49 protein-coding genes and 1 tRNA gene (1 of these 50 running past the window's edge) are annotated in these 57,671 nt (G+C 70.4%); 33 read left to right on the top strand and 17 right to left on the bottom strand.

The window, feature by feature from the left end; genetic code table 11:
• Both FNH21_RS01625 and nucS read right to left on the bottom strand, forming a co-directional pair.
• A protein-coding gene (locus tag FNH21_RS01625; RefSeq protein WP_152811828.1) for an N-acetylglucosamine-6-phosphate deacetylase crosses the window boundary here: on the bottom strand, positions 1-496 show its 5' portion. Its footprint begins 713 nt before the window's first position; the window shows 496 of its 1,209 coding nt (coding positions 1-496); it begins with the start codon at positions 494-496; the stop codon falls past the left edge of the window.
• A gap of 86 nt (positions 497-582) precedes the next feature.
• A complete protein-coding gene (gene nucS / locus FNH21_RS01620) occupies positions 583-1,278 on the bottom strand; it encodes an endonuclease NucS (protein WP_191931509.1) in 696 nt (231 codons plus the stop codon).
• 82 nt (positions 1,279-1,360) lie between these two features.
• Here nucS and FNH21_RS01615 point away from each other — a divergent pair, with 82 nt between their 5' ends.
• Together FNH21_RS01615 and FNH21_RS01610 are read left to right on the top strand one after the other, a co-directional pair.
• Complete coding sequence (locus tag FNH21_RS01615; protein ID WP_191931508.1) at positions 1,361-1,684, top strand: hypothetical protein; 324 nt, start codon at positions 1,361-1,363, stop codon at positions 1,682-1,684.
• Positions 1,685-1,747: 63 nt separating this feature from the next.
• Positions 1,748-2,563 (top strand): alpha/beta hydrolase, encoded by an 816-nt coding sequence (locus FNH21_RS01610; protein ID WP_152811824.1) that lies wholly within the window; start codon positions 1,748-1,750, stop codon positions 2,561-2,563.
• Positions 2,564-2,624: 61 nt separating this feature from the next.
• On the opposite strand, the gene FNH21_RS01605 is transcribed toward FNH21_RS01610, so the two are convergent.
• Positions 2,625-3,944, bottom strand: a complete 1,320-nt coding sequence (locus tag FNH21_RS01605; protein WP_422108732.1) for an AI-2E family transporter — start codon at positions 3,942-3,944, stop codon at positions 2,625-2,627.
• Positions 3,945-4,221: 277 nt separating this feature from the next.
• Between FNH21_RS01605 and FNH21_RS01600 the strand changes: the two genes are divergently transcribed.
• The 7 genes from FNH21_RS01600 to FNH21_RS01570 all read left to right on the top strand — a co-directional run bounded on the left by FNH21_RS01600 (position 4,222) and on the right by FNH21_RS01570 (position 12,468).
• Positions 4,222-6,021, top strand: a complete 1,800-nt coding sequence (locus tag FNH21_RS01600) for a DUF8094 domain-containing protein (RefSeq protein ID WP_152811822.1) — start codon at positions 4,222-4,224, stop codon at positions 6,019-6,021.
• A gap of 59 nt (positions 6,022-6,080) precedes the next feature.
• A complete protein-coding gene (locus FNH21_RS01595) occupies positions 6,081-7,037 on the top strand; it encodes a tetratricopeptide repeat protein (RefSeq protein WP_152811820.1) in 957 nt (318 codons plus the stop codon).
• A gap of 42 nt (positions 7,038-7,079) precedes the next feature.
• Positions 7,080-8,192, top strand: coding sequence for an NADH:flavin oxidoreductase/NADH oxidase (locus tag FNH21_RS01590; protein WP_152811818.1), 1,113 nt, complete (start codon positions 7,080-7,082; stop codon positions 8,190-8,192).
• An 85-nt stretch (positions 8,193-8,277) separates the two neighbouring features.
• On the top strand, positions 8,278-9,087 hold the full coding sequence (locus FNH21_RS01585) for an ABC transporter ATP-binding protein (RefSeq protein WP_241742691.1): 810 nt from the start codon (positions 8,278-8,280) through the stop codon (positions 9,085-9,087).
• Positions 9,069-10,634 carry a transporter gene (locus FNH21_RS01580; protein WP_152811816.1) on the top strand — a complete coding sequence of 522 codons (1,566 nt, stop codon included), beginning with the start codon at positions 9,069-9,071 and terminating at the stop codon, positions 10,632-10,634. Before FNH21_RS01585 ends, FNH21_RS01580 begins: the two co-directional genes overlap by 19 nt.
• A 290-nt stretch (positions 10,635-10,924) precedes the next feature.
• Positions 10,925-11,491, top strand: coding sequence for a DUF6318 family protein (locus FNH21_RS01575; RefSeq protein ID WP_152811814.1), 567 nt, complete (start codon positions 10,925-10,927; stop codon positions 11,489-11,491).
• A 104-nt stretch (positions 11,492-11,595) separates the two neighbouring features.
• A complete protein-coding gene (locus FNH21_RS01570; RefSeq protein WP_206687017.1) occupies positions 11,596-12,468 on the top strand; it encodes a PKD domain-containing protein in 873 nt (290 codons plus the stop codon).
• A gap of 15 nt (positions 12,469-12,483) precedes the next feature.
• On the opposite strand, the gene FNH21_RS01565 is transcribed toward FNH21_RS01570, so the two are convergent.
• Positions 12,484-14,001 carry an HNH endonuclease gene (locus FNH21_RS01565; RefSeq protein ID WP_152811810.1) on the bottom strand — a complete coding sequence of 506 codons (1,518 nt, stop codon included), beginning with the start codon at positions 13,999-14,001 and terminating at the stop codon, positions 12,484-12,486.
• A gap of 274 nt (positions 14,002-14,275) precedes the next feature.
• Here FNH21_RS01565 and FNH21_RS01560 point away from each other — a divergent pair, with 274 nt between their 5' ends.
• From FNH21_RS01560 to FNH21_RS01550, 3 genes are all read left to right on the top strand, one after another.
• Complete coding sequence (locus tag FNH21_RS01560) at positions 14,276-14,578, top strand: DUF3039 domain-containing protein (RefSeq protein WP_152811808.1); 303 nt, start codon at positions 14,276-14,278, stop codon at positions 14,576-14,578.
• Positions 14,579-14,958: 380 nt separating this feature from the next.
• Complete coding sequence (locus FNH21_RS01555; protein WP_152811793.1) at positions 14,959-16,428, top strand: MFS transporter; 1,470 nt, start codon at positions 14,959-14,961, stop codon at positions 16,426-16,428.
• Complete coding sequence (locus FNH21_RS01550) at positions 16,425-18,203, top strand: DEAD/DEAH box helicase family protein (RefSeq protein WP_191931507.1); 1,779 nt, start codon at positions 16,425-16,427, stop codon at positions 18,201-18,203. Before FNH21_RS01555 ends, FNH21_RS01550 begins: the two co-directional genes overlap by 4 nt.
• A gap of 214 nt (positions 18,204-18,417) precedes the next feature.
• On the opposite strand, the gene FNH21_RS01545 is transcribed toward FNH21_RS01550, so the two are convergent.
• Together FNH21_RS01545 and FNH21_RS01540 are read right to left on the bottom strand one after the other, a co-directional pair.
• Complete coding sequence (locus FNH21_RS01545; RefSeq protein ID WP_152811791.1) at positions 18,418-19,041, bottom strand: isochorismatase family protein; 624 nt, start codon at positions 19,039-19,041, stop codon at positions 18,418-18,420.
• Positions 19,038-20,357 carry a nicotinate phosphoribosyltransferase gene (locus FNH21_RS01540; RefSeq protein WP_277819716.1) on the bottom strand — a complete coding sequence of 440 codons (1,320 nt, stop codon included), beginning with the start codon at positions 20,355-20,357 and terminating at the stop codon, positions 19,038-19,040. Before FNH21_RS01540 ends, FNH21_RS01545 begins: the two co-directional genes overlap by 4 nt.
• Before the next feature lie 129 nt (positions 20,358-20,486).
• On the opposite strand from FNH21_RS01540, the gene clpS reads away from it, so the two are divergent.
• The 9 genes from clpS (at position 20,487) to FNH21_RS01500 (ending at position 27,470) form a co-directional block, all read left to right on the top strand.
• Positions 20,487-20,795 (top strand): ATP-dependent Clp protease adapter ClpS, encoded by a 309-nt coding sequence (clpS, locus tag FNH21_RS16865; protein WP_206687016.1) that lies wholly within the window; start codon positions 20,487-20,489, stop codon positions 20,793-20,795.
• A 9-nt stretch (positions 20,796-20,804) separates the two neighbouring features.
• On the top strand, positions 20,805-21,380 hold the full coding sequence (locus FNH21_RS01535; RefSeq protein ID WP_152811789.1) for a DUF2017 domain-containing protein: 576 nt from the start codon (positions 20,805-20,807) through the stop codon (positions 21,378-21,380).
• An 84-nt stretch (positions 21,381-21,464) separates the two neighbouring features.
• Positions 21,465-22,376: a glutamate racemase gene (gene murI / locus FNH21_RS01530; RefSeq protein ID WP_152811787.1), complete on the top strand. Its 912-nt coding sequence runs from the start codon at positions 21,465-21,467 to the stop codon at positions 22,374-22,376.
• On the top strand, positions 22,373-23,170 hold the full coding sequence (locus tag FNH21_RS01525) for an MBL fold metallo-hydrolase (RefSeq protein WP_152811785.1): 798 nt from the start codon (positions 22,373-22,375) through the stop codon (positions 23,168-23,170). The genes murI and FNH21_RS01525 overlap by 4 nt, the downstream gene beginning before the upstream one ends.
• A 130-nt stretch (positions 23,171-23,300) precedes the next feature.
• Positions 23,301-24,092, top strand: coding sequence for a ribonuclease PH (rph, locus tag FNH21_RS01520; RefSeq protein ID WP_152811783.1), 792 nt, complete (start codon positions 23,301-23,303; stop codon positions 24,090-24,092).
• Entirely contained in the window at positions 24,085-24,714 is a 630-nt protein-coding gene (gene rdgB / locus FNH21_RS01515) for an RdgB/HAM1 family non-canonical purine NTP pyrophosphatase (RefSeq protein ID WP_191931505.1), read from the top strand. Before rph ends, rdgB begins: the two co-directional genes overlap by 8 nt.
• Before the next feature lie 138 nt (positions 24,715-24,852).
• Positions 24,853-25,539, top strand: a complete 687-nt coding sequence (locus FNH21_RS01510; protein WP_338403114.1) for a DedA family protein — start codon at positions 24,853-24,855, stop codon at positions 25,537-25,539.
• Positions 25,536-26,225 carry a GNAT family N-acetyltransferase gene (locus FNH21_RS01505; protein WP_338403113.1) on the top strand — a complete coding sequence of 230 codons (690 nt, stop codon included), beginning with the start codon at positions 25,536-25,538 and terminating at the stop codon, positions 26,223-26,225. The genes FNH21_RS01510 and FNH21_RS01505 overlap by 4 nt, the downstream gene beginning before the upstream one ends.
• Before the next feature lie 252 nt (positions 26,226-26,477).
• Positions 26,478-27,470: an exonuclease domain-containing protein gene (locus FNH21_RS01500; RefSeq protein WP_191931503.1), complete on the top strand. Its 993-nt coding sequence runs from the start codon at positions 26,478-26,480 to the stop codon at positions 27,468-27,470.
• Positions 27,471-27,505: 35 nt separating this feature from the next.
• On the opposite strand, the gene FNH21_RS01495 is transcribed toward FNH21_RS01500, so the two are convergent.
• Complete coding sequence (locus tag FNH21_RS01495; RefSeq protein WP_152811781.1) at positions 27,506-28,420, bottom strand: SDR family NAD(P)-dependent oxidoreductase; 915 nt, start codon at positions 28,418-28,420, stop codon at positions 27,506-27,508.
• A 315-nt stretch (positions 28,421-28,735) separates the two neighbouring features.
• Positions 28,736-29,947 carry an ADP-ribosylglycohydrolase family protein gene (locus FNH21_RS01490; protein ID WP_152811779.1) on the bottom strand — a complete coding sequence of 404 codons (1,212 nt, stop codon included), beginning with the start codon at positions 29,945-29,947 and terminating at the stop codon, positions 28,736-28,738.
• A 151-nt stretch (positions 29,948-30,098) separates the two neighbouring features.
• Here FNH21_RS01490 and FNH21_RS01485 point away from each other — a divergent pair, with 151 nt between their 5' ends.
• The 5 genes from FNH21_RS01485 (at position 30,099) to FNH21_RS01465 (ending at position 37,314) form a co-directional block, all read left to right on the top strand.
• Positions 30,099-31,265, top strand: a complete 1,167-nt coding sequence (locus tag FNH21_RS01485) for an aquaporin (RefSeq protein ID WP_191931502.1) — start codon at positions 30,099-30,101, stop codon at positions 31,263-31,265.
• Positions 31,266-31,331: 66 nt separating this feature from the next.
• Positions 31,332-32,495: an exonuclease SbcCD subunit D gene (locus FNH21_RS01480; protein WP_152811775.1), complete on the top strand. Its 1,164-nt coding sequence runs from the start codon at positions 31,332-31,334 to the stop codon at positions 32,493-32,495.
• Between the two features lie 9 nt (positions 32,496-32,504).
• Positions 32,505-35,579 (top strand): AAA family ATPase, encoded by a 3,075-nt coding sequence (locus FNH21_RS01475; protein ID WP_152811773.1) that lies wholly within the window; start codon positions 32,505-32,507, stop codon positions 35,577-35,579.
• Between the two features lie 71 nt (positions 35,580-35,650).
• Positions 35,651-37,048, top strand: a complete 1,398-nt coding sequence (locus tag FNH21_RS01470) for an MFS transporter (protein WP_152811771.1) — start codon at positions 35,651-35,653, stop codon at positions 37,046-37,048.
• A gap of 104 nt (positions 37,049-37,152) precedes the next feature.
• Positions 37,153-37,314, top strand: coding sequence for a hypothetical protein (locus tag FNH21_RS01465; RefSeq protein ID WP_191931501.1), 162 nt, complete (start codon positions 37,153-37,155; stop codon positions 37,312-37,314).
• A 131-nt stretch (positions 37,315-37,445) separates the two neighbouring features.
• Here the strand turns inward: FNH21_RS01465 and FNH21_RS01460 are convergent, their stop codons facing one another.
• Together FNH21_RS01460 and FNH21_RS01455 are read right to left on the bottom strand one after the other, a co-directional pair.
• Positions 37,446-38,477 (bottom strand): serine/threonine-protein kinase, encoded by a 1,032-nt coding sequence (locus FNH21_RS01460; RefSeq protein ID WP_152811769.1) that lies wholly within the window; start codon positions 38,475-38,477, stop codon positions 37,446-37,448.
• Between the two features lie 142 nt (positions 38,478-38,619).
• A complete protein-coding gene (locus FNH21_RS01455) occupies positions 38,620-39,417 on the bottom strand; it encodes an alpha/beta fold hydrolase (RefSeq protein ID WP_152811767.1) in 798 nt (265 codons plus the stop codon).
• A gap of 227 nt (positions 39,418-39,644) precedes the next feature.
• On the opposite strand from FNH21_RS01455, the gene FNH21_RS01450 reads away from it, so the two are divergent.
• From FNH21_RS01450 to FNH21_RS01425, 6 genes are all read left to right on the top strand, one after another.
• Entirely contained in the window at positions 39,645-40,454 is an 810-nt protein-coding gene (locus FNH21_RS01450; RefSeq protein WP_152811765.1) for an NUDIX hydrolase, read from the top strand.
• A gap of 121 nt (positions 40,455-40,575) precedes the next feature.
• Positions 40,576-41,859, top strand: a complete 1,284-nt coding sequence (gene nadA, locus FNH21_RS01445; RefSeq protein ID WP_152811764.1) for a quinolinate synthase NadA — start codon at positions 40,576-40,578, stop codon at positions 41,857-41,859.
• Positions 41,856-43,676: an L-aspartate oxidase gene (locus FNH21_RS01440; protein ID WP_152811762.1), complete on the top strand. Its 1,821-nt coding sequence runs from the start codon at positions 41,856-41,858 to the stop codon at positions 43,674-43,676. The genes nadA and FNH21_RS01440 overlap by 4 nt, the downstream gene beginning before the upstream one ends.
• The gene (gene nadC, locus FNH21_RS01435) at positions 43,673-44,770 is read left to right on the top strand and encodes a carboxylating nicotinate-nucleotide diphosphorylase (RefSeq protein ID WP_152811760.1); all 1,098 of its coding nucleotides are present in this window, start codon (positions 43,673-43,675) and stop codon (positions 44,768-44,770) included. Before FNH21_RS01440 ends, nadC begins: the two co-directional genes overlap by 4 nt.
• Entirely contained in the window at positions 44,757-45,929 is a 1,173-nt protein-coding gene (locus FNH21_RS01430) for a cysteine desulfurase family protein (protein ID WP_152811758.1), read from the top strand. Before nadC ends, FNH21_RS01430 begins: the two co-directional genes overlap by 14 nt.
• A 36-nt stretch (positions 45,930-45,965) precedes the next feature.
• Entirely contained in the window at positions 45,966-46,745 is a 780-nt protein-coding gene (locus FNH21_RS01425; RefSeq protein ID WP_152811756.1) for a hypothetical protein, read from the top strand.
• 22 nt (positions 46,746-46,767) lie between these two features.
• Here the strand turns inward: FNH21_RS01425 and FNH21_RS01420 are convergent, their stop codons facing one another.
• Complete coding sequence (locus tag FNH21_RS01420) at positions 46,768-47,688, bottom strand: oxidoreductase (protein ID WP_152811754.1); 921 nt, start codon at positions 47,686-47,688, stop codon at positions 46,768-46,770.
• A 116-nt stretch (positions 47,689-47,804) separates the two neighbouring features.
• Between FNH21_RS01420 and FNH21_RS01415 the strand changes: the two genes are divergently transcribed.
• Positions 47,805-48,608, top strand: a complete 804-nt coding sequence (locus FNH21_RS01415; protein ID WP_152811751.1) for a transglutaminase-like domain-containing protein — start codon at positions 47,805-47,807, stop codon at positions 48,606-48,608.
• Between the two features lie 58 nt (positions 48,609-48,666).
• On the opposite strand, the gene FNH21_RS01410 is transcribed toward FNH21_RS01415, so the two are convergent.
• The 6 genes from FNH21_RS01410 to FNH21_RS01380 all read right to left on the bottom strand — a co-directional run bounded on the left by FNH21_RS01410 (position 48,667) and on the right by FNH21_RS01380 (position 57,644).
• On the bottom strand, positions 48,667-49,167 hold the full coding sequence (locus FNH21_RS01410) for a MarR family winged helix-turn-helix transcriptional regulator (RefSeq protein WP_241742689.1): 501 nt from the start codon (positions 49,165-49,167) through the stop codon (positions 48,667-48,669).
• 93 nt (positions 49,168-49,260) lie between these two features.
• Positions 49,261-52,782 (bottom strand): efflux RND transporter permease subunit, encoded by a 3,522-nt coding sequence (locus tag FNH21_RS16980; protein WP_338403112.1) that lies wholly within the window; start codon positions 52,780-52,782, stop codon positions 49,261-49,263.
• 52 nt (positions 52,783-52,834) lie between these two features.
• Complete coding sequence (locus FNH21_RS01395; RefSeq protein WP_152813793.1) at positions 52,835-54,319, bottom strand: malate:quinone oxidoreductase; 1,485 nt, start codon at positions 54,317-54,319, stop codon at positions 52,835-52,837.
• Positions 54,320-54,447: 128 nt separating this feature from the next.
• On the bottom strand, positions 54,448-56,178 hold the full coding sequence (locus FNH21_RS01390; RefSeq protein WP_338403111.1) for an ABC transporter substrate-binding protein: 1,731 nt from the start codon (positions 56,176-56,178) through the stop codon (positions 54,448-54,450).
• A gap of 240 nt (positions 56,179-56,418) precedes the next feature.
• Complete coding sequence (locus FNH21_RS01385; RefSeq protein WP_152811749.1) at positions 56,419-57,138, bottom strand: fasciclin domain-containing protein; 720 nt, start codon at positions 57,136-57,138, stop codon at positions 56,419-56,421.
• A gap of 424 nt (positions 57,139-57,562) precedes the next feature.
• Positions 57,563-57,644 (bottom strand) — tRNA-Leu (locus FNH21_RS01380).
• Between the last annotated feature and the right edge of the window lie 27 nt (positions 57,645-57,671).

Here is a 57,671-nt window from a genome sequence, read left to right as displayed (position 1 = left end):
CCAGCCTGCCCCGCCCCGCGGTGACGAGCCGGGCGACGTCCTCCTGCGTGGGCAGGAGGAGGAATGCCGGATCGTGCGCTCCGTTGCGCTCCTTCGAGAGGAAGGGGCCCTCGGCGTGGATACCGGCGACGAGGCCGGCCTCGGCCGCATCCGCGAGGCGGGCGAAGGCGGCCTCGAGCTCGTCGAGCGGTGCGGCGCACGTGCTGGCCAGGATCGTCGTCGAGCCGCTGCGGTGCAGGTGGGCGGCGGCCGCCTCGATGTCTGCCGCCGATCCCGACGTGAAGTCCCCGCCGCCCGCGCCGTGGCAGTGCAGGTCGATGAGTCCCGGAAGGATGAGGTGATCGTCCGGCAGGCGCGATCCTGCGTGGTTCCCGTCCGACGGACCCGCCTGCGTGATGCGCGAGCCGTCCCAGCGCAGCACACCGTCGTCGATGATCCCCGCGTCCGTCACCAGTCGTCCGGACAGGGCATCGGAGGTTCCGTGGGGAAGGGCCATGATCCGATTCTAGGCGGTCACCCTTCCTGATACCCGGGGCCGGGCGGGCCCGCATGGGGCGACGCTGCTCCGGAACCGCCGGGCGGCTAGAACAGGCGTGAGGCGCTGTCGTCCACGCCGCGCATGGCGTCGTAGTCCAGCGTGAGGCAGTCGATACCGCGGTCGGTGGCGAGCACGCGTGCCTGCGGTTTGATCTGCTGCGCCGCGAAGACGCCGCGGACAGGCGCCATGATGGGATCCCGGTTCAGGAGTTCGAGGTACCGCGTGAGCTGCTCGACGCCGTCGATGTCGCCGCGCCGCTTGAGCTCGATGGCGACGGTCCGCCCCGCGGAATCGCGCGCGAGGATGTCGACGGGGCCGATGGCCGTCATGTACTCGCGACGGATCAGCGTGAACCCGGCACCGAGGAGTTCGATCTGCTCGGCGAGGAGGCGCTGGAGATCGGCCTCGACGCCGTCCTTGACGAGGCCGGGATCCACGCCGAGGTCGTGGGAGGAGTCGTGGAGCTGCTCACGGATGCTGATGACGAGCCTGTCGTCGCTCTTGCCGTGCTGGACCGTCCAGACCTCCGTGATGCCCTCGGCGCGGTCGGCGTCGTCGGGAGCCGTCACGCGAAGCGTCGCGGGCGGGCTCATCCAGTTCAGCGGCTTGTAGGAGCCGCCGTCCGAGTGCACCAGGACGGAGCCGTCGGACTTCACCATGAGGAGTCGCGTGGCGAGGGGGAGATGGGCGCGGAGGCGGCCGACGTAGTCGACGGAGCAGCGGGCTATGACAAGACGCACGACGAAGACTCTACCGTCCGGAGCGCCGTGGCCCCCGCAGGGCCGGAGCGGACGGGTACGGTCCGGATGGCAGACTGGGAGGGTGCCCCGTTCCAACCGACCGAACCGCCCGCGCGGGTCCTCCCGGCCCAAGTGGGCCGCCCCGCCGGAGCTGGACCTCGAACGTGCCCGGGCAGGCCTGCCCCAGCGCGAGTCGGCGCCCGACGGCGACTGGTCCGTCCGGCGGATCACCGAGCGGAACGCCGCGAAGACCTACACCTGCCCGGGCTGCAACTCGTTCATCCTGCCCGGGATCGCGCACCTCGTGGTCTGGCGGGAGGACTCGTTCTTCGGGACCGAGTCCGCCCTGGCCGATCGCCGCCACTGGCACGTCCGGTGCTGGCAGACGCGCAGCTTCCGGTACTGAGGCGCCGCCGAGGGCCGAACCCGCGACGGGCCGCGACGGTCCGCGCCCGCCTAGACTGGACGGATGGCCAGCAGCGAGACTCCCGAGTACACCTTCACGTCCAGCGGTGAGGCGATCGAGATCCGGGCCTCGACGGTCCTGCCTGCGGATCGCCGGAACATCGAGCTGCGGACGGCCGACGGACTCACGCTGGTGGGGGAGTACGCCGCCCCTGCCGGGGGCCGGTCACCGAAGGCCACGCTCGTCACCCTGCACCCCCTGCCGACGCACGGCGGCTTCATGGACTCGCACGTCTACAGGAAGGCGTCCTTCCGCCTCCCGGCCCTCGCGGACATCGCCGTCCTGCGGTTCAACACCCGCGGAACCTGCTCGCCGAGGGGCTGCAGCGAGGGAGCGTTCGACGGCGGGGACGGCGAGCGGCTCGATCTCCAGGCCGCCGTCGAGTGGGCCGTCGCCGAAGGCCTCCACGATATCTGGCTCGTCGGCTGGTCCTTCGGCACGGAACTGTGCCTCAAGTACGGGGCGCAGGATCCCGTGGCGGAGCTCATCGAGGGCGCCATCCTGCTCTCCCCTCCGCTGCACCGCGCCGGCGACGCCGATCTCGACGCCTGGGGCGCGAGCGGGTTGCCGCTGAAGGTCCTCGTCCCCGAGTTCGACGACTACCTCGTGCCCGAGGACGCCGCGGCACGGTTCGCGCGGGTACCGCAGGCGGACGTGACGGGTATCGACGGCGCCAAGCACCTGTGGGTGGGTGAGAAGTACGCGGCCCGCGCGCTCGACGAGATCGTCGCCGTCGTGCGTCCCGAGGTGGCCGTTCCGCTGCCGACCCGGTGGACGGGGCCTGCCGCCGTCGCGCCCTCGCCCCTCACCTCCCGCTGACCACCCTCGGACCGACCCGCCGGCCGATCCGCCGGCCGATCCGCCGGCCGATCCGTCGGCGCTACTGGCTGTCCTGCCGTGCGATGAAGACCTCCTTGAGGAGCAGCATGACGGCCGCGGCGGTCGGGATGGCGATCAGGGCGCCGAGCACGCCCAGGAGGCTTCCGCCGGCGATGACCGCGATGACCGCGACGGCACCCGGGACCGCCACCGCGCGCTGCATGATGCGGGGCGAGATGAAGTAGGCCTCGAACTGGAGGTAGGCGACGTAGGGGATGGCGAACAGCAGGGCTGTGTGCCAGCCGACGGTGAGGGCGATCAGGCTCACGAGAACCGCGGCGATCGTCCCGCCGACCAGCGGGATGAAGGCCAGGAGCGCGACGACGAAGGCCAGGAGGACCGAGAAGGGGACGTCCGCGATGGACATCACGATGAAGGCGAAGGTCCCGTTGAGGAGGGCGACGCACGCCTGTCCGATCACGTACATGCCGACGCTGCGCGTGATCTCCTCGGACAGGACCTCGACCCGCGGCCTGCGCGACCGCGGAGCCAGCCGGTACGCCCACTTCTTCATCCCGGGCAGCGAGGCGAGGAAGTAGAGCGCGAGGACCAGGACCACGAGGGTGCCGAAGAGTCCGTTGAGGATGACCGACCCGACGCCCAGCACCCCACCGAAGATCCCGCCGACGGCCTCGCTGTTCGCGAAGAACCGGTCGATCTCGGAGCTGACGCGGTCGCGCAGCTGGAACTGGGTGTCCAGGGTGGTGAAGAACTCCGAGCTGAGGAAGTCGTCGGCGTAGCCGGGAGCGCGGTCCACGATCTGCGAGGTCTGGCTGACGATCGTCGGAATCAGGAGCGCGAAGAACCCGGCGACGATCCCCACGAGGATGGAGAGGGCCACCGCGATTCCCGCGGGACGGGGGACGTGCTTCGTCTCGAGCCAGCGGACGATCGGGTCCAGCCCGAGGGCGATGAACAGCGCGGCGCCGATCCAGACCAGCAGTTCACCCACGTTGGTGATGATGAAGAAGGCCAACAGGGCCAGACCGACGCCGACGCTCATCATGAAGCCGAAGTGGATGGGGTGGGTGCGCATGCTGCGTGAGTAGGCACCGCCGAACTTGAGCCGCTCGTCGGTCAGGCTGACGTCGGGGTCGACGGCGACGGGGCCGCGGTCGATCTCCGGCGGGAACTCGAAGCGCGGACGGGGCTGCGCCGAAGGCAGTGACCGGCGGGCGAGGGAGAACAGCGAGCGCAGGGTGGACGGCTGGGCGGTCGGGGTGGCGGGCCGCTCGGCGGCGGGCGATGCATCCTCGCCGGTGGCGACGGACTCGGGCCGTGGAAGCGGCTGATCGAGTGGGACGTCCTGGTGGTCTGTCAACGAAGAGCTCTGCTTTCACGTGAGCGGTGCCTCCACCGCGGTCTAGCGAAACCCTAACAGTCGGGCCTCGCCGCGGAGGTGCTTGACGCGGACGCCGAGGCCGGGCTGGGCGAGCATCTCCCGGGGTGAGGCACCGCACATGCCCCGCGGACCCGTGCAGAACTTCGTTACCATTGGGTGATCATTCCTGAGCAGGTCACGGGCTGCATGCCGGACCGCCAGAGCGGAGGGGGCCACGTGGTCCGCCGTAACGGACGACGATAGGCAATCAGTGCGCGTGAAGACAGCAGTTCCGATCATCGTGGCAGGGCTCCTGCTGATGCTCCTGGGCATCGGGCAGCGGACGGTGTGGGCACCCGCGGAGACGGTGACGGCAAGCGTCGCGCAGGATGCGCAGGCCGCCCCGGTCACGGTGATCGAGCCGGGTGCACGCGGAAGCGCCGACGGAGCCGTCGAGGTGACGGTGACCGCGGACGGGCCGTTCACGCTCGCGGTCGGCAGGACGTCCGATATCGAGGCGTGGGTGGGGGAGGCGGCCCACCTGGATGTCACCGGTGTCAGTGAGGACACCCTGTCCAGCGAGCGGATCGACGGCGAGGAGACGGTGCCCGATCCGAGCGGGAGCGACCTGTGGATCAGCGAGGAGCCCGGGGATGGGAGCCTGACCTACCGCTGGACCGAGCCCCTCGAGGGTGACTGGTCGATCCTCCTCGCGGCGGACGGTGAGGCGCCTGCACCCACCGAGGTGTCCGTCACGCGACCGAATGACCGATCCACCCCCTTCGCCCTGCCCCTGATCATCGGTGGCGCGCTCGTCGTCGTCCTCGGTATCGCCCTGCTCTTCATCGCGCCGCGCTCCCCCGGGAGCGGAGGCCCGCGAGGCAACGGCCGCGAGCCCGTCGAGGGAACGAGGGCGTATGCGCGACGCCACCGGCAGGCCGGGGTGAAGGGTGCAGCGTCGTCCGTCGCCGCACCCGCCGCCGTCGTCGTCGCGGGTCTTGTCGGCGCCGGATCGTTCCTGGGGATCGCTCCGGGCATGGCGACCACATCGCCGTCACCATCGGCCTCGTCCGGCGCGTCGAGCAGTCCCTCCGTCTCTGCCGATCCCTCCGTCTCTGCCGATCCCTCCGCCTCCGCCGAGCCGACGTCCGTCCAGGGCGGCGCACCCTCGGCCGGAAGCGACGCGAGCGGACCGCCGGTCGTGCTCGAGAGCCAGCTGGAGCGCATCCTCGGCTCGGTCGCCTCGACCGTCGCGGACGCCGACGCCGCATCCGATGCCGACCGCCTGGAGCCCCGTGTCGCAGGAGCCGCGCTGGAGCTCCGCACTGCTTCCTATGCAGTGGCAGCAAAGGACGCCAAGGCGACGGCGCCCGTCCCGGTCGCCGACGCACCGCTGCTGCTCCAGATGATCCCGACGGGCACGGAATGGCCGCGGACCGTCGTCGCGCTGACGCAGGGCGACGACAACCCGGTGCCGCAGGCGCTCCTGCTGGTGCAGGAGACACCCCGGGACAACTACCGGCTGATGTCCGCCGTACAGATGCTCCCGGGCAGCACCTTCCCCTCGGCACCCGCTTCCGGAGCCACCGGGCCCGTCCCCCTGGACACTGCAGGGGCGCTCGCCACGGCTCCGCAGGCCGCCGTCGATTCCATCGCCGATTTCCTCACGAAGCCCTCGGGGGCCAACGCCGAGACGTTCGAGGAGAACTCCTTCGCCGAGGCCATCACGGAGTTCCAGTCCGGCGTCGTCGCGGACCCGGGCAACAAGGCCGCCAAGATCACCTTCACGCACGCCGCGGAGGAAGACGGGACCCATGCGCTCCTGACCGGAGACGGCGGTGCGATGGTCTTCGGATATCTCACCCACACCTACACCAGCCTTCCGAAGGGCGAGGGTGACACGATCGACCTCAAGGGGACCGTGTACCAGGCGCTCACCGGGAAGGGCGTCAGCACCAAGGGGATCGACGTCAACTACGGCGAGGCGGTCATGATGTACGTACCCCCGGCCGGCAGCGATGACAGGATCCGTGTCATCGGTGCCGCGCAGCAGCTGGTATCCGCCACCCTGCGCTGACGCACCCCGAGCCCGTAGAGCCATCCACCACCAGCAGTCCGCCAGAGAGAGGCAGAGCATTGTCCACACCAGCACAGCGGGGCGGAATGCCGCCGTCGAGCATGAACCTGCGGGGAGCGGTGGACCTGTCCGCCCTGAAGGCGCGCGCGGATGCGGCGGCACGACCCGCCCCGGCACGTCCGGCTTCCGCCGCCCCGAGTCCCTACGTGGTCGAGGTGACCGAGCAGACCTTCCCGCAGCTCGTGCAGCTCTCGTCCCAGGTGCCCGTCGTCGTGAACCTGCGCGCCATCTGGAGTGACCAGTCCAACCAGGTCACCGCGGTGCTCGAGGCGGCAACAGTGGCGGCGGACGGCAGCATGCTGCTCGCGAACGTCGACCTGCAGGCGCAGCCTCAGATCGCCCAGGCCTTCCAGGCGCAGGGCGCACCGACCGTCGTCGCCGTGGTCAAGGGCCAGCCGGTCCCGCTGTTCGAGGGCGCACTGCCCGAGCAGCAGATCCTCGCCTACCTCGACGAGCTGATGAAGGTCGCCGAAGCCAACGGAGTGACCGGGAGCCTCAATGACGGCTCGCAGCCCGCACCGGCCGAGGCCGAAAAGCCGCCGCTGCCACCACTGCACCAGGAAGCCTTCGACGCGATCGAGGAGGGCGACTACCCGACGGCGGCAGCCGCCTACCGCCGTGCGCTCGCGGAGCAGCCGGCCGACGCCGATGCCAAGGCCGGGCTCGCGCAGGTGGAGCTGATGCAGCGCGTGCAGGATCTCGACGCCGCGGACGTGCGACGGCGCGGGGCGGACGGTCCCGACGACGTGCAGGCCCAGCTCGCGGTCGCCGACCTGGACCTGACGGGCGGGCACGTCGAGGACGCGTTCCAGCGCGTGATCACCTTCATCGGCCGCACCGCCGGGGAGGACAGGGAGACGGCACGCAAGCGGCTCCTCGACCTGTTCGACGTCGTCGGCGTGACCGACCCCCGCGTCGTGAAGGCGCGTGGTGCCCTCGCGCGCGCCCTGTTCTAGCCCCTGCCCCACCCCTGGACGAGACCTCCCGCGAAGGACACCATGACCCACGCCGCCCCGCCGACCGGCACCGCCGGCCTCTTCGACCCCATCACCCTCCGATCGCTCGAGCTTCCGCATCGCGGCTGGGTGGCGGCCATGTGCCAGTACTCGTGCGACCCTGCGGTCGCCCCCGGCGTCCCCACCGACTGGCACCTCGTCCACCTCGGCCAGTTCGCCACCGGAGGCGCCGCCCTGATCATCACGGAGGCGGCCGCCGTCAGCCATGAGGGCATGATCAGCCCGCGAGACGCCGGGATCTGGACGCAGGAGCAGGCCGATGCGTGGCGCAGGATCAACGACTTCGTCCACGAGCACAGCGCCGTGGGGACGAAGACGGCCATCCAGCTGGCCCACGCGGGGCGCAAGGCGTCCACCTACTGGCCCTTCAGCGGCAGGCGCAACTCGGTTCCCGCGGCCGAGGGCGGCTGGGAGACCGTCGGCCCGACCGACGAGGCGTTCGGCTCGTACGCCGCGCCCCGGGCGATGACCGAGGAGGACATCGCGAAGGTCATCGCCGACTTCCGCGCCGCTGCGGCGCTGGCCGTGGGTGCCGGTTTCGACACCATGGAGATCCACGCGGCCCACGGCTACCTGCTGCACCAGTTCCTCTCGCCCCTGGTCAACACCCGGACGGACGGGTGGGGTGGCTCGGAGGAGGCACGCTTCCGTCTGACACTCGAGGTGGTCCGCGAGGTGCGGCGGGTCATCCCGGAGACCATGCCGCTGCTCCTGCGCATCTCGGCCTCCGACTGGACCGACGGCGGGATCGACGGTGCGGTCTCGGCGAGGCTCGCGAAGCGTGCGGCGGAGGAGGGCGTGGACTTCGTCGACGTCTCCTCGGGCGGCGCGGTCCCGGCAGCCACGATCCCCGTCGGGCCGGGCTACCAGGTCGCGCTCGCCGAGGAGGTGCGCGCTTCCGGGGTACCTACCGGCGCCGTCGGGCTCATCAGCGACGCACGTCAGGCGGACGCCGTCGTGCGCGAGGACCGTGCCGACGTCGTCCTGATCGCGCGTGCGGCGCTGCGTGATCCGCACTGGTGGATGCGTGCGGCCCACGAGCTGGGCCACGAGCTCGTGCCCGCGCCGCAGTACGAGCGGGCCGGAGCGTTCTGACCGGGCGCCGCGATAGAGGAACCGGGTCGGCTTCTCCTCCTTTGGGATGACGAGTGGGCCGCGCACGCGTTGCTAGCGTGGATCCATGAGCTCCCTCGTGCCTCCTCCGTCCGATGAGAACAACCCCGAGGCGAAGGCCGGTACAGCGGCGCTGAGCATCCGCGGTCTCGCCAAGCGGTTCGGCGAGAAGATCGCCGTCAACGGTGTCGACCTCGAGGTCCCGTCCGGTTCCTTCTACGGGCTGGTGGGGCCCAACGGGGCCGGCAAGACCACGACGCTCTCGATGGCGACAGGTCTCCTCCGTCCGGACTACGGGCAGGCGCTCGTCCACGGCGTGGACGTCTGGGGGCAGCCGCTCGAGGCGAAGAAGCTGATGGGCATCCTGCCCGACGGCGTCCGCCTGTTCGACCGGCTCACGGGAGAACAGCTCGTGACCTACGCCGGCCTCCTGCGGGGGATGGACCGGGACACCGTGGTCGAGCGCACGGGTGACCTCCTGCGGGCGCTCGACCTCACACAGGATGCCGGGACGCTGGTGGTCGACTACTCCGCCGGCATGACGAAGAAGATCGCCCTCGCCTCCGCGCTGATCCACGCGCCGAAGCTCCTCGTCCTCGACGAACCCTTTGAATCCGTCGATCCGGTGTCTGCGGCGAACATCCGCGACATCCTCAGCGGGTACGTGCGATCCGGCGGGTCCGTGATCGTCTCCAGCCACGTGATGGATCTGGTGCAGCGCATGTGCGACCACGTCGCGGTCATCGCCGCCGGGACCGTGCTCGCGGCCGGGACGATCGACGAGGTCCGGGGGAACGGCTCGCTCGAGGACCGTTTCGTGGAACTCGTCGGCGGGCGTACGACGTCGGAAGGCCTGTCATGGTTGCGGACCTCCTGAGACTGAAGCTCCTCCTGCTGCGCAACTCCTTCCGACGCAGCACCGCGCAGCTCGTCGGGGTGATCCTCGGAGGACTGTACGGCCTCGGTATCCTCGGCTTCATCGTCGTCGGCCTGGTGGTCCTCGGCTCGGCCGACCTCGAGCTCATCCGCACCATCCTGGTGATCGGCGGTTCGGCGACGGTTCTCGGCTGGATCATCATCCCGATCGCCGCGACCGGCATCGACATGACACTGGACCCCGCCCGATTCGTCACGTTCGCCATCCCGATGCGACAGCTCCTCGCCGGACTGGTGCTCGGGGGCGTGGCCGGGATCCCCGGCATCATCACGCTCGTCGCGAGCCTCGCGCAGGTGCTGACCTGGATCCGCTATCCCGCTGCGGCGGCCATGGCGCTGGTCTGCGCGATGATCGCCGTCCTGCTCTGCGTGGTGGCGTCCCGACTCGTCACGACGGCGGTGTCCTCGATGACCGGGTCCCGGCGCTTCAAGGACGTCAACGGGATCGTCGCCTTCATCCCGCTGCTCTTCCTCGGGCCCATCATCGGTGGCGTGACAGCAGGGTTTCAGAACTCGCCCGGCTTCGCCGCGAAGCTCGCGGATGTGCTGGCCTGGACCCCGCTCGGTGCCCTATGGGCAGCTCCGGCCGACGTCGCCGCCGGCGCTCCGGGACTCGGCGTCGTCCGGCTCCTCATCGGAGCCGGCACGCTGGCGTTGTTCGTCCTCCTGTGGAGACGCAGCCTCAGCCACGCCCTGGTGACGCCGCCGTACAACGCGGTCGCCAAGCGGGCGGGCGGCAACCTCGGTTTCCTCGGGCGATTCCCGGCAACACCGGCGGGCGCCATCGCCGCGCGGGCGCTGACCTACTGGTTCAGGGATCCCCGGTACTTCGCGTCACTGGTGGTGATCCCGTTCATCGCCGTTCTGCTGTTCTTCTCGGGCGGCACGACCGGCGGTGCCTTCGCTTTCCTCGGGCCCATCACGGCGTTCCTGATGGCCTGGTCCATCTCCGCCGACATCTCCTACGACAACACGGCGTTCAGCCTGCATCTCTCCACCGGTGTCCGCGGGCGGGACGACCGCCTGGGCCGGGCGGTGGCGCTGCTGGTGTTCGCGGTGCCGATCACGCTGGTCTTCACGGTCGTCCCGCTCGTGATCGCGGGACGGATCGGCGATCTGCCGGCGATGCTCGGACTTTCGCTGGGCCTGCTCCTCACGGGAGCGGGACTGTCCAGCATCGTCTCCGCGAGGTACACCTACAACGTGCCGTTGCCGGGGGAGAGCGCTTTCAAGACGCCGCCCGGAACCAACTTCATGATGTTCGCGGTGCAGTTCATCGGCTGGTTCGTGATGCTGGTGCTGGCGCTGCCGGAGATCGTCCTCGCGATCGTGTACCTCGTCAGCGGCGATGCCCTGTTCGGGTGGCTCGCGCTGGCGGTAGGGGTGGTGCTGGGCGGTGTGCTGCTCGTGGTCGGTCTACGGGTGGGTGGCCGCTGGTACGACCGGCGTGCTCCCGAGCTGCTGCTGGCGGTGTCGGCGAACCGCTGAGTGCTCGTCGCCGGTGTTGACGACGTTGCTGTTGGTGACGTTGCTGTTGGCATGCGGCTCCTGGGGCTTCCCCCTCTCCGCTGGTGCCGGTTGTGCATAACGGAGGGGCGGAAAAAGCGCCACGCTATGCTGTTGGGCATTCGAGTGCCGGGCGAGTGCGATGGAGGAGTCCCGTGGTCTTTGTTCGTACGGACGGCCAGGGACACGGGCGTGTAGCTGCGGCGCTCGCAGGCGGTGCAGTGGCGGTCATGTTGCTGTCCGGTTGCCAGGGCGACGCCGAGCCAGCCCCCATGGCGACGGCCTCCGGTGGTCAGCCCTCCGCCTCGGCAACCACGGTCGGTGAAGGGCCCTCGGCTTCACCGACCGCCGCGGCGACTCTTCAGCCTTCTCCTGCCTCGTCCGCCGGCCCCGCCACCAATCTGCCGGTTCCGGTCAAGCCGGCCCTCGCCGGTGAGAACACGGCAGAGGGCCTCGAGGCCTTCACGAAGTACTGGTTCGAGTTGTTCTCCTATGGGTACGAGACGAACGACTGGGCGCCCTTCGAGGCGGTCACTGATCCTGGATGTAGAACATGTGCTAAGTACGTGGACATAGTTCAGAGCGTATACGAGAAAAGTCAGTATATTGAAGGCGGAGAATTTCAAGTTGGCGACTTTGACACTGATTTTATATTAAATACCCAGGGCTCAGTTCAAGCGTTTGTTTCAAACGGCCAGTCCAACATCACGTTCTACAGTGCAAGCGGTGAGGCAATTAGAACTGACACTGCTCCAGCGCCTGTAGTTGACGTAATCTTCGCTGTCTTCACTGATGATGCTTGGGTACTACTTGACTATGGGAAGCCCGAGGGCACCTAATGCGGGTACTCAAATTAGCTGCTCTGATATTTGTGCTTCCAAGCTTACAATCACTCGGTAACTCGAGCAGCTTTGCTTTTGATGATGAACCGCCAAGTGCTTTCGTGTCAGAAGGATCGTTTTCGGCCGTATCAAGTAAACAGACGCTCAAGCTGCGTTCTGGCGAAGCCAAGCTAACTCAACCAGCCGCTCAATACACCTCGGTTGAGGCTCTTCCACTCCCGGATGACGGTATCGAGTACACCTACGTTCGTGCCTGCACATCGGGTGCCGGTAACGATCTGGATCCTGCCCAATGTCCTCGTATCGACGCTCGATGCGACGCTCAGGAGGGCGGCGTCCTCGTGAACTGGATCGAGGTCAACAGCAACGTGCAGCCGGCGTCGCAGACCCCGACCGGACGCTCGTCGTGCATGTATCCCGGCGCGCCGCCTGAGCCTCCGATCGAGGGACCAGCGGCTCCCGCCGCTGAGGAGGCACCGATCGTCATCACGCTCGAGGAGTTCCAGAAGCAGCCCGTCCTCGCTGCGACGATCATCTCGCAGCCCTTGAACTTCGGGCTGAAGAACGCCCATTCCAACGTCTATGCCGAAGCCGCTGAGCAGGAGTTCACCTTCGACTTCCGGGATGCGACCATCGTGCTCAAAGCCCGGCCCATCGCCTACCAATGGTCCTACGGCGATGGAACACGCCTGACCACGTCAGTTCCCGGCGGGCCGGTTGCAGGCAATACTTTCGATACCCAGACCCCGACGAGTCACCAGTATGCGGACACCGGCGACTTCCAACTCACGCTGACCACACTGTTCGCGGGGGACTACTCGGTGGACGGCGGCCCTTTCCAGCCCGTGGCCGGCGAAGCTGCCGTGGTCTCGGACCCGCACCTGATGAGCATCTGGCGCACACAGGGCAACAGCGTGAGCGAGAACTGCATTGAGAACCCCAGTGGGATCGGCTGCGAGGCCCCGACCCGCTGATCTCGGCTGACGGTCTCAGGTGAGAAGAGGATCGACCGCGTCGACGTACGTGTTGTTGGCGGGCGAGTGCGCCGTCAATCTTCCTGCCTCGTCCTGCGTGTAGCGCCAGACACCTTCGGACTTCAGGTGATGGTGCTTGCGGCACAGATGAGCGAGATTCGTGTGGTCCGTGCGCCCCGTCTGGGACCAGGGCGTGGTGTGGTCGAGCTCGCAGCGGGAAGCAGGCGTGGTGCAGCCCGGATGTCTGCACGTCTGGTCGCGCACACGCAGCCATCGCTTGAGGTCGGCGGGAACCGCATAGCTGCTACGACCGACGCTCAGGACGGCTCCTGATTCAGGGTGCGTCAGAAGACGGGTGAAGGAGGGGGCATGTGCGGCCAGTCGCCGGGCGACAGCCGCCGGGATGGGCCCGTAGCCCTCAAGATCGGCCGGAGTGTCGTCGACACCCAGAAGTGTCAGGACCGGCACGGTCACGTTGATGTGGGCGCGGACACGGGGTTGCCCCTGAGTCTGTACGGCGTCGTCGCAAAGCTCATCCCATTCGAGCACGGCACTCGGCGTCAACTCGGAGGAAGCCCCGCAGACGGTGCCGGTAGGGCTGTCGGAATGACCGGGCCCTGGTGTCCCTGCTCCATCTCGGGCACGCACCCCTCCGGGTGTGCAGGTGCCAGTCGCAAAGCGGTGATGAGGTGTGACGAGAAGCAGGTGAGTGAGGGTGTCTGCACGCAGGTGCGGAAGGGTGCGCGACTCCTGCGGTGCCTGTTGCTGCCGGGCAAGGCGAGTGAGCTGCGCGTCGATGGCGGAAGCATCGGCCGCCGGGAGGTAGGCGTGGAGCCAGGCCATGGCGTCGTCCGCAGGCTCGAAGTCGACACGACGGTACTGGGCAGCCGCGCGGGCGCGGTCATCGAGGTGTTCCGGGTGCAAACGGGTGCGCAGGCGCCGGGCACGGTAGGCGAGGCGGGAAACCGTGGTGGCTTCCGCGACGGGGAGGAGGGAGCGTTCCATCTCCATGGCGGTGGCGTGGGGCAGGCCGGCGTATTCGTGCAGCAGGGCTGTGGTGTGGGACCACGAGATAGTACCTGAGCGGAGCGCGCGGAGAGTATCGGGATGATGATTCGTCAGGACGGCCGCATGGTGGACGAGTCGGTGTGCCGTGCGTTCGGAGATGCGAAGCAGGCACGCGATCTCGGTGGTGGTTGTCGTGTCCGCCAAATTACTCCGTCGTTCGATGACCACGGGACCGTCGACAGTTCCGCTGTCCGCGGGGCCGCTCGCACCGTCTGTCCTGGACGACGTATCCGGCTCTGCTGAGCCGAGCGCAGAAGTCGCGCCGTCGAACGTGGTCCTCGACGCGGCTCTACTGTGTGGTGTTGCTGCGAAGGACCGGCGTAGAGCGCGATGTTCGAACACAGCTCGCATCCGTTCGACCGAGCAGGCGATTTCGGCGTCGACACGGGCTTTCTCGGAATTCAGGGCGAGGAGAAGAGCGGATATCTGCTCAAGTTCCTTCAGGTCCTCCGAATTCGTGTTCATGTCTCATTTTCTCTCCTCCCACGGACATTCCTGCCCCTTCCTCCCATCGGCATTCCTGCCATTGAGACCGTGCTCATTCAGGGGTCCCACTCGTTGTTCGCTACCTTCGTTCAGGAGCGGTCGCTCAATGCGACGCCGCCGGAAGGGTGGGACAGCGGACGCCTGAAGAGGTGCGCCGCCCGGAGTCGATCGGAGCCGCCCGGCACCGCCGAACGGCGCTCGGACCCGCGTTCGTCCACCTGACCGCTGAGAGACCGAGCGATAGACTGGGGCCATGACGATGCCTCCCGACCCCTTCGCAAATGATCCCTCCGACGCGGGTGTGGGCGGTTCGACCGCCACGCTCGAACGCGAGGAACTTCAGCAGGAAGTCGAACCCGGAGATGCCGAGCGGTTCGCCCACTATGTCCGCAAGGAGAAGATCATGGAATCCGCCTTCACCGGCGAGCCCGTGATCGCTCTGTGCGGGAAGGTGTGGACGCCCGGTCGCGATCCCGAGAAGTTTCCGGTCTGCCCCGAGTGCAAGGAGATCTACAACGGGCTCCGACCCGGTGGGGACGACAAGCCCAAGAAGTAGGGCCGGCGCTCGCGACCGTGTGCGATAGCTCCCGGTCGCCGAGTCGGTGCGCTGTGGTCAGCTCGTGCAGCAGGGCAGACTCCCTGGCGAACCATCGGACATGGTCCGGTGAGTCAGCGGGTGACGGTCGACCACGCGCCGGTGACCGTCGTGGCAGAACGACACGTCGCCTCGGACCGCAGATCGACGACAGTTCACCCGCCGGGGTTCAGGGCCGATCCGTACCTCCACGGCTCTATTGAGGACGGCGCACCGCCACGATCCGTGATGCCGGGAATGACCTGTCGCAGGGTCTTCCGAACCTGGACCGGGCTGCATCCGGTGAGGATCTGCGCCCAGCAGGGAGACAGCACAAATCCACAATCAGCAGAACAGGTGCCATGAGCAAGGCCAGCGGCAAGACCCCGGGCGACGGCAAGGGCAAGCAACCAGGAGCGATGTCCCCCGAGCTGCGCCCGCTCACCATCGGCATCCTCGCGATCATCACCTGCGCCGCCTTCGAGGCGATGGCGGTGGTCACCGCCATGCCGTCGGTAGCGCGCGAGCTCTCCGGGGAGTCGAGCTACGGCCTGGCCTTCTCGATGTACCTCACGGCATCCCTGCTCGGCACCGTGGTCGCGGGCTCCTGGTGTGACCGCAGGGGACCGCGTCCGGCGTTGGCCGTGGGCATGGCCCTCATGATCCTCGGACTCCTGGCAGCGGGAGCCGCCCCCGTGTTCTGGCTCGTGACGGTGGGCCGCGCGATCTCCGGCCTCGGCGGCGGGTTCATGATCGTCGCCGTCTACGTGGTGATCGGCAGGTCCTTCCCGCAGCAGGCACAACCCGTGGTGTTCGGCTGGCTGGCCGCGGCCTGGGTACTTCCGGCGCTGATCGGACCCGTGGTCTCCGGTTTCGTGACCGAGAAGTTCGGCTGGCGCTGGGTGTTCCTCGGGGTGGCTCCCGTGGTCCTCGCCGCAGTGGTCATCGTCTGGCCGAAGACGAGGCAGCTCGGACCCATCGGGGCGCCCGAGGCCGGTTCCGCGAGGGCGCAAACCCTGCGCGGCCTGGCGCTCGCCGGCGGGGTCTTCGCCGCGCAGTGGGCCGTGGTCCGTCTTGCCGACACGGAAGCTCCCGGCGCCGGGCTGGTCGCCGGACTGGCGTCGCTCGCTCTGGCGGGCATCGTCGTCGTTCTCCTGGTCCTCCCTGCGCTCCTGCCGCCGGGCACCCTCGTCCTCGCACGCGGCCTGCCGAGTGTCATCGCCACGCGCGGGCTCGTGAACGTGGCGTTCTTCGGCACCGAGGCGTTCATCCCGCTGATGCTGGTGAGCTCGCGGGACATCAGTGCCGGCACCGCGGGTCTGACGCTGAGTGCCGGGGCGCTCGGGTGGAGTGCGGGCTCCTTCGTCCAGGCCCGCGTGACCTTCGAGCGCGGCTGGCTCCTCGTCGCGGGCTCCTCGATCCTGTCGCTGAGCCTGGGCGGCTTCGCACTCGCGACGGCCGTCGAAGCGCCGCTCTGGGTGCTCGCCGTCGTCTGGGGTCTCTCCGGATTCGCGATGGGCATGACGCTCTCCAGCACCTCCGTCCTGGTCCTGAAACTCTCGCCGACCACCGAGCAGGGCCGGAACTCCGCTGCCCTCCAGATCTCCGACCAGCTCGGGGGAGTGATCGGCACGGCGGGTGCAGGGGCACTGTTCGCCCTCCTGCACGACGACGGGAATCCGGGACACGTGCCCACGTTCGTTGCGATCTGGCTGGCTCTGTGGGTGTCCACGGCAGCAGGTATAGTTTCGGGTCTGAGAGGGGCCAGGGCATCGGATGCCGCCCCCACCTCGACCCCCAGCAAGTCAATGGAAGGTACTGTCCCGGCGTGAGTAATGACACCCTGTTCGGTGCCGGCGCAGCCCTGCCCCCCGCCTACCCGGAACGTGCGGCCTGGGGTACGGCCCCCAAGCTGCGCCAGTGGCAGAGCGAAGCGCTGGAGAAGTACTTCACCGATTCGCCGAGCGATTTCCTCGCCGTGGCGACTCCCGGCGCGGGCAAGACGACCTTCGCTCTCCGCGTGGCCACCGAACTCGTGGACCGCGGGATCGTCAACCGGATCACCGTCGTCGCCCCGACCGACCACCTCAAGCGCCAGTGGGCCGACGCCGCCGCACGCGTGGGTCTCGCGATCGACCCGAACTTCAAGAACGCCGACGGCCGCCACGGCGGAGCCTTCATCGGCGTCGCCGTGACCTACGCGCAGGTGGCGAGCAAACCGATGCTCCACCGCGCCAAGACCGAGGCCGCCCGCACGCTCGTCATCCTCGACGAGATCCACCACGGCGGCGACGCCCTCTCGTGGGGCGACGGCATCCGGGAGGCCTTCGAACCGGCAGCGCGCCGGCTCGCCCTCACCGGGACGCCCTTCCGATCCGACACGGCAGCCATCCCGTTCGTCGAGTACGTCGAGGACCGCGACGGCATCCGCCGCTCGAAGGCCGACTACACCTATGGGTACGGCCAGGCGCTGAGGGACCACGTGGTGCGCCCGGTCATGTTCATGGCGTACTCGGGCCAGATGCGCTGGCGCACCAGCGCCGGCGAGGAGATGGCGGCCTCCCTGGGGGAGGCCGCGGTCACGAAGGACATTACGGCGCAGGCGTGGCGGACGGCACTCAACCCGGCCGGCGAGTGGATCCCCGCGGTCCTCGCCGCCGCGGACAAACGGCTCACCGAGGTGCGGCGCACGGTGCACGACGCCGGCGGGCTGGTCATCGCGACGGACCACGACGACGCCCGCGCGTACGCGGGGCAGCTCAAGCGCATCACCGGCGAATCCCCGACGGTCATCCTGTCCGACGACGCGAAGGCGTCGTCGAAGATCGAGGAGTTCTCCGAGGGCGACAAGCGGTGGATGGTCGCCGTCCGCATGGTGTCCGAGGGCGTGGACGTCCCCCGGCTCGCCGTCGGCGTCTACGCCACGTCCACCGCGACGCCGCTGTTCTTCGCGCAGGCGGTGGGGCGCTACGTCCGTGCCCGACGGCGGGGCGAGACCGCGTCGATCTTCCTTCCGTCGGTGCCCAACCTGATGGCCCTCGCCAACCAGCTCGAACTGGAGCGTGACCACGCGCTCGACCGTCCGGAGAAGGACGACGAGGGCTTCGGCCTCGAGGACGGCCTCATGGAGGCGGCGAACCGCGAGGACAAGGCCTCCGACTCGCTGATGAAGCAGAAGTTCGAGGCGTTGGAGTCGCAGGCCTCCTTCGACCGCGTCCTGTTCGACGGCGGAGAGTTCGGCACGGGCGGCGAGATGGGGAGCGAGGACGAACAGGACTTCCTGGGCATCCCGGGGCTCCTCGACGCCGACCAGGTGGGGCAGTTGCTGCGCCAGCGCCAGCACGAGCAGCAGTCGCGCCGGAAGGCCAGAGGGCCTGCTGCGGCGGCTGCGGAACCGCTCGTCGTCGACCACCGGCAGCTCACCGAACTACGGGGTCAGCTGGCGAAGAACGTCTCGGCTTGGGCTGCCCGCACGGGTATGCCCCACGGCCAGGTCCACACGGAGCTGCGACGGCAGTGCGGCGGACCCGCCGTCGCCCAGGCGAATGAGGACCAGCTGCAGCGGCGCCTGCAGAAACTGCAGGACTGGTTCATCGGCAAGAAGTAGGGCCGTCAGGAGACGGCTCGCCGGCTGAGGCAGCGCCTTCACCGAAGAGAGGCCGGCCGCCCAGGCAGGCCGGCCGCGGGGGCAGGGCAGCCGCCGGTGGGAGGTGGGTCGCACAAGCAGCGCTATCAGGGGAAAGAGGCCGGCCGCCCAGGCAGGCCCGCGAAACGACGGAAGGCCGGGCTGCCGCAGCCCGGCCTTCCTGCGTTCTCAGTAGTCAGCGCGCCAGTTCGACACCGGCTGATTCCAGTTCGTCGAGGACGTCGTCGGTCCGCTCGGCATGCACGCCCTTCGTGAGCCCGGTCAGCAGGGTGACGGCGTAACCGGCCTGGAGCGCGTCGAGAGCCGTCGCCCGCACGCAGTAGTCGGTCGCGAGTCCTGCGACGGCGACCTCGTCGACCTCGTGGTCACGCAGCCAGTCGTCCAGCGTCATCGGGTCGTCGTCGCTCTCGGCGGCCCCGCCGCCCAGCTTCTGCTCGCCGGTCGGCACTTCGTCGTCGGGGGCCTTGACGCCCTCGAAGCCCGAGTAGGCCGCCTCAAACTGGCCCTTTCGGAACACGGCGTCGATGCTCTCAGTGTCGAGGTCGCGATGGAAGTCGGAGCCCTTGGTGTCCGCGACGCAGTGGACCGGCCAGGAGTCGACGAAGTCCGGGGCCTCCGAGAAGTGCGCGCCGGGATCGATGTGCCAGTCCTGCGTCGCCACGATGTAGTCGTAGGAGCCGGCCTGCTCGTCGATGTGGTCGCTGATGTCGGCCGCCACCTGGGCGCCGCCCTGCACGGCGAGCGTGCCGCCCTCGCAGAAGTCGTTCTGCACGTCCACGATGATCAGTGCGCGTGTCATGCTGATGCCTCCTCGTACTCGGTGGGGATGACGGGTTCGCCGCGCTGCAGGCGCAGCACTGCTCCGGGCAGCTCGGCGATCGAGTGCGCATGGCGATCGGCTGCGCGCGTGACCGCCTCCGGGCCGGTCCAGCCGGGGAGGACGACGCCGTCCCTGACGAACTGCTGGATGAGCGGGCGGTCGTTGCCGTCGTCGGCCGGTGTCAGGCCGATGCCGACCACCTCGACCTGCGCGGTGCCGTGCTCGTCGAGGCGGCGGAGCGCGTGCTTGATCCCGCCCACGGAGACCTTGTTCTTGGCGGCTTTCGCCACCGGGACGAACCTGCCGTCGTCGTCCTGGCGGCTGACCAGCTTGTAGACCATGCCCGCGGTCGGAGCGCCGGAGCCCGTGACGAGCGACGTCCCGACACCGTAGGAGTCCACGGGCGCGGAGGCGAGGAGGCCGATGGCGAACTCGTCGAGATCCGAGGTTACGACGATCCGGGTCGAATGGTTACCGAGGTCGTCGAGCAGCTGGCGGACCCAGCGTGCCTGGGCCACGAGGTCACCGGAGTCGAGCCGGACGGCTCCGAGCTCCGGTCCGGCCACCTCGACGGCGGTGCGCACACCCTGCTCGACGTCGTACGTGTCCACCAGCAGCGAGGTGCTCCTGCCGAGCGAGGCGACCTGCGCCTCGAACGCCGCGCGCTCCGAATCGTGCAGCAGCGTGAAGGAGTGGGCGGCGGTACCGACTGTCGGGAGGCCGTAGCGCCGTCCGGCCTCGAGGTTGGACGTGCTGGCGAATCCGCCGATGATGGCTGCCCGGGCCGCGGCTACCGCGGACTCCTCGTGCGTGCGCCGAGAGCCCATCTCGATGCACGGACGTCCGGCTGACGCACCCGTCATGCGGGAGGCGGCCGAGGCGATGGCGCTGTCGTGGTTGAGGATGGACAGGACGAGCGTCTCGAGGATGCAGGCCTCGGCGAACGTCGACTCCACCGTGAGGATGGGGGAGTTGGGGAAGAAGGCCTCTCCCTCCGCGTAGCCCGAGATGGAGCCCGTGAAGCGGAAGTCCGCCAGCCACGCGAGCGTGGTGTCGTCGACGATCCCGCGGTCCGAGAGGAAGGCCAGCTGGGCGTCGTCGAACCGGAACGTGGACAGCGCCTCCAGGAGCCGCCCGGTACCGGCGACCACGCCGTAGCGGCGTCCCGCCGGGAGACGCCGCGCGAAGGCCTCGAAGACGGACCGGCGGTGTGCGGCTCCGGAGTGCAGGGAGGCCTGCAGCATGGTGAGTTCGTACTGGTCGGTGAACAGGGCGCTGTTCGGCGCATTCACCAGGGCGTGTGCCGGCGGGGCGGCGGGCGGATCGGTGGTTAGGGCGTCAGTCACCCTCAGAACGATAGCCGTGCGTCCGCTGTGGGAGTACCCGGCCACCGGGCGTCGGTGCCGCGACCTAGAATGAACGCTATGACAGTAGGCTTTGCCACCGGTACCGATACCGAGGAGAAGGTTCGGACGGACGAGAAGACCGATCTGGACCAGCCCTGGGTCGTCGTGGTCTGGAATGATCCCGTGAACCTGATGAGCTATGTGAGCTACGTGTTCCAGTCCTACTTCGGCTACTCGGAGGCCAAGGCCCGCACGCTCATGCTCGAGGTGCACGAGGAGGGGCGCTCCGCCGTCGTGTCCGGTACCCGGGAGAAGGTGGAGCAGGACACCGTGGCCCTCCACTCCTACGGCCTCTGGGCCACCTTCGAAAAAGCCGGAAGCGAGTAGGCCCACCCCATGGCGAAACCCTTCAAATCGACGCGCCGCGGCATCACGGGTGCGCTGGAGCCCGGGGAGGCTCGCCTCCTCGGTGCCCTGCTCGACGACGTCGTGACCATGCTCGAGCCCGACACGGCACCGAGCGAGGATCCGCTGGCCGCCCTGGTGGGCATGTCCGGCGCCGACGCCCAGGCGACGGCGCCCGACGACTCCGCCGTCCGCCGCCTCCTGCCCGACGCCGTCCGGGGTGACGACGACGAGGCCCTCGCCTTCCGCCGCCTGACCGAACGCTCGTTGCGCGAGCAGAAGATCGGAGCCCTCAGGGGGAGCGCGCTGCTCATCGAGTCCAGCCCCATGACCCTGAACGACGATCAGGCGAGGCTTCTGGCGCAGGCACTGAACGACGTGCGCCTGGTCCTCGCGGACCGGCTCTCCATCGAGTCGGAGGAGGACGCCGAGCGCCTCCACGACATCGCCGACTCCAAGGACGTGGACGACGTCGAGTCCTACCTGGCACTCGTGTACAACTTCGTCACCTGGCTGCAGGAGTCCCTCGTCCGGGCCATGCTGAAGGCCGCGCGGCTCGATCGCTGAGCCAGGGGCGATGGTCCGCCTGTGACAAACCCCACGGATCGGCGCGTGGTGTTCACGGGCGGGACGCCATACTCTCGGAGGATCATGAGTCCAGATCGAGCGAACACCGACCGCAGCGAAGCGCCCATCGGCATCTTCGACTCCGGCGTCGGCGGACTGACCGTCGCGAGAGCGGTCATCGACCAGCTTCCCCACGAATCCATCATGTACGTCGGTGACACGGCGAACGGTCCGTACGGTCCGCTGCCCATCGCGCGGGTCCGCGCCCACGCCCTCGGCGTCATGGACGAGCTCGTGGACTCCGGGGTCAAGCTGCTGATCATCGCCTGCAACTCGGCGTCCGCGGCCGTGCTGCGCGACGCCAGGGAACGCTACACCGAGCGGTACGGCATCCCCGTCATCGAGGTCATCCAGCCCGCCGTCCGGCGCGCGGTCGCATCGACGAGATCGGGCCGGATCGGCGTGATCGGCACGTCGGCCACCGTCGGCTCCCGCGCCTACGACGACACCTTCGCCGCCGCTCCACACCTCGAGGTCACCTCCGTGGCCTGCCCCTCGTTCGTCGAGTTCGTCGAGGCGGGCATCACCGGTGGGCCCGCGCTGCTGCGCACGGCCGAGGAGTACCTCGCGCCGCTGAAGGATGTCGGGATCGACACCCTCGTGCTCGGCTGCACCCACTATCCCCTCCTGACGGGCGTCATCTCCTACGTCATGGGCGACGACGTCACGCTCGTCTCCAGTGCCGAGGAGACGGCGAAGGACGTCTACCGGGCGCTCGTGTCCCACGGGCTGGAACGCGACAGCACGGACACCGCCGTCCACCGGTTCATCGCGACGGGTGATGCTGCGAGCTTCGAGGTCCTGGCCCGGCGTTTCCTCGGTCCCGAGGTGCTGTCGGTGCAGCACGTGGACCACGTCGCAGCCCAGTACCCGACCGGCAGCCTGGCGCGCATCACCCCCGAGATGATCGCCGCCGCCGGCTTCCCGCGCGCATGAAGCTCACCATCGTCGGGTGCAGTGGTTCCTTCCCCGGTCCGCAGTCACCGGCCTCCTGCTACCTGCTGAGCGCCGAGTGGCAGGGCCGTACGTGGCGGATCCTGCTCGATCTCGGCAACGGATCCCTCGGCGCCCTCCAGCGGTACATGGACCTCCGCGAGATCGACGGCGTGTTCCTCTCCCACCTGCACCCCGACCACTGCATGGACCTCTGCGGACTGCACGTCGCCGTGCACTGGGATCCCTCGGGCTGGGGCATGCCGCGCATCCCCGTCTGGGGTCCGGCGGCGACGGCCGACCGCATGGCCAGCGCGTACGGGCTCGACCCCGATCCCGGCATGCACGAGGACTTCGACTTCCGTTCCTGGACCGACCGGGCGCCCGTCACGGTGGGTCCGTTCACCGTGACACCGTTCCAGGTGCTGCACCCCATCGACGAGGCCTACGCGCTGCGGGTGGAGGTCGCGGAGACCGACGCCGAGGGCAGCCCGAAGGCGCACGTCCTCACCTACTCCGGGGACACCGACGCCTGCGAGGGCCTCGTCGACGCCGCGCGCGACGCGGACATCTTCCTGTGCGAGGCTGCCTTCCACGAGGGGCGGGACGACGCCATCACGGGCGTCCACCTCACGGGCAAGCGGGCGGGGGACGTCGCCACCCGGGCCTCGGCGAAGCGCCTGCTGCTCACCCACCTGCCGGTATGGAACGACGCCAACCTCGCGGTGAGCGAGGCGCGTGAGAGTTACGACGGCCATCTCGCCGTCGCCGTCGCGGGCGTGTCCTACACGGTCTGAGAAGTCCTGTCCGGCCCGGTCACCGCCCGGGCGCTCCTGCCCGCGGATCGGGGGAGAGGGGCGGCCGGATCACCGCAGGCCCAGCGTGCTCCGGGCTACCTCCCATGACCGCCCGTCTAGACTGGAAATCATGACCTCCGCGAACGCCACGCCCGCCTCCGCCTCCGCTTCCGCCGCAGCACCCGTGGTGCGGGCGGACGGCCGGACTCCCGACCAGCTGCGCAACATCAGCATCACGCGCGGGTGGTCCAAGCAGGCCGAGGGCTCCGCACTCATCGAATTCGGCAACACGCGGGTGCTCTGCACCGCTTCGCTGACCAGTGGCGTGCCGCGCTGGCTGAAGGGCGAGGGCAAGGGCTGGGTCACGGCGGAGTACGCGATGCTGCCGCGCGCCACGAACACGCGGTCCGACCGCGAGTCCGTGAAGGGCAAGATCGGTGGCCGAACGCACGAGATCTCGCGCCTGATCGGACGCTCGCTGCGCTCCATCATCGACACGAAGGCGCTCGGGGAGAACACCATCGTGCTCGACTGCGACGTGCTCCAGGCGGACGGGGGCACCCGCACCGCAGCGATCACCGGGGCCTACGTGGCGCTCGCCGACGCCATCCGCTACGCCAAGGACAAGAAGCTCATCCCGGCGTCGGCGTCCCCGCTGACCGACACCGTCGCCGCCATCAGCGTGGGCATCATCGATGGTGTCCCCATGCTCGATCTGCCCTACGTCGAGGACGTGCGCGCGGAGACGGACATGAACGTCGTCGTCACGGGTTCCGGGACGTTCGTCGAGGTGCAGGGCACGGCCGAGGGGGCACCCTTCGACCGCACCGAACTCGACGCCCTCCTCGACCTGGCCCTGCTCGGTACGGCCCAGCTCGCACAGATCCAGATCGACACGCTGCGGGACACCCACGGTGGCTGACCGACCCGAGCCCCGCCTCGTCCTCGCGACACGCAACGCGGGCAAGCTCCGGGAGCTGAGGGACCTGCTGCGGGGCCAGGTCCCCGGACTCGACGTCGACACGCAGGTCGTCGATGCCGCCGCCGCCGGTGCGCCGGACGTCGTCGAGAGCGGCGTGACCTTCGAGGAGAACGCCCTGCTGAAAGCCGAGCAGACGGCCGCCGCAACCGGCCTGATCGCCGTCGCGGACGACTCCGGCCTGGCCGTTGATGTCCTCGGGGGCGCTCCCGGTATCTTCTCGGCGCGCTGGGCAGGACGTCACGGGGACGACGCCGCCAATCTCGACCTGCTCCTGGCGCAGCTCGCCGACATCCCGGAGGACCGCAGGGGCGCAGCCTTCGTCTGCGCTGCAGCCCTCGCGCGCCCGCGGGTTGCGGGCGGGCACACCGAGCGCGGCGAACTGCGCGGGTCGCTACTGGTGGCCCCCCGCGGCGAGGGTGGGTTCGGATACGATCCGATCCTCGTCCCGGCCGGCCTCGACCGCAGCTGCGCCGAACTGACACGTGACGAGAAGAACGCCATCAGCCACCGGGGCATCGCCTTCCGGGCCCTCCTGCCGCACCTTGTCGACGCGCTGTCCTGAGCCGGACCGACACACCCCCGAACAGCACGCAGCGACACCCGAGCAACCAGCAGTACTGACCGACGAAGAACGGCGTCACCGACGCCGGCCAGCACCGGCCGTCCCGCAGGGCGGACCTCGAGAGGGACGGACACCACCGTGAGCATCATCCAGGCAGCCCAGGCGGTCCATGTCGCAGCAGCGACCACGCCATCGTCGGACGGCTCGGCACTCGGCGCGGTCACCGACTGGGCGGTCAACCTGATGGAGACCATCGGCGCCCCCGGCGCGGGACTGGCCATCGCGCTGGAGAACCTCTTCCCACCGCTGCCCAGCGAGGTGATCCTGCCGCTGGCGGGGTTCACCGCCAGCAGGGGCAACTTCTCCCTGTTCGAGGCCATCCTGTGGACCACCCTCGGTTCCGTCGTCGGCGCCTTCGCGCTCTACGCCCTCGGCGCCTGGCTCGGCCGGGACCGCATGCGGCGCCTCGTGTCCAGGGTGCCGCTGATCGACATCGAGGATGTCGACAAGGTGGAGGACTGGTTCAACCGGCACGGCTACCGGGCGGTGTTCTTCGGGCGGATGATCCCGCTGTTCCGGAGCCTCGTCTCCATACCGGCCGGTATCGAACGGATGCCGGTCCCCGTGTTCCTGCTGCTCACGACCGCCGGCAGTCTCATCTGGAACTCGATCTTCGTCCTCGCCGGCTTCTACCTGGGCGAGAACTGGCACATCGTCGAGCAGTACGCGAACACGTTCCAGAAGATCGTGATCGTCGCCGTCGTGCTGTTCGCGATCTGGTTCGTCGTCTCCAAGGTGCGCAAGCACCGGGCGAAGCGCGTGTGACGGTGTCCGGCGGCACGGGGCGGGCAGTCGACCCGCTCGTCGCGGTCTGGCCGCTGTTCGGGCTGGTCATCCGGACTCCGCGCCTCGTCCTGACCCCGGTGCGCGACGAGCACCTGCCGGAACTGGTCGATGCCGTGCTCGCGGGGATCCACGACCCCGGTGAGATGCCGTTCGGTGTCCCCTGGACGGACGCCCCGCGCGATGTGCTCATCCCGGAGACGGCCAGGCACCAGTGGCGGCTGCGCGCCGGCGTGTCCGTGGGGAGCTGGACCATCAACTTCGCCGTGCTGCGCGAGGGGCGCGTCATCGGTGTGCAGGACCTGGCCGCGCGGTCCTTCCCGCTCCTCGGTCAGGTGGCGTCGGGATCGTGGCTGACCCGCACGGCCCAGGGTCAGGGCCTCGGCACGGAGATGCGTGCCGGCATGCTGCAGTTCGCGTTCGACCATCTGGGAGCGACGACGGCCACGTCGGAGGCCGCCGACTGGAACGCCGCCTCCCTCGGTGTGTCCCACCGCCTCGGCTACCGGGACAACGGCACCGCACTGGTGGAAGGCCGCGCGGGTCAGGTCCAGCGTCTGCAGAACCTCCTGCTCGCGCGGGCGGACTTCGTGCGTCCGGCCTGGACGGCGGAGGTGCAGGGCGCCGCCGCCGCCCTCGCCCTGCTCACGCCCGGACCACCGCGCTGACCCGACCTGACGTGCCGGGTTCGACGTCGTGCAGTCGGTCAGGGCCGGCCCGTGACGTCCCGTTCCGTTCCGTTCCGGCATCCTCGGGAGATCGGAGGACGGCTCGCAGTGCAGCGCCTCGACGCCGAGGGCGACCGCCGCTGCGGTGTTCGCGGGGCGTCGTCCACAGAGTTGAACCAAGGAGGGACGCGCCGAGCCCTCGGTGACGGCGGATGAACGGACGTGGGGGTGCGCGGCAGTAAAGTGGAGGACGTGGGAATCGCGTTCACGGCCATCGACTTCGAGACGGCGAATGGCTTCCGCGGTTCCCCGTGTGCCGTCGGACTGACGAAGGTCCGCGACGGCCGGATCGTCGAGGAAGCCTCCTGGCTCATGCGCCCGCCGCAGGGCCACGACCACTTCGACTCCCGCAACATCGCGATCCACGGGATCACCTCCGGCATGGTCGCGGACTCCCCGCGCTTCGGTGACCTGTTCCCCGAGATCGGTGGCTTCATCGGTTCGGATGTGATCGTCGCGCACAACGCGGCGTTCGACCTCGGCGTGATCCGGTCAGCCCTCGAGGTCTCCGCGCTCGCGGGTCCCGCCTGGGATTACGCGTGCACGGTGGTGCTCTCCCGGAAGAGCTACTCGCTCCCGTCCTACTCCCTTCCCTTCGTCGCCGAAGCGGCGGGCGTGCCCCTGCTCAACCACCACGACGCCGTCGAGGACGCGCGTGCCTGCGCGGGAATCATGATCGACATCGCCCGTCGGTACGACGCCCATACGGTCGAGGACGTGCTCGGATCCCACAGTCTTGCCCTGTCGCGCGCCGAACCGTATGCGCCGGGTGTCGACGAATTGTCCAAGGCGACCCGCACCGCGCTCGGGCGCAGTACTTCGGCCACGGGGTGGTCGGGGTGGCCCGAGGAGGGCGAGAACCCGCACGCCAACGCCCAGGCCGATCCCCGTCATCCGCTGTACGGACAGACGGTCGTCTTCACGGGCAGCCTCGGCATCTCCCGGCCGCAGGCGAAGGAACGGGCAGCGCGGCTCGGCGCCCAGCCCGCGAGTGCGGTCACCCGGCGCACCACCGTCCTCGTGGTCGGTGACGGTTTCGTCGCGTCGGACCTGCGGAACGGCCGGGTCACGGGCAAGGCCCGGCGGGTCCTCGAACTGCACGAGCGGGGTCAGGCGATCGAGGTGCTGTCCGAGGCGGAATTCCTCCAGATGACGGGCGGTCGCTGGCCCGTGGAGAGCCAGTAGCGCCCTGCCGAGGCGGTGCCGGAGGCCGATCTCCGTCAGAAGCGCAGCTCGATCCCCGTCAGGTCCGCGGACAGGTCGATCAGTCGGGACGCGGCGTTGCTCTCCCGTGCGTGCCGCTGCGCCGGGACGATCGCGGGAAGGCCCTTCAGCTGGAACCAGCCGTCCGGCCCGCAGTAGGCGCCGTTGGGGATGGAGCGGTCCACGGTCGCCCGCACGAGCGGCCACGCGCCGTCGTCCTTGCCCTGCGCCACCTGCCGCATCACGGCGCGCCGCCACACCGGGGCGTCGCGGTGCGCGGCGATGCCCGGCCGGTCCGGCGTCAACATCCCGAGCGCGAAGCCCGGGTGTGCCACGACGCTGGTGGCCGCGCTGCGGGTGAGGTCGAGACGGCGCGCCAGCTCGAACCCGAAGGCCGTCACCGCGAGCTTCGAGGTGGCATAGGCACTCGCGTTCCGGTACGTGGAGGGCGCCAGGGTCGACGGCGTCAGGCGCGCCCAGCGGTGGCTGATGCTCCCGAGGTGCACGATCCTCGTCCCGGCAGCCGACAGCGCGGGAAGAAGCAGTGCGACGAGGGCGTAGTGCCCGAGGTGGTTGGTGCCGAACTGCAGCTCGAAACCGTCCGCCGTCGTCCGCCGCTCCGGTGAGCCGACCACCCCCGCGTTCGCGAGCAGGCCCGCCAGGGGCGGCCCCGCGGACAGGACGCCGGCGGCCGACCGCACCGACGCGAGGTCGGCGAGGTCGAGCTGCTGGAAGGAGACATCGGCATCGGGGTGCCGGTCCCGGATGGCCTGGATCGCGGCTCGGGCCTTCGTCTCGTCGCGCGACGCCATGACCACGCTCGCGCCGGCCCCGGCGAGCTGCTCGCAGGCGAAGTACCCGAGCCCGGCATTGCCGCCCGTGACGAGGATGCGGCGGCCCGTGAGGGAGGGGAGGGCGAGGGGGTTCCACATGAGGCCAGCCTAGGCGGTCCGCCCTTTGCCGGTCCGGGCCCGCGGCTCTTCCTCCGGCGTGGGTCCCGCGGCTCCTCCTCCGGTGTGGCCCCTGTGAGTCAGGAGCCCGTGGTGGCGGAGGGCAGTGCCCGGGCCACGCGGCGCCTCCTCCGGCGTGGACCCCTGTGAGTCAGGAGCCCGTGGTGGCGGAGGGCAGTGCCCGCGGCCATACCGCGGGACCGTCCGGTGTGGACCCCTGCGAGTCAGGGGCCGTGGTCGCGGAGGGCAGTGCCCGGGCCATGCCGCGGATCGTCCGGTGTGGTGGACCCCTGTGAGTCAGGAGCCCGTGGTCGCGGAGAGCAGTGCCCGGGCCATGCCGCGAACGACGGCGGCCACGCCCGGGGCGTCGAGGTAGCCGGTGGGCAGGGCGGCCGTCCCGTGGAGTGCGCCGATCATCCCGCCCGCGAGGGACGCGGCGATCGTCGAGGAGGCGTCGGGTCGTCCCGCCGCCGCTGCATGCGCCAGCGCAGCCGCGAGCTGGTCGCGCGGGGATGCCGCCTCGTCCACCCCTTCGAGAACCGCCTGGAGCGCCGCCTCGAACGTGCCGGCCGCCGTCGTGCTCTCCGCGCGGCTACCCGTCGTCGTCGCGTCCGCCGTCGTGGCTGCCACGGCTGCGGCGGCGACCCTGCCGTCTCCCGCGTCCCCGGTGGTCGCCGCGTCTCCCGCGGCCCCGCGCCGGGCGCCGGGCCGGTCGGCCTCACCAGTCAGGGGGACCGGCGCCGTCGAACCGCTCGGCACTCCGGTCGCGCCGGCGTCGTGCGCCGCTCCGCGCGCGAGATCCTGCTCCTCACCCCGGACGAGACGGAGTGCCTCGGCCAGGGAGAGCCCGTCGATGGCGAGCGCCCGGATGATCCCGCTGAAGAGGGCCGCCGTGCCCCGGGCCGCGGCGGACCCGTGCGTGAGCGCCGCGGCATCCACCGTCAGCCGTTCCACCATGCTCTCGGGGATGCGCGGGACGAGGCCGAACGGTGCCGAACGCATCAGCGCTCCGGCCCCTTCCGCCTGGGGGTTGACCGGTCGTGACCGCGTGCCCATCTCGCCCGTGAGCAGGGCACGCACCGTGTCGCCGTCGGGCTCGTGGACGGGAAGGAGGTCCTCCTGCGCGTCGATCCATCGGCCGGGCGGCGCGGGCGCGTTGGCGGGCAGGTGTTCGCCCTGGCACGTGAGCCAGCGCAGGTACGCGAGCCAGAGGCATGCCGTCTCGTCGGCTGCGACGCCGTCGTTCGCCCACTCGAGTGCGTCCACGAGACCGTCCACCGTGTACAGGGTCAGCTGCGTGGCGTCGGAGACCGCGAGATCAGCCGGATCACCCAGCGCCCCGGTCGGGTCGTCGCCGACCGTTGCCAGCACACCGTAGGCGTCACCGGCCATGATGCCCAGCAGGCACCCGAGGACGCGGTCCTCGTACGTGGCGGCCGGGCCTCCGGCGCCCGCCACCTCCGGCGTGAGATCGGTCGGGGTGGCTGAAGCGGCGTCATCTGTGGTCACCTGATCAGTCTAGGGAGACCGGCGAGGGCCCGGCACCCGGCAGGCGGACCTGCTCCCAGCAGCCGCCCAGACTAGGATGGAAAGCTCGTCGGCGGCCCGGTCCTCCTCCCGGGTGGTCTCCCAGCACGTCCGACCGAAGGATGACGACCCCATGACGCAGCACAGCATCGCGCCCGACCCGGAGTCGCGCGCCTCCGCTCAGAGCACCGAGCAGGGCATCGGGGACAGCTCGGCGCAGGGCAGGGGGAACGGCTCGGAGGGTGGCTCGTGGCGTGACGGCGAGCTCCGGGCGCCCGGCCTCCTCGCCCGGTCCGTGGCCGAGGGCATCGGCTCGTTCTTCGTGATCCTCGCAGGCCTCGGGGCCACCATGCTGGCGACCGAGACCTCCATCCAGCCGTCGCTCGTGTTCGGCTTCGCCGTCGTCGCGGCCATGATCGCCTTCGGCCATGTCTCCGGCGGGCACTTCAACCCGGCGATCACCTTCGGCTCGGCGATCGCCGGTCGCCTGAGGTGGGGATCGGTCGCCCCCTACGTCCTCGCGCAGGTGATCGGCGCCGTGGCTGCCTCGGGCCTGGTGTGGCTCGCCCTCGGCGCGAACGCACAGCTCACCGGCATCCGGACCTTCTTCAGCTCGGCGTCCAACGGTTTCGGGGAGCACTCGCCGGCGCAGTTCCCGCTGACGAGTGCCTTCCTGCTGGAGGTCGTGGCCACCGCACTGCTCGTCGCCGTCTTCCTCGGGGCGGGCTCCCGCCGCGCACGTCGCGACCTCGCGCCGTTCGCCGTCGGACTCACCGTCGCCGGGCTGCTCTCGTTCCTCCTGCCCGTGACCAACGGCGCCCTGAATCCCGTCCGTGCCACGGCGTCGGCGATCTTCGCGGACCCGTGGGCGCTCGAGCAGCTCTGGCTGTTCTGGGCGGCGCCGGTCATCGGCGGAGTGATCGCCGGGCTGGTCATCCGGAGTACCGACGCCTGGGGCTCCCCATCGATCACCGCAGGCAGGTCCCCCGGATCAGCTGGTACCGCTGATGCCCGCGATGCCGTTGATACCCCTGATGCCGCTGCTATCCCTGCCACCGCCGGGACCGCCGGGACTGCCGGGACCGCCGGGCCCGCCGGGACCTCCGGGACTGCCGGGACGACCGAGGCCGCCGAGACTACCGAGACTGCAGGGACGACCGAGACTGCCAGGCCGGCCGACGCCGCCGCGATCCCGGCACAGGACAACCACTCCGGCCGAAACGACGCCGCGACCTTCTTCGACGCCGCGGACGAGGGCCCGGACAGTGCCTCGCCACGCTCCTCCGGGCCTACGCGCTGAGCGGTTCACGGCGGCCCGCCGCGCACGATCCGGTGAATGTCGGCGAGCAGCGGTAGCGTGAAAATCATGAAGATCCTCCACACCTCGGACTGGCATCTCGGGCGTTCGTTCCACGGCACCGGGACCCTCGACGCGCAGCGGATCTTCATCGACAACCTCGAGAAGACGGTGCGCGAGGAAGGCGTGGAGATGGTCCTCGTCGCCGGGGACGTGTACGACCGCGCGCTGCCCGCCGTCGACGTCGTCGCGCTCTTCGACGACGCCCTGGATCGGCTGACGGTCGCGGGCGCGGAGGTCGTGGTCAGCAGCGGCAACCACGATTCGGCGACCCGCCTCGGCTTCGGCGGCCGCATCCTGGCACGCGGCGGCGTGCACCTCCGCACGCGGATCGACGACGTCGCCGTCCCGGTGCTGCGGCGGCTCGGGGAGGACACCGACCTCGCCGTCTACGGCGTTCCGTATCTCGAACCGCGCGTCGTCGCCGACGCCCTCGGAGCAGGGTCCAGCACCCACACGGCTGTCACCACGGCGGCCCTGGACCGCATCCGCGCGGACATCGCCCAGCGGTCGGAGGGCCGGCGCATCGTCTCCGTCGTCATGGCGCACACCTTCGCCGCAGGGGGTGCGGGATCCGACAGCGAGAGGGACCTCGCCATCGGCGGCCTCGGCTCGGTGCCCCTGGCGCTGTTCGACGGGTTCGGTTATGCCGCACTCGGGCACCTGCATGGCCGGCAGAAGCTCTCGGAGACGGTCCGCTATTCGGGCTCACCGCTCGCCTACTCCTTCTCGGAGGCGCATCAGGCGAAGGGCGCGTGGCTGATCGACGTGACACGGGACGGCGTCGGCGAGGTCCGCGCGGTCCAGTGGCCGGCACCCCGCGACCTGGCGGTGCTGCGCGGCACCCTCGACGACCTGCTGGGCCGAGACGGCCTCGAGTGGGCCGAAGCGGCCTACTGCCACGTGACGCTCACCGATGCCGAGCGGCCCGCCCGCGCCATGGAGCGCCTGCGCACACGTTTCCCGGACACGCTCGTCCTGGCCTTCGAGCCCGAGGGCGGCGAGAGGACGGACCACCGCACCTACAGCCAGCGGATCGCCGAGGCTCGGGACGACGCCGAGGTCTGCTGCGGTTTCCTCGACCATGTCCGGGGCCGGTCGGTGTCGGCAGAGGAGCGCACCCTGGTCCGCACCACCGTCGACGCCGCCCTCAGCGGCGCGTACGAGAAGTAGGGGCGTGCCATGAGGCTCCATCTCCTCGAGATCCAGGCGTTCGGGCCGTTCGCCGACCGTCAGTACGTCGATTTCGACGCCCTGTCGGATCAGGGCCTGTTCCTGCTCAACGGACCGACCGGCGCCGGCAAGTCCAGCGTCCTGGACGCGGTGTGCTTCGCGCTGTACGGGTCCGTGCCCGGCGCCAGGCAGGCAGCCAAGCGGCTCCGGAGCGACCACGCCGCGGAGTCGGTGGCGCCCGAGGTGTGCCTCGAGTTCTCGGTCGGCGACCGACGCTTCCGGGTGGTGCGGTCACCGTCCTGGGAGCGGCCCGCGCGCCGTGGGAGCGGCACCACGACCGAGCAGGCGAGGACGCTGCTCAGCGAGCGCGTCGGCGGCGACTGGGTCCAGAAGTCCGCGCGCAACGACGAGGCGGGGCTCGAGCTGCATCAGCTCCTCGGCATGGACAAGGAGCAGTTCACGAAGGTGGTGATGCTGCCCCAGGGGGAATTCGCGGCGTTCCTCCGCGCTGACGCGAAGCCCCGACGAGAGCTCCTGCAGCGCCTGTTCTCCACCACGCGGTTCGAGGACCTCGAACGGTTGTTCCTCGAGGAGAGCCAACGCTCCGCCCGGGCGCTCGAGGAGGAACAGGCGAACCAGCGGCACGTCTACCTGAGAGCCGTGGACGAGGCCCAGCGGCACGGGATCGGGATCGAGGAGACCGTGACGGTGCCCGCCGGGGCGTCGCCCCCTGCTCCTGATCCCGCCACGGGGATCCATGGACTCACCGAGGCCGTGCGGGCGCGGTGGGAGGAAGCCGCGGCCGAGAGCACGGAGCTGGCGGAGGGCAGTGCGCTGGCCGACGGTGCCCTCGCGGCCGTATCCCGGCGGCGGAGCCGCTCGGCGGCACTCGCGCGGCTCCGTGCCCAGCGGACGGAGCACGAGGGGAGGGCCGAGGAGGTCGCACAGTCCGTCGACGCCCTGCGACGCCACGACGAGGCCCGCGGGCTCGGCAGCGTCCTCGACCTCGCCGATGACGCCGCGTCCGCAGCGGACCTGGCCCGCCTGGGACAGGACGCGGCAATCGAACGAGCCCGCGCCAATGCCGTGGTGGCCGATTATCTGGACGCCGACGTGGTGCTCGGCGGGGCCGCGTCCGAGGAGGACCGCGCCCGGGTGTCGGCGGCGTTCGAGGTGGCGTCGGCCGCGTCCGCCGTCCTGAAGGCGGCGCTGCCGGACGAGCGGCGACGCCAGGAGGTGCGTCGCGATCTCGTCGGCCTGCAGAACAAGATGGCCGACCTCGACGCGAAGCTGGACGCCGTCGACAGGGAGCTCGATGCCCTCCGGCGTCGGCGGGCGGAGGACATCGAACGCCTGGGACCGCTGCGCAGGGCTGCCGACGGCCTCGCGCACCTCCGCGCGGAACTGGTCGCGGTGGAAGCAGTGGGACGGGTGGTCGAGCAGTTCGGAGCGGCGGAGGAGCGGGGCAGACGGGCCGACAGTGCGTACCTGCACGCGTCCGAGTCCTTCCTCGACCTCAAGGAGCAGTGGCTCGACCTGCTGCGCCTGCGGCTCGAACAGTCGGCAGAGGAGCTCGCGGAGCGCCTGGAGGACGGCGAACCGTGCCCGGTCTGCGGGAGCCCGGAGCATCCCGCGCCCGTCGCCTCACCCGGCGGTGACCGGGTCACCCTCGGACAGGAGCAGGAAGCCCGCCGCAGGCAGGCGGAGGCCGAGGGTGCGCTGCACGACGCGAGGGGCGTACGGGACGCCGTCCGACTCGAGATCGCGGACCTCGCCGCGCGTGGAGGCGATCGGAGTGCGGACGACGTCGAGGCCGCCGTCCTCGCCGCGCGCGTCAGGCTGCAGGAGGCGGAGACGGCGCATGCCGAATGCGCATCGGTCGAGGAGCGCGTGGCGCTCGCGGCCGAGGAGGAGGAGCGGCTCCGGGTCCGCCAGGACGTGGGGCGTGCCGAACGCAGTGATGCCGAGGCCCGGCAGGGCTCGCTGGCGGACCAGGACCTCCTGCTCTCGCGCCGGATCGACGAACTCCGGGCCGGGGCGGCGTCGCTCGCGGACCGGATCGCGGAGGTGGAGAGCGCCGCACGCGACCTCGACGAGGTCCTTCGTGCCGCCGAGGGCTTCGACCGTGCCGGCGCGATGCTCGAGGACAGCCTGGCGCGGCTCCTCGCCGCGCTGTCCGGTACGGCCTTCGACGATGCGGGGGAGGCTCGGGCGGCACTGATGCCGGACGCGCTGCTCGCTCGCACCCGTACGTCGGTCGCGGATCACGAGGTGCAGGGTCACCGGCTCGACGCTGCGTGGGAGGACGACGAGATCAGGCAGGGCCTCCGGGACGAGACGGACGGCCTTTCGGCCCCCACCGAGGAGGACGAACGGGCGGCCCACTCCGCCGCGGTGGAACTCCGGACCCGGACCCACCGGGCGGGTATCACGGCAGAGGTCCTCGGCCACTCCGTCGCGCAGCTCGAAGCGTACGCGCGGCAGCTGGCCCGGATCGAGGAGCGGATCTCCCCGCTGCGCGAGCGGGCGCAGCTCACCTCCTCGATCGCCGAGACCGCCCGAGGGGGCGGGGACAATCTGTACAAGATGTCGCTCGCCACCTACGTGCTCGCGTCGCGCCTGGAGCAGGTAGCGGCAGCGGCCACCGAACGGTTGCTCGAGATGTCGGACGGCCGCTACCAGCTCGTCCACAGCGACGCGACGGCCGGGAACAAGCGGTCAGGACTCGGGCTGAACGTCATCGACGGCTGGACGGGGAACAGGCGGGACACCTCGACCCTCTCGGGCGGAGAATCCTTCATGGCGTCCCTCGCCCTCGCGCTCGGCCTCGCCGACGTGGTGCAGCAGGAAGCCGGAGGACTCGACATCGAGACGCTGTTCGTCGACGAGGGGTTCGGCTCGCTCGACGACCAGGCCCTGGAGCAGGTGATGGACGCCCTGGAAGGGCTGCGCAGCGGTGGCCGCGTCGTCGGGCTCGTCAGCCACGTGCCCGAGTTGAAGCAGCGCGTGAGCGCCCAGCTGCAGGTGGTGAAGGGTCGGCAGGGGTCGAGCCTCCGCTTCGTGGAGCAGCCCGTCAGCGTGTAAAATCGAGCTGTTACCGGGTCGGGCGCATCGGGAGGGGGGACGATGCGCACTTCACGCACCCCGGAAAGCAGATGTACAAGAACCCCACCCCGGCATCGCCGACCCCTTCGCCGACCCCGAGCACGCCACCTGAGGTCACACCGGGCCACCGGTCCAGACTCGGCCGCTTCGGTGTCCTCCCGCAGCTCGCGGGCTCGTCCTTCCTCGTCATCGGCCTGTTCGCGCGACTCCCGCTCGCGATGCTCACGGTCGGCGCACTGACGCTCGTGACCACGGCCAGCGGTTCCTACGCAGCCGGAGGCTTCGCGGCCGGGGCCGTGGGTCTCGGATCCGCGACGGGTGCGCCCCTCCTGGGGTACCTCGCCGACCGTCGTGGGCAGCGGACGGTCCTGCTCGCCTCGGCGGTGCTGAACACCCTGGCCATCATCGGTCTGCTGGTGGTGACGATGACCAGTTCCGGCTTCACCGGCTCGGGACTCGTCCTCGTGCTCCTCTCCTCCTTGGCGATGGGCTTCACCTGCCCGCAGATCGGTCCGCTCGCGCGCGTCCGGTGGATGGCCATGACCCGGCGCGGTCCCCGCTCGTCGCTGGACACCGCTCTGTCCTACGAGGGCACGGCCGACGAACTCACCTTCGTCCTCGGGCCGGCACTCGTGGGGCTGCTCGCGTCCCTCATCGCACCCTGGCTACCGCTCGCTCTTGCGGCGGTCCTGACGCTCACCCTGGTCAGCGCCTTCGCCGTGCACCGGACGGTAGCCTTCAGCGATGCCCGGAGGGACGCCCCACGGAGCGTCGACGGACAGCAGGCGACAGAGACTGGACCGTCCACGGGCACGGTCGCCGTGGGGCAGGATCCCGTCCGGTCTCACGGGTCCGACGCGCGGGAGGAGACCGACCGTGCGCCCGCCGGCGCGTGGCTCGTGCTGATCCCCGTCGCGGGCATGATCGCCATGGGGACGTTCTTCGGCTCCACCCAGACGTTCCTCACGGCGTTCACCGGCCAGTTCGGGGCTGCAGAATCGTCCGGCCTGCTGTACGCGGTCATGGGGCTGAGCTCCGCCGTGGCCGCCCTGTCCGTGGCCTACTGGTCCCGACGGTTCCGCCACACCGCCCGCTGGACCGCCGCCGCACTCGCCATGACCGCAGCCGCAGCCGCGCTCGTCGTCCCCGCCTCGATCGGCGCGATGGTCCTGGTCCTCCTGGTCCTCGGCCTTTTCGTCGGGCCGACCATGGTGACCATCTTCTCGATCGGATCGGCCGTGGCTCCAGCGCACCGCCTGGGAACGGTCATGACCTTCCTGGCGAGCGGCATCGTGGCGGGGACCGCCCTCGGATCAGCGCTGGCCGGCACTCTCGCCGAAGCCGGCGGAGCTGCCGGCGCGGCGCTCGTCCCGGCGCTCGCCGCTGCCGTCCTGCTGCTGCTCGGCATCGCCTCGGCCATCACCCTCCGTCGCGTCCGCGGCGCCTGACAGCAGGGTCATCACCGCGGTCCACCCGCCCGGATCATCAATCGGCTGTCCATCGGCTCCCGCCACCCCTAGGATCGAAGGACACCCGAGATGCAGGAGGACGCATGAGTACCGACGGTACCGAGCACCAGGACCACGATCAGGCCGACACCGGCGGCGAGGGCCCGGAGGGCACCATCCCCTCGGGCGAGGACGGCGTGGCGGCCGGGGCCACGGAGGAGGCCAGCCACTTCGAGCCCGAGGAGGACGAGGGCGACGGAGCCTGACACCGCCGTGACGGCGCGGGGCCCGCTCCAGGCCTGACGACGGAATGTCGGCCCGGTTCCCCGATCATTTACGACGAACACCCCACCGAGCATTCGGCGGGGTGTTCGTCATGTGCGGGACCTCGAACGGTTCAGCTGATGCTGGGTGCCCTACCGGGCGGCTCGGGAATCCTGATGTTGCCGGTGAGGATGCCCCCGGTGATGAGGCCACCCGTGCTGACGCCTCCCGTGGAGACGTCCGACGATCCGCTGTCGTGGGGTAGCACGTCCTGCAGCAGGTGATCCTGTACACCCCCGGCGAGGGCGCCCCGCCGCTGCGCATCCGCCGCCGGCTCGACATGGTCGTCCGCGAACACGCGTAGCTGCAGGGCGACGTCATGGGCGTACGGCCGCAGCCCCGGATCCCGCGCCGTCATGCTGCGCAGCAGATCGCCCCACTCAGGGCCGAGGGCTGCGGGCACGTCGGGGTCACGGAGGAGCCGGGCCAGCGCGGCCTCCACCACGGGCCCGGGGAACGCCTTCTCCCCGGTGAGGCACTCGAGCAGCACGAGCCCGAGGGAGTAGATGTCGCTCCGTTCGTCGAGTGCGTCACCCTTCGCCTGCTCGGGACTGAGGTAGTTCGCCGTGCCGATCGTGGCGCCCACGGCCGTCGCCATGGTCGCCTCGACCATGCGCGCGATCCCGAAGTCCGTCAGCTTCGCGTACAGGCGCGTGCTGTTGTCACCGCTGTGGAACATGAGGATGTTCGCCGGCTTCACGTCCCGGTGCACGACGCCCTCCGAGTGGATGTACGCCAGCGCATCGGCCAGGTCGGCGCCCAACTGCGCGACGTCGACGGCGGGGATCGGACCCCGCCTGAGCAGGTGTCGCAGGTCCTCGCCGTCGACGAGCTCCATGACGAGGAAGCCCGTCGCCCGGCCGTCCTCGTCCTCGTGGATGCCGGCGTCGTGCAGGGTCACGAGACCGGGATGGTTCAGCGTCGAGAGCAGCATGGTCTCGGTGTGCTGGCGGCGGTAGCTGTCGTCGTCCGACGTCGTCGGGTTGAAGATCTTGACGGCCACATCGCGGCCGAGGTTCCTGTCCACCGCCCGGTAGACGGAGGCCGCCCCGCCGACTCCGAGAAGATCGGTGGTCTGGTAGCGGTCGGCAAGGAGCACATCCATGGGTGTCCTCCCGCGACAGATTGTGGTGATCGGTCCGCGCCGTGCCTCACAGTAAGGCTGCTGACCAGTTCACAGTATAGCGGCGGGGCAACGTGCCGGACCCGGGGACGGCGCGGCTTTACCGAACCGTCACCGGGGGACCTCAGGAGAGGAAGTCGACCGCAGCGTCCTTGAACTGCCGGGCGGTGATGGTGCTGGTGTGGTTCCTGCCCGCGACGCGCACGGTCCGGGCGTCGGGCGCCCACCGTTCGAGGTCGGCGATGCCGGCGGCGTAGTCGTCCTGGTCCCCGGCCACCAGGAGCACGGGCATTCTCGGCACGGCCGAGTCCGGCGTGAAGGGCTCGGTCTTGATGGCGGACACCATCGCGAGCAGGGAGGGCAGATCGTGGTGCGGTACGGCGTGGGCCATGCGGAGGAGGTCCGCCGTCGTCGGATCCGCGGAGGGAGGGCCGCCGGCCAGGGACCGTTCCGCTCCGGGCAGATCGAAGTCGGCGAGCGGATCCGCCGTGCCCGGTCCGCCAAGGACCATGCGGCGGATCATCTCGGGCTGGGTGGCGCCGAGTTCCCAGGCCAGACGGGAGCCGAGGGAGTAGCCGATCACGTCCACGCCCGATGTCGCGGAGTCCGGCTCGAGCGGGAGGATGCGTTCGTCGAAGAGTGCCTGCAGGATGTCCGCGCGCATGCGGCTCGGCGCGTACGCGCCCGCATCCCCGGGAGCGGCACTGTCGCCGTGCGCGGGGAGGTCGATCATGATCGCCGAGCGGCCGGCATCGTTCAGGACACGCACCCATCCCGTGTCCACCCAGTTCCGCTGCGACGACGACCCGAAGCCGTGCAGCAGGACGACGGGCGGCAGGGGCAGGGGGTGCGGAGCGTCGCTGCGGGTGATGGACAGGCGCGGGTCGATACCTTCGACGGCGTGTACTGAGTGGTGATCCATCAGTTCATCGTAAGGGCGGCAGAGATATGTGCGTCCTTGAACACATCCCCGCCGCGCGGCCCCGAAAGGCCGACGACTGTGACTTTAGACACTTCTCCCGGCCAGGGCAACCGGGCGCGCCGCGCCGCAGGAAGCGGCGCGCACGGCAGCCCTCCCATCGCGGGTAAATGAGTTATAGTCATTCTGACCTTAACTTCTGATCCATCGGAGCCCGGCGAAGGAGGCCCATGCACAGCTCGGCGAACGTGTCGGAACGGCAGTCCCAGGCGCCATCGGTCGCGATCTCGACGGTGATCTTCGCGCTCCGGCCCGGGGGCGAGTCGCAGCGACCCGAGATCTGGCTGCCCCTGGTACGCCGCATCCGCCAGCCGCACCTCGGCAAGTGGGCCCTCCCAGGCGGTCCCCTCGGCGGGACGGAGTCGCTGCAGGACGCGGCAGCCCGGAACCTGCGGGACACGACCGACCTCGAGCCCACCTACCTCGAACAGCTCTACGCCTTCGGCGGGCTGGACCGGGCGGCGACTCAGCGACTGGTGTCGATCGTCTACTGGGCGCTCGTCCGACCGGACCAGGCCGACCTCACCAGGGCGTCCCGGAACGTGCAGTGGTTCCGCGCCGACGACGTCGAGGGGCTCGCCTTCGACCACGACGAGATCGTGGCGTATGCGCTCGGCCGCCTGCGCGGAAAGATCGAGTACGGCTCGGTGGCCTACCACTTCCTCGGTGAGCGGTTCACGCTCGCGCAGCTCCGCGGCGTGTACGAGGCGGTGCTCGGACGGGACCTCGACCCCGCCAATTTCCGACGCCAGTTCCGGTCCGCGAAGGACATCGCGCCGACGGAAGAGGTCCTGCAGGGCGGGCGGAACCGGCCGCCGCGGCTCTATCGGTACACGGGTCCGCAGGTGCTGCCTCGGCCCGCACCGGCGGGCGGGCGGGAGCATCCGGGCCGGGACGACTCCCTCGACGCCGACCGTGCGACGGCGGACGGCACGGCGTCCCGGCCGCCGTCCGTCGCGGCGGGCCCCGGTCCCTCCTGAGCCCGTCATCGGCACCACTGCCGGTCCCGGACGGCCCTGTCCGGAGCCGTCGAACCCCACGTCATCCCACTCACCCTGCCTTCCGCCCGGCGGCGGAAGGCCCCACCGCAGGGAGCACCCCATGTCCGTGTCAACCGCCATCGAACTGATCTCGAGGGAAGCAGCTGACGGAGCCGTCCCGGCGTCGACCTGCTCTCCGGACCTCGTGCGTGATCCCTGGACCATCGATGCCCTCCCGATGCCGCAGTATGGTCCCGGGGCGTCGATGGCCGACCCCGCACCGCCTGCGACGCCCCGGCAGGGAGAACTTCCCGAGGAGTACAGGACGGCGTCGGCGGAGGACCTCGACCGGCGTATCCGCGCGGCGAAGGAGACGCTGGGGGAGTCGGTGGTCATCCTCGGGCACTTCTACCAGCGCGACGAGGTGGTGCAGTACGCCGACTTCGTGGGAGACAGCTACCAGCTCGCGCGTGCGGCGACGGAACGCCCCGAGGCCGAGGCGATCGTCTTCTGCGGCGTCCACTTCATGGCCGAGACCGCGGACATGCTCTCGGCCGCCGGGCAGTCCGTGATCCTCCCGAATCTCGCCGCGGGCTGCTCCATGGCGGACATGGCCGACATCGACTCCGTGACCGAGTGCTGGGACCAGCTGACGGAACTCTTCGGGACCGAGCCCGACGCCGACGGGCGCGTCCCCGTCATCCCGGTCACCTACATGAACTCCTCCGCCGCCCTCAAGGGTTTCTGCGGGGACCACGGGGGGATCGTGTGCACGTCGTCGAACGCCGCCGCCGTGCTCGAATGGGCCTTCGAGCGGGGCCGTCGCGTGCTGTTCTTCCCGGACCAGCACCTGGGCCGGAACACGGCCAAGGCGATGGGGGTGCCGCTCGAGCAGATGCCCCTGTGGAACCCGCGCAAGCCGTGGGGCGGGACCGACGAGCAGGTCCTGCAGGACTCACGCGTCATCCTGTGGCACGGGTTCTGCTCCGTGCACAAGCGCTTCACGGTCGGGCAGATCGAGAAGGCCAGGGCGGAGTTCCCGGGGGTTCGGGTGATCGTGCACCCCGAGTGCCCGATGCCCGTGGTCGACGCCGCCGACGAGGCGGGGTCCACCGACTACATCAGGAAGGCCATCGACGCCGCCGCGCCGGGCACCACCTTCGCGATCGGCACCGAGATCAACATGGTCAACCGGCTGGCGGCCCAGTACCCGCAGCACACCATCTTCTGCCTCGACCCCGTGATCTGCCCGTGCTCCACGATGTACCGCATCCACCCCGGCTACCTGGCGTGGGTCCTCGAGGGGCTCGTCGGGGGTCGGGTCCTGAACCCCATCACGGTGCCGGAGAGCGTGGCCGCTCCCGCGCGGGTGGCGCTCAACCGGATGCTCGCGGTCCGGCCATGACCCGCGGCACCGCGGCGCGTGGCGCGGCTCCGACTCCTCGTGGAGGATCGAGGGTCATCGTGGTCGGGTCGGGGATCGCCGGGATGCAGACGGCCCTGGAGCTCCGCCGGCTCGACCCCTCGAATGCGGTCATCCTGGTGTCCAAGGGGACCCTCACCGAGAGCAACACACGGTACGCGCAGGGTGGGATCGCCGCCGTCGTCCCATCCGGCAGGGTCGCGTCGGCCCTGCGGGGGACGCGCGACGGCAGTGAGGGCGGCCCCGTGCACGCCGATTCGGTGGAGGCGCACATCGCCGACACCCTGATCGCCGGCGCGGGTCTGGCCGATCCGCACGCGGTCTCGGTGCTGTGCCACGGCGGGGCCGACGCCGTCCGGTCCCTGCAGCGTGCGGGCGTCGTCTTCGACGCCGTCGCGGCGGACAGTGCGGGTGCCGGGGCCGGACCAGGGGGCGCGGGAGAGCCGGGCCGCGACGCGGGGGAGAGGGGGCTGTCGGCGACGACGACGCCTGACCTCGCCCGTGGTCGGGAGGCCGCCCACTCCGCCGCGCGCATCCTCCACCTCGGTGGGGACTCGACCGGCGCGGGGATCGTCGGGGCGCTGTCCGCCGCGGTCGGCCGGGACCCGGGCATCGTCGTGCTCGAGGGCGCCGCGGTCACCCGTGTGCTGGTCACCGGCCCAGGAGAGGCCGGGCGGCGGGCAGCAGGCGTCACCACCGTCGTCGACGGTCAATCCAGGGACCTCCCGGCCGACGCCGTCGTGCTCGCCACGGGCGGAGCCGGCCAGCTCTTCGCCCACACCACGAACCCCTCGATCGCGACGGGCGACGGCGTGGCCCTCGCGTGGCGGGCGGGAGCGGCCGTCACCGACCTGGAGTTCTTCCAGTTCCACCCGACCTCGCTCGACGTCCCGGGTAACCCGCTGATCTCCGAGGCCGTGCGGGGCGAGGGTGCACGGCTCATCGACGCCGACGGCAGGGCCTTCATGCACGCCTACCACCCCGACGGCGACCTCGCACCCCGCGACGTCGTCTCGCGGAGCATCGCCCGGCACCTCGCCCGGCGCTCCGGCGCAGGACGTCCGGGACGGACGACCGGTCCGGTGGCCACCGGTCCAGCGGAGCGCGTGTACCTCGATGCGACGGCGTTGGGCGCGGCCTTCCTGTCGCGCCGCTTTCCCGCCCTCACGGCACTCACGCTGCGTCACGGCTTCGACTGGTCCTCCGAGCCCGTCCCCGTGGTGCCCGCTGCGCACTACTGGATGGGCGGCGTTCGCACCGACACCGAGGGGCGGACCTCCGTCCCCGGCCTGTTCGCCGTCGGTGAGGTGGCGCGCACGGGTGTGCACGGGGCCAATCGGCTCGCGTCGAACAGCCTCCTCGAGGGAGTGGTGTTCGCGACGCGCTGTGCCAGGGCCATCGTCGACGGCGGCGGAACCGCTCCGCGCGTCGACGCGGAACCCCTCGACACCGACGCCGGGCGCTCCGCCACCCACCCCGTCACCCGTCGCGAGCTGCAGGAGGTCATGTCCGACCACGCCGGTGTCCTGCGCACCGGTGCCGGCCTCGAACTCGCCGGCAAGCACCTGGCCGGCTATCGCACGCCCGAGGATCCCGAGACCGACAACCTGCTGCTCTGCGCCCGCCTGCTCGTCCACGCAGCCTCCCGGAGGCCGGCATCCTGCGGAGCCCACTACCGCGTGGACGGGGTTGACCAGGACCCCGGCCAGCGCTCGGGCGAGGTGGAGCATCACCCGGAGGATGAGCCGCCGGCACCGAGCCGATCCTACGTCCGAGCCATCGAAGGAGCCGTCCGATGACCACCACCACGACCCCACCCACGACCCCACCCACGACCCCACCCACGACCCCCGGCACGCCCCCTGGTCCGGGGCCGGCCCCGGCAGCGACCGCGGGCGTCGCATCGACCACCGGCACGACGGCGAGGGCCGGCGGGCACCGACCCTTCCCGCCGCCCCAGCGCCACATCGACGCGATCGTCGCCGCCGCGCTCGCGGAGGACGCCCCGGCGGGTGACATCACCGTCCAGGCGCTGATCGATCCCGACCTCCGGGCGACCGCGTCCATCGCTGCACGCGAGCCCGGCATCTTCTGCGGGACGTCCGCCATCGAGGCGGCGATGCGGCTGACCGATCCGCGGATCACCGTGACGTCCATGCTGGCGGACGGTGCCCGCTTCGAGGCGGGGGACGTCCTCGCCCGGCTGTCCGGGCCGGCCGCAGGGATCCTCACAGCGGAGCGGACCGCGCTGAACATCGCCCAACGCCTCAGCGGCATCGCGACCATGACGCGCGCCTTCGTGGAGGCGGCGGCGGGGACGGGCGCGCGCGTCGTCGACACCCGGAAGACGACGCCGGGGCTGCGGATCCTGGAGCGGTGGGCCGTGCGCTGCGGCGGCGGATCCAACCATCGGTCCAGCCTCTCGGAGGCGGTGATGGTGAAGGACAACCACTTGGCCCTGCTCGCGGCTCAGGGGCCCGAAGCCCTGACCGCGGCGCTCCTCGCAGCCCGCACGCGGCTGCCCCACACGGTGCACCTCGAGGTGGAGGTGGACCGGCTCGACCAGATCGAGCCGGTGCTCGCGGCGGGGGTGGACTCCATCATGCTCGACAACTTCGGCCTCGCCGACCTGGCCGCCGGTGTCCGCCTCGTCGCCGGCCGGGCGCTCGTCGAGGCGAGTGGGAACGTCCGCCTGGACACCGTGGCGGCGATCGCCGCCACGGGCGTCGACATCATCTCGGCCGGCGCCCTGACCCACAGTGTCCGCGCGCTGGATCTCGGCCTGGATTTCACGGCGGACGACGGACCGGCCGACCAATCACCTGCGCCCGGAGGCGGCACCGGCCGTGCCGCGGACGACCGGCAGGCAGGGGTCCGTCATGATCTATCTTGACGCCGCGGCGACGGCGCCGGCCCGGCGGGAGGTCCTCGAGGAGATGTGGCCGCTGCTGACGACGACGTTCGGCAACCCCTCGAGCCACCACACGTACGGGGAGGCCGCTGCGGCAGCCTTCTCCTCCGCTCGCGCCCGGCTCGCCGCGGTACTGGGCTGCAGGCCGTCGGAGATCGTCATCACGTCGGGCGGCACCGAGGCGAACAACCTGGCCCTGAAGGGCATCGCGCTCGCGTCCCCGCGCGGCCGCCACATCGTGACGAGCGCGATCGAGCACGCGGCCGTGGCGGAGGTGCTCCGCTACCTGCAGGACGCGCACGGCTTCCGCATCACCGAGCTGCCGGTGTCCCCGACCGGTCTCGTGGCCGTCGCGGACCTCGAGGCGGCACTGCAGGCGGACACCACGCTCTGCACCGTGATGTACGCGAACAACGAGGTGGGCACGGTGCAGGACGTCGCCGCGCTCGCGGACGTCTGCAGGAACAGGAACGTCCCCTTCCACACGGACGCCGTGCAGGCCGCGGGCTGGCTTCCGGTGGACGTCGGCCGCCTCGGCGTCACGGCGCTGAGCCTCTCCGGCCACAAGCTCGGCACCCCGAAGGGGGTCGGGCTGCTCTACCTCCGGTCGGGCACGCGGTGCGAGCCCGTGCTGCACGGGGGCGGGCAGGAACGCGGGCGGCGCTCCGGGACGGAGAACGTGGCCGGCGCCGTCGGGCTCGCGAGAGCGCTGGAACTCGCGCAGCAGGCCCTGCCCGCGGCGGCCGACGCGTCGTCGTGGGCACGGGACGCCTTCATCGCCCGGATCCTGGCCGGTGTCCCGGGCGCGGTCCTCACGGGTGACGCCGCGGCGCGGTTGCCGAATCTTGCCTCGTTCTGCTTCCCGGGGGTGAGCGGGGAAGCCGTGCTGCTGGAGATCGAGCGCAGGGGAGTGACCTGCTCCAGCGGATCCGCGTGCGCGGCGGGCTCGAACGAGCCGTCGGCCGTCCTGCTGGCGCTCGGGCTCGACGCAGGGACGGCTCTCAGCGCCGTGCGCCTGTCCTGGATGCAGGGCACGGCCCGCACGGACCTCGAGGAGGCAGCCCGGGCGGTCGTGGCGTCGGTCCACGCCGTCCTGGCCCTCGGCGCGGCACGGCCCGCCCCGGACCTCGCGCCCGCCTAGACTGGCGGCACGAACAGACGCCCTGGGAGGGACGCCATGACCGAAGCAACCATCGGTGACACCGTGCGGCGGACGACGCGCGCCGTCGCGGCCGCCGCGCTGTTGGGCGCCCTGCTCACCGCCTGCACCGCAGCCGGGGAGGGGGACGCCGGCCCGGCTCCGTCGTCGTCCGCTGCGACGCCGGGTGCACCGGCGGAACCGACGGTGGCGCCGCTCCGGGAGGCGCGCGAGGGGTGGAAGGTCTTCACCGATCCGTCGAGGCTCGTGAGCTTCGAACTGCCGCAGGACTGGGTGGTCCAGCCGCTCGATCCCGCGCCGGGCACCTATGCCGCGGACTCCCTGCACTACGCGGTCAGGACCCCCGAGGGGACCACCGCGGCGGAGTTCCACTCCGGCATCATCACCCCCGAGGCGCCCTGCCCCGACGCGGAGCGAACGCCCTACGCCGTGATCGGCAGCGAGCCGCTGGCACTGACCGACCAGCCTGCCGCGTCGACCGCCATCGAACCGCGGTTCGTCGTCCGGCTGATCACCGGTTTCCGCTTCTTCGGCGCCTACGGCGTGACCGACGAGGTCGGCGGCGCGGACGGTCTCGCCTGCTCGCTGGCCAACACCGTCCAGGGCAGCGAGGCCCTCGGGCGCTTCAGCTTCGGCGACCTCGAGGTGCTCGCTCCCAAGGCCCCGGCGAACACGGGGCCGCAGACCGTCTCCTTCGGGACGATCGGCGAGGCCGAGGCGTACTACGCCGAGCCCGGGTTCGCGACCATCCGCGAGATGATCCTGTCGGTCAGGGTCGCGGAGCCCCCGGCCGCGTGAGGACGTGGCCCTTTTCGTTCGATCAGCCGGCGGGGCGCAACGCTCCGTAGTCCACCCCGGTGAGTTCGACGCTGCGGTTCCACAGGCGCACGGCGATGTCCGGGTCCAGGACCCGCGGCACGGGAGCGACGAGCCGGGGAGCACCCCTGGTCTCGCCGGGACCGGAGGGACCGTAGTAGTCGCCGCCCTTCACCTCGGGAGCGGTCGCGGCATACAGCGTGGGAAGGGCGCCCGCGGCGTCGGACTGGCTCATGAACCGGAAGGCACCGGCGAGCAGGTCGAGGACGGCCGGGTTCCGCATCCCGGCGGTCAGGTTGGTGTTGGCGAGCCCTGGATGCGCGGCCACGGAGGCGAGGTCCCAGCCGGCGGCACGCGCCCTCCGGTCGAGTTCGACCATGAAATAGAGGTTGGCGATCTTGCTCTGTCCGTAGGCGCCCCACCGCCGGTATCCGTGTTCCGACTGCAGGTCACCGAAGTCGATCCGTCCGCGCTTGTGGGCGAGGCTCGAGAGGGTGACGACGCGCGGTGACACCGACGCGTGCAGGTTCTGCAGGAGCAACCCGGTCAACGCGAAGTGTCCCAGGTGGTTCGTGCCGAACTGCAGCTCGAAGCCGTCCGCCGTGGTCGACTTCGGCGTCGCCATCACGCCCGCGTTGTTCACGAGCAGGTCGACCGGGCCGTCGGTCCCGGCGGCGAACGCACGCACCGAGGCGAGGTCGGCGAGATCGAGCACGCGCATCCCGACGCGCTCGCTGCCGGTGAGTGAACGGACCTTCTGCTCGGCCTCACGTCCACGCTGCTCGTTCCGGCAGGCGAGCACCACGTGCGCTCCCTTCCGCGCGAGGCCGACGGCGGTCTGCAGGCCGAGCCCGCTGTTCGCCCCGGTGATGACCGCGCGCCGGCCCGTCAGGTCACCGATGGCATCGGCCGTGAAGTCGCTCATGATGTTCCTCTCCTGCGGCGTGTCCGCCGTCCGGTCGGGCGTCCGGTGTCGACCGGTGCCCTCCGTCCCAGCATAGAGTTGGAGCCGAACGAACCGCCTACCGGGAGCAACGAACCATGCAGCGTACTGTCTCGGCCGACCTGGGCGCCACGACGATCGCGGGGACCCAGGTGGTGCTGTCCCTCGCCGTCGCTGCTCCCGCCGCGTATGCGTCCGTGGAGGAGGAGCTGACGGTGCTGGTCGACGGCGAACCGGCCGAGGTCCGCGAGTACCAGGAGCGCGACGGCACGCGCCTCCACCTCCTCACGACGCCTCGGGCGTCCTCGCTCGACGTGCGGTACCGCGCGGTGGTCACGGGCCGGGCAGAGCCGGCGCCGCACGACGACGTCGACCTCGTGCGGTACGTGCGGCCCAGCCGGTACTGCGCATCGGATGTCATCCTGCCGACCGCCTACGCGCAGTTCCCGGATGTCGGGGGAGTGGACCTGGTCCAGGCCGTGCGGGACTGGGTCGGCGCCGAGCTGGCCTACGTCCCGGGATCATCCCGTTTCACGGACGGCGCCGTGGAGACCCTCCTCGCGCGGCGCGGTGTCTGCAGGGACTACGCGCACCTCGTGATCGCCCTCCTGCGGGCGCGCGACGTGCCCGCGCGGCTGGCGTCCGTCTACGCGCCGGGCCTGGCGCCCATGGACTTCCATGCCGTCGTCGAGGCCTGGGTGGGCGGCTCGTGGCTCCTGCTCGACGCGACGGGCCTGGCGCCGCGGGCATCGATGCTGCGCATCGCGACGGGACGGGACGCCACGGACACCGCGTTCCTCTCGACCGTCGGAGGCTCCCTCCAGCTCTCCCGGCTCGAGGTCACCGCGACCGTCGACGAACTGCCCGTCGAGCGGAGCAGTGAACGCCTCACCGTACGGTGAGCGCTGCGGCGGAGGCCGGCCGGGTGGCTGGTGGTGACCCGGTTCCCTCGCGGGCAGGTCAGTCGTCGAGGTGGGCGTTGATGCGGTCCGTCAGCGCCTTGAGCTGGTCCATCTCCGCCGGGCTGAGCATCGGCGCGAGGACCTCCTGGATGCGGTGCACGTGCGTGGAGCCGATCTGGCGCTGCAGTGCACGGCCCTCATCCGTCAGGGCCAGTTCGACGCCTCGATGATCAGCCACGGCAGGTCGCTTCTGCAGCAGCTTCTTCGCCTCCAGGCGGTCGACCATGCGGCTCAGGCTCGGTTGGCTGATGAGCAGGTGCTGGTTCAGCTCGTTGAGGCGCGTCCAGCCCGTGGGGCAGCGGCTCAGGTTGAACAGGACGTCGTACTCACCGATGGGCAGTTCCCTGAACACCGGATCCTGGCGGATGCGACGCATGACGCCGACCTGGGCACGGAACAGCGACTCCCAGGTCTCCGACGACTGCCGGACCGAAGCACCCGTGGTCACCGGCACCGGCCCGCTCTCGCCGCCCGTCGGCATCTCCGCCCGTTCCGTCATCGCTCCATCCCATCCTGCGCCGTTCCAACGGCAACTAGATACATATGCATCTAGTATAGGCGCCGTCCGGGATCCGGTCTCCCGGTCTCCCGGTTAGGCGGGAACGTTTGCGGCACGCCGCAGAGCGCGCTCCTCGCGCCGCCCCTCGACGAGTCGGTAGAGGACGGGCACGAGCACCAGCGTCAGCGCCGTGGAGGAGACGAGTCCGCCGATGACGACGACGGCGAGCGGCTGCGAGATGAAGCCGCCCTGTCCGGTGAGGCCGAGTGCCATGGGCGTCAGCGCGAAGATGGTGGCGAGGGCCGTCATCAGGATGGGGCGGAGCCGCTGGCGGGCTCCCTCGCGGATCGCGTCGGCGACGCGGAGCCCGGGGGAGCCGTTGCGCGGGAGCCGGTACTGGTTGATGAGGTCGATCAGGACGATGGCGTTGGTCACCACGATGCCGACGAGCATCAGCATGCCGATCAGGGACGGGAGCCCCAGGGGGATCCGGGTGATGAGCAGCAGGGCGATCGCCCCGGTCGCGGCGAAGGGGATCGACACGAGCAGGATCAGGGGCTGGACCAGGCTCTTGAAGGTGGCCACCATGATCACGTAGACGATCGCGACGGCGGCCCACAGTGCAAGGAACAGCTGGTCGAAGGACTCGACCTGCTGGGTGGACGCTCCACCCACCGTCGCGGAGGCGCCGGACGGCAGCTCGATACCTGCGAGGCGCTCGGTCACCGTCCCGGAGAGGGTCCCGAGGTCGTCGTCCGACGGTGTGATGGAGATACGGGCGGTGCGCTCACCGTTGGAACTGGTGACCGACAGCGGCACCTGGACCTCCTCGACGGACGCCACGTCGGTCAGCGGGACGGCGCCCTGCACGGTCGGGACCTGGAGCGTCCGCAGCTGCTCGAGGCTGGTGATCGCGGTCCCCTCCCCGATCAGCACCGGGAAGTCGTCCGCACCGAAGCGGACCGTCCCGGCCGGGACGGGACTGATGCTGCCGCCGAGCAGACCCGCGATCTGGCCCTCCGTCAGGCCTGCTTCGACGGCGGCGGCCCGATCGACGTCGACCTGGACCTGGGGCTGCGCGGCGGACAGGTTGCTGCTGACCTCGCCGGCGCCGTCGAGCCCCTGCATGCCGTCCAGCACGGCGGCGTTGGCCGCCTCGAGGTCCTCGCTGACCGGGGCCGTGATGTCGATGTCGATGGTGCTCGAGGTCCCGAACCCGCCCTGCTGGCTGGAGAGCGAGAAGCTCCCGGCGTCCTGCAGGCGGGCGAGTTCCTCACGCACCGATTCCTGCAGGGCTTCCTGATCGGCGTCCTCGTCCGTGATGACGGTGAAGGTCGCCACCGATGCGCCGCCGGAGAACTGTGCGGCGAAGGCGCCGTCGGCGTTCCCGACCGTGAGCTGCACATCCCTGATCCCGGCGGTGTCGGCGAGGACCTCCTCGGTGCGGCCGGCTGCCTCGGTGGTGGTGGCGAGACTGGACCCGGGAGTGAGCGTCTGCGTGATGGAGAAGCTGTTCTGGCCCGAGCCGCTCAGGAGGTTGGTGGGGAGGAACGGGATCATCGCCGCGGTTGCCCCGAGGACGATCAGCCCGCTGACGAGGGTGACGACCGGGTGACGCTGGGTCCCCGTCAGGATGGGCAGATACGCCCGCTGGAGCAGGGACGGACGGTCTCGCTGCGGAGTCGTAGCGACAGGATCGACAGGATCGACAGGATCGACAGGATCGACAGGATCGACAGGATCGACAGGATCGGCCTCGTTGACGGCGACATGGCGGGCGCCACGGCGGTCCGGATCAGGGGCGGTGGTGCGGACCGCGCCGTCCGCGGGCCTCACCGCAGGCACGCTCCCGGTCGGGGTGGTCGGTCGGGTGTCGGCGGGTGATGCCGTATGCGCGGCGACCGACGATGCCGGCTCTTCCGGTCCGGCTGTCCTGCTGCGTGCCGTGCCGGACGACGCCGCCCTCCTCGGAAGGAACCAGTAGGCCAGGACGGGGATGATCGTCAGGGACACGGCGAGCGATGCGAGGAGCGCGATCCCCGTGGTGACGGCGAAAGGCCTGAAGAGCTCGCCGGCGAGACCGCCGACGAAGCCGATCGGGGCGAAGACCGCGACCGTGGTGAGGGTCGAGGCGGTGATCGCCCCGGCGACCTCGCGGACGGCGGTCAGGATGGCCTCGCGCTTCTCCTCGCCGTAGCCGAGATGCCGCTTGATGTTCTCGATGACGACGATCGAGTCGTCGACCACCCGACCGATGGCGATGGTGAGCGCTCCGAGAGTGAGGAGGTTCAGCGAGTATCCGGCTGCGTACAGCCCGATGAAGGTCACGAGCAGCGACAGGGGGATGGAGATGGCCGTCACCAGCGTGGAGCGCACGGACAGCAGGAACACGAGGATGATCAGCACCGCGAAACCGAGGCCCAGGATGCCCTCGGTCGTGAGGTCGTCGATGCTGCGTTCGATGAAGGGCGCCTGATCGAAGACCACCGTGATGTCGGCGGCGTTGCCGAGTTCCGCCTCCAGCTCGGGGACCAGCGCGACGATCTGGTGCGAGATCTCCACGGTGTCGCCGTCCGGCACCTTCGTCACGGTGAGGGCGAGCGTCTCCACCCCGTTGGTGCGGGTGACGGACGTGGCCGCGTCATCGGCGAGGTCGACGTCGGCCACCTCTCCGATCGTCACCGCGGGACCCGGGGCGGCGGCCGGCGTCGACGGCGCGGCGGGTTGCTGCGCCGGGGCGTCGGACGGGGCGTCCGTCCCGGTGTCCGGGGCGCCAGAGGCGGCCGGTTGCTCGGTGCCCCCGGGAAGGCCGGAACCGCCCGGCGCATCCGGTGAACCGGTCGGGTCGGAGGAGGCGGCCGGGTCCGACGAGCCGGCGGGCAGGACGGGCAACGCCCTCAGGTCGTCGAGCGAAGCGATCTGGCTGCCGGCCTGGATGGTCAGCGAGCGCTGATCCTCATCGAGGGTGCCGACCGGGAACAGGGCCCCGTTGTCCTCGAGCGTGGCCGCGAGGTCGCCCACGGTCAGGCCCGCCGCCTCGAGCGCGCCGTCACGGGGGAGGAGGGCGACGTGCTGGCTGGTCCCGCCCGAGATGTCCGCCGTGCGGACGCCGTCGATCTTCTGCAGCCGAGGAACCGTGAGCCGCTCGAGGTCACCGTTGAGTTCGCTGAGGGACTGGTCGGACGAGACGGCCATGAACACGATGGGCAGGTCGCTGATGCTCCCGGCCAAAGCCTGTGGTTCCACGTCCTCGGGGAGCAGCGGGCGCACGGTGGAGATGGCGCGGTCCACCTGGGCCCTCGCCCGGTCGAGGTCCGTCCCGTAGACGAAGACGAGGCTGACGGTGGAGATGCCGGACCGGGACGTGCTCGCGGAGGATTCCAGGCCCTCGACACCACTCAGCGCCGCTTCGAGCGGTTCGCTCACCTGCTGGTCGAGGTACTCCGGTGAGGCTCCCGGGACCGTCGAGAGGACGGTGATCTGGGGGAACTCGAGCGACGGGATGAGCTCCTGCCGGAGCGAGCCGAGGGTGATGACGCCGAAGACGGACGCGAGGATGGTGATGAGCGCGATGAGCGCACGGTTGCCGAGGGAGAGATGGGCGAGACGGAACACGGAACCTGCCTTCGGGTGCTGACGGCCGCCCGGCTGGCTGGCTCCGCCGTGGTTAGACGAGCTTGAGGGCCCTGTCGGTGAGCGTCTGGATCTCGGCCGCGAGCGACGGATTCTCGTTCAGCTTGACGCCGTAGCCCGGCAGCATCTCCTTGAGCTTCGGCTCCCAGTCGGACATCTTGACCGGGAAGCAGCGCTTGAGGAGTTCCACCATGATCGGCGCGGCGGTCGACGCTCCGGGCGAGGCCCCGAGCAGGGCGCCGATGGAGCCGTCCGAGGAGGTGATGACCTCGGTGCCGAACTGCAGCACGCCGCCCTTCTTCGGAGCCTTCTTGATGACCTGTACACGCTGCCCGGCGGAGATGAGTTCCCAGTCGCCGCCGTCGGCGGACGGGAGGAAGTCGTTGAGCGCCTCGTTCTTCGCGTCACGGTTCTTGAGGACCTCGGTCACCAGGTACTTCGTGAGCGACATGTTGTCCTTGGCCACGGCCAGCATGGGTACGAGGTTCGACGGACGGATGGACGTCGGGAGGTCGAGGTAGGAGCCCCGCTTGAGGAACTTGGTGGAGAACCCGGCATAGGGCCCGAAGAGCAGGGAGCGCTCGCCCTTGACGTACCGCGTATCGAGGTGTGGGACCGACATGGGGGGTGCGCCGACGGACGCCTGGCCGTACACCTTCGCGTTGTGCTGGTCCACGAGCGTCGGGTCCGTGCAGCGCAGGAACTGGCCGGACACGGGGAATCCGGCGAAGCCGCGTCCTTCGGGGATGCCGGTCCGCTGCAGGAGGTGGAGGGACCCGCCACCCGCGCCGATGAACACGAACTTGGAGGTGACCGTCGTCGCCTCGCCCGTCGCCCGGTTCTTGACCTTCACGTCCCACCGGCCGTCGGACGCCCGCGCGACGTCGAGCACGTCGAAGCCGTAGTGGAGTCCGACACCCGTGCCCTCGAGGTAGGCGTTGAGCTGGCGGGTCAGGGAGCCGAAATCGACGTCCGTACCCCCGGCGACACGGGAGGCAGCGACCGGCTGGGAAGGATTGCGGCCCTTCATGATGAGCGGGGTCCAACCCGCGATGGTCGCGTGGTCCTCGCTGAACTCCATGGTGTCGAACAGGGGCTGCGGGCTCAGCGCCTCGTACCGCTTCCGAAGGTACTCCGCGTTGGCCTGGCCCCAGACGAAGCTCATGTGGGGGACCGCGTTCACGAAGCTGCGCGGATCTCCGATGTGCCCCTCGGTGACCATGTGGGACCAGAACTGGCGGGACGTCTGGAACTGCTCGTTGATGGCGATGGCCTTCGCCGGGTCCACGGACCCGTCCTTGCCGGCCGGCGAGTAGTTGAGCTCGCACAGCGCGGAGTGGCCTGTCCCGGCGTTGTTCCAGGGGTCGGAGCTCTCCAGACCGGCGACGTCGAGCCTCTCGAAGAGCGAGATGTCCCAGTCGGGCTGGAGCTGGCGGAGGAATGCGCCGAGCGTGGCGCTCATGATGCCGCCACCGATCAGGACGACGTCTGTGGTCTTGGCGGGCGTGCCCTGATTCATGGTGGTCAACGTGGTCTCCAGTCGCGAGGTCGTAGCAGGGAAAGCCTAGCGTCTGGCAGTGACCTTATCTAAATCCGGTGGAGCCCCGTCAGGGGTACCCGCAGCAGCGGCCGTGGCGCCGCGCGCTGTCACTCCGACGGCTCGGGCCGGGGCTCCACGTCGGCGAGGTCGATCCGGTTGAACACCTCGTTCATCACCGGGCTGACGGGGTAGCTGCTCACGCGGGGACTCATGGCGAGGGCTGAGATCGGAAAGGCGAGCGGGACGGCCGGGACGCGTGTGGAGATCTGGCCGCTGATGTCCGCGTACGCGGCCGATCGGTCCTCGCCGTCGGGCAGGCCGCGGGCGCGGTTGATCTTGCTGAACAACTGGGGGTCCTCGTACCCGAACTCCTCGGTGTAGGAGCCGAACAGCGCACCCACGAAGTTGTCCGGGTCCTCGTAGCTGCCGCTCCAGCCCAGGAGATGGAACGCCCGGTCACCCGTCTGCTGCACCGCTTCGATGTAGCCCTCGCTCCAGTCGATCGGCACGGGCTTGATGGTGAAGCCGGCCTCGGTCAGCTGGCGGCTCAGCTCCGCGTAGGCCTTCTCGGGCGAGGGGAGGTACGCCCTGGAGACGTTGCGCGGGTAGTAGAAGGGCAGCGGGCGGCCGTCGTAGCCGGACCGGTCGAGGAGGTCCTTGGCGAGGTCGACGTCGTAGCCGTAGTCCTCGACCGCCTCTCCGCTCACCCCGAGCTTCTCCGGGACGAACTGGCGCGCCGGCTTGGTGCCGCTGAGGAACCGGCCGTCGATGAGTGCGTCCTTGTCGATCGCGTGGGCCACGGCCTGCCGGAACAGGACGTCGTCGACACCCGGGAAGCCCTGGTTGAGGCCGAGGTACAGCACGGAGTAGGGGTCGCGCTGGAGGAACTGCTGACCGTTGCGTGCGAGGTCCACGGCGCTGTCCACGGACACGAAGTCGTAGCCGTCGATCCGACCGGCGGTCAGGGCGCGGGCACGGGAGTCGGGATTGGAGATGGTGGTGAAGAGGACGCGGTCCACCTCGCCGCGATCACCCCAGTAGTCCTCGAAGGAGACGAGGTCCACCTCGCCCGGCTCCCAGGAGACGAACCGGAAGGGCCCGGTGCCCACGGGTGCGCGTCCGTAGCGCGAGATCAGCGAGCCGTCGACGGGCTCCGTCAGATCGTCGGCGGAACCCGCGTCGAGGGCGGCCGGTGAGGAGATGGCGAAGGCCGGGGCGGCCAGCGCGGCGATCAGTCCCGTGATCCGGCTGGTGAGCTGCAGATCCACGGTGGACGGCGTCGTCGCGGTGCAGCCCTTGTAGAGGCTGATCTCGGGCTGGTCCGAGTAGCCCTTGAACACGTGCTCGAAGGGCAGCCGCCCGGCTCCGGCGCGGGCCGAGGCGGGGAGGGTGTACCAGCGGTCGAAGTTGGCGCAGACGGCCGCGGCGTCCAGGGGCCGGCCGTCATGGAAGACGACGTCGTCCCGGAGCGTGAACTCGTAGGAGCGCCCGCTGTCCTGCTCCTCCCACGACTCCGCCAGCAGTTCCGTCGGTTCAGAGGTGAGGGGATCGATGCCCACGAGGCCCTGGAGGATCTGCCGGGTGACGCGGTAGGACTCGGTGTCGTTGGCGAGGGCCGGATCGAGGGTGCGAGGATCGGCGGCGCTCCCGAAGGTGAAGGTGGAGGCGTCGACGGCGGGAGCGCTCGTGGCGGGGACAGGCTCGGGCGGCACCACCTCGCCGGATGTGCAGGCCACGAGCGACGCGACGGAGGCGACGACGACGGCGTCGCGCAGGATGCGGATCACCGATGCGCGGCTGGCCCGCGGGTGGCGGGGGCACGCGGCGGCGTTGTTCACGAGCAGGCTCTCCGGAAGGCAGGGGTGACCCGGTCCTGGGGACGCGGCGGTCGGAAGCCCTCAGTCTAGGTGATGCTCCTGTCCGCGCCGTGCAGGGCGAACGGGGAGACCGGGTACCGTCGCTTCCCGTCGGGCTGCCCCGTCGCACGAAAGAACGGACCCCCTCACCGGAAGTGAGGATGTCCGTCCGTTGTCCCTGGAACACGTTAGAGGTTTGCACCAGGGAGGCAGTGCGCGTCCTTAGCCGGCGGCGGGGGGCGTGAGGACGGCGTCGATGAGGTAGACGACGGCGTTGGCGGTCTGGACGCCGCCGCAGATGACGTTGGCGTCGTTGACCTTCAGTTCCTGGCCGGATCCGGTGATCTCGAGGTCGGCGCCCTGGACGGTGGTCTGGGTGGTGCCTTCGAGTTCGGTGGGCTGGATCTTGCCGGGGACGACGTGGTAGGTGAGGATGCTGGTGAGGCCCTCGGTGTCGGTCTTGAGGCCTTCGACGGTCTCGGCGGGGAGGGCTGCGAATGCGTCGTCGACGGGTGCGAAGACGGTGAATTCGTCGCCGTTGAGGGTGTCGACGAGGTTGACGTCGGGGTTGATGCCGCCGGAGACGGCTGCGGTGAGCTGGGTGAGGATGGGGTTGGCGCCTGCGGCGTTGGCGACGGGGAGCAGGGACATGCCTTCGACGGAGCCGTCGCCGGAGGGGACCTGCTCGGCGTAGCCGGCGCAGCCGGGGCCGACGAGGTTCGCGGCGGGGTCCATCATGGCGTCGGCCGAGGCGGAGGGGGCCATGCTGGCCTCTGCCGACGGCGACTCGCTCTCCATGGGGGCTTCGCTGGCCATGGTGGCCTCGCTGCTCGGAGCGGACTCCGACGCTGCTTCGTCGCCGCCGCCGCAGGCTGCGAGACCGAACATCGAGACTGCTGCGATCCCGAGGATCGAGAGGTTCCTGCGCTTGGTGATTCCCATGAGAATTTCCTCCATAGATATGACCCGGCGGGTGCCTGCGGTCTGGGGTATTGGGTGAAACACATCGTGTCGATGTCTCGGAGGTACTTCGGGCGCCCTCGGAGGGTGGATGGGTGGGATCACCAAAGAAAATCTCGGCGGGCCTGATCCGCCCGCTGGTTGTTACCTGCCCGTGACCTGCGGCGATGTCGCATCAGGCGTGCGGCGCATGCTCGACCGTGAGCCGGGCAGGGTCGCGGCTCCCGCCCTGGGCGGTGTGACGGGCTGATGCAGGAGGTGCAGATGGGGCTGTGCGGTGGCCACCGGAGCGACCCCGGACCGCGGCCGTCGACGCGCTTCACCCCGCGGCCCCGACCATGCGGAAGGAAGGCCGGCGCAGAGCACGAAGGCCCCGGACGGACTCTTCCGTCAGGGGCCTTCACCGTGCGCAAGAGGGGACTTGAACCCCTACGTCCGAAGACACTGGAACCTAAATCCAGCGCGTCTGCCAATTCCGCCACTCGCGCGCCGATGCCGGCACGAGGGCATCGTCG

The organism is Arthrobacter bussei (assembly GCF_009377195.2).
Classification (GTDB): domain Bacteria; phylum Actinomycetota; class Actinomycetes; order Actinomycetales; family Micrococcaceae; genus Arthrobacter_D; species Arthrobacter_D bussei.
This window is presented reverse-complemented; position numbering and strand designations above follow the sequence as displayed.

Excerpts from the sequence above, each read along its gene's own strand:
- FNH21_RS01425 (WP_152811756.1), top strand. The coding sequence starts at position 45,966 with ATGACCGAAGCAACCATCGGTGACACCGTGCGGCGGACGACGCGCGCC.
- FNH21_RS01470 (WP_152811771.1), top strand. The coding sequence starts at position 35,651 with ATGTACAAGAACCCCACCCCGGCATCGCCGACCCCTTCGCCGACCCCG.
- FNH21_RS01610 (WP_152811824.1), top strand. The coding sequence starts at position 1,748 with ATGGCCAGCAGCGAGACTCCCGAGTACACCTTCACGTCCAGCGGTGAG.
- FNH21_RS01495 (WP_152811781.1), bottom strand. The coding sequence starts at position 28,420 with ATGTGGAACCCCCTCGCCCTCCCCTCCCTCACGGGCCGCCGCATCCTC.
- FNH21_RS01415 (WP_152811751.1), top strand. The coding sequence starts at position 47,805 with ATGCAGCGTACTGTCTCGGCCGACCTGGGCGCCACGACGATCGCGGGG.
- FNH21_RS01455 (WP_152811767.1), bottom strand. The coding sequence starts at position 39,417 with ATGGATCACCACTCAGTACACGCCGTCGAAGGTATCGACCCGCGCCTG.
- FNH21_RS01535 (WP_152811789.1), top strand. The coding sequence starts at position 20,805 with ATGGCGAAACCCTTCAAATCGACGCGCCGCGGCATCACGGGTGCGCTG.
- rph (WP_152811783.1), top strand. The coding sequence starts at position 23,301 with ATGACCTCCGCGAACGCCACGCCCGCCTCCGCCTCCGCTTCCGCCGCA.
- FNH21_RS01565 (WP_152811810.1), bottom strand. The coding sequence starts at position 14,001 with ATGAACACGAATTCGGAGGACCTGAAGGAACTTGAGCAGATATCCGCT.
- FNH21_RS01580 (WP_152811816.1), top strand. The coding sequence starts at position 9,069 with ATGGTTGCGGACCTCCTGAGACTGAAGCTCCTCCTGCTGCGCAACTCC.
- FNH21_RS01385 (WP_152811749.1), bottom strand. The coding sequence starts at position 57,138 with ATGGGAATCACCAAGCGCAGGAACCTCTCGATCCTCGGGATCGCAGCA.
- nadA (WP_152811764.1), top strand. The coding sequence starts at position 40,576 with ATGTCCGTGTCAACCGCCATCGAACTGATCTCGAGGGAAGCAGCTGAC.
- FNH21_RS01585 (WP_241742691.1), top strand. The coding sequence starts at position 8,278 with ATGAGCTCCCTCGTGCCTCCTCCGTCCGATGAGAACAACCCCGAGGCG.
- FNH21_RS01475 (WP_152811773.1), top strand. The coding sequence starts at position 32,505 with ATGAGGCTCCATCTCCTCGAGATCCAGGCGTTCGGGCCGTTCGCCGAC.
- FNH21_RS01430 (WP_152811758.1), top strand. The coding sequence starts at position 44,757 with ATGATCTATCTTGACGCCGCGGCGACGGCGCCGGCCCGGCGGGAGGTC.
- FNH21_RS01590 (WP_152811818.1), top strand. The coding sequence starts at position 7,080 with ATGACCCACGCCGCCCCGCCGACCGGCACCGCCGGCCTCTTCGACCCC.
- nadC (WP_152811760.1), top strand. The coding sequence starts at position 43,673 with ATGACCACCACCACGACCCCACCCACGACCCCACCCACGACCCCACCC.
- FNH21_RS01420 (WP_152811754.1), bottom strand. The coding sequence starts at position 47,688 with ATGAGCGACTTCACGGCCGATGCCATCGGTGACCTGACGGGCCGGCGC.
- FNH21_RS01465 (WP_191931501.1), top strand. The coding sequence starts at position 37,153 with ATGAGTACCGACGGTACCGAGCACCAGGACCACGATCAGGCCGACACC.
- FNH21_RS01485 (WP_191931502.1), top strand. The coding sequence starts at position 30,099 with ATGACGCAGCACAGCATCGCGCCCGACCCGGAGTCGCGCGCCTCCGCT.
- FNH21_RS01410 (WP_241742689.1), bottom strand. The coding sequence starts at position 49,167 with ATGACGGAACGGGCGGAGATGCCGACGGGCGGCGAGAGCGGGCCGGTG.
- FNH21_RS01525 (WP_152811785.1), top strand. The coding sequence starts at position 22,373 with ATGAAGCTCACCATCGTCGGGTGCAGTGGTTCCTTCCCCGGTCCGCAG.
- FNH21_RS01440 (WP_152811762.1), top strand. The coding sequence starts at position 41,856 with ATGACCCGCGGCACCGCGGCGCGTGGCGCGGCTCCGACTCCTCGTGGA.
- FNH21_RS01575 (WP_152811814.1), top strand. The coding sequence starts at position 10,925 with ATGGCGACGGCCTCCGGTGGTCAGCCCTCCGCCTCGGCAACCACGGTC.
- FNH21_RS01450 (WP_152811765.1), top strand. The coding sequence starts at position 39,645 with ATGCACAGCTCGGCGAACGTGTCGGAACGGCAGTCCCAGGCGCCATCG.
- FNH21_RS01480 (WP_152811775.1), top strand. The coding sequence starts at position 31,332 with ATGAAGATCCTCCACACCTCGGACTGGCATCTCGGGCGTTCGTTCCAC.
- FNH21_RS01555 (WP_152811793.1), top strand. The coding sequence starts at position 14,959 with ATGAGCAAGGCCAGCGGCAAGACCCCGGGCGACGGCAAGGGCAAGCAA.
- FNH21_RS01460 (WP_152811769.1), bottom strand. The coding sequence starts at position 38,477 with ATGGATGTGCTCCTTGCCGACCGCTACCAGACCACCGATCTTCTCGGA.
- FNH21_RS01560 (WP_152811808.1), top strand. The coding sequence starts at position 14,276 with ATGACGATGCCTCCCGACCCCTTCGCAAATGATCCCTCCGACGCGGGT.
- murI (WP_152811787.1), top strand. The coding sequence starts at position 21,465 with ATGAGTCCAGATCGAGCGAACACCGACCGCAGCGAAGCGCCCATCGGC.
- clpS (WP_206687016.1), top strand. The coding sequence starts at position 20,487 with ATGACAGTAGGCTTTGCCACCGGTACCGATACCGAGGAGAAGGTTCGG.
- FNH21_RS01545 (WP_152811791.1), bottom strand. The coding sequence starts at position 19,041 with ATGACACGCGCACTGATCATCGTGGACGTGCAGAACGACTTCTGCGAG.
- FNH21_RS01395 (WP_152813793.1), bottom strand. The coding sequence starts at position 54,319 with ATGAATCAGGGCACGCCCGCCAAGACCACAGACGTCGTCCTGATCGGT.